Origin of the sequence: Mesorhizobium sp. WSM4312 (genome assembly GCF_002294875.1) — a bacterium.
Lineage (GTDB): Bacteria > Pseudomonadota > Alphaproteobacteria > Rhizobiales > Rhizobiaceae > Mesorhizobium.
Genome location: NZ_NSFU01000007.1, coordinates 55620 through 112083, shown reverse-complemented (window position 1 = coordinate 112083; position 56464 = coordinate 55620). Strand labels below are relative to the sequence as shown.

The window sequence follows — 56464 nt, the reverse complement described above, 5'->3', positions numbered from 1 at the left end:
CGATGCCGGATGTGGCGGGAGGTTTGCGCCAACGGCACCGGGAAGAGATCTGGAGCTAGAGGAGTCCAATCAGCATGAAGAAGTTCTTCCTTACCTTGGCCGGTGCCGCGGTGTTGGCCGGATCGATGGCGGTGGCGCCGGAACCAGCCATGGCGCGCCATTGGCACGGCCATAAACAGGTCTGCCGCATCATCGTGAAGAAGAGAGTGGTGTGGCGGCACGGCCACCGCAGGGTGATCGTCGAGCGGATACGGCGCTGCCATCGCTGGTAAGGCAAAACATCCGCCTACAGACTTTGCTTTACAAACAAGGCCCGCAGTTCCGTTGCGGGCCTTGTTTGTTCGGTCCGGCGTTTCGCGAATGACACTCAGTCTTTCGACTTCTTTTCCGGCAGCCCTTTGCGCTTGGTCTCGGCGAATTCCTCGAGCTGCTTTTCGCTCATGGATTCGTACATTCCCTTGGAAGCGCCTTTGAGCTCGCTCTTTTTCGTCTCGCCGCGTTTGGCGGAGAGCGCGGCGCCGGCGGCTTTCTGCTGGGCTTTCGAGGTGGCTGGCATGGCGGTTTCTCCTTTGCTGTCAGGGAAACGCCGCTCTTCGGCGGCGGTTCCAGTGCCGGTAGGCCCAGTTTCTCGTCCGATCGCCGCCGGTCAGGCAGCCAGCTTTGGCGAATTCGTCGGCAGCCTTCCCGTGTCCGAAGCCCTGGTGTAGGACGGCTGAATGAAGTCCCTGACAGACCCCTCACAAGCGCTCTCCACCGGCCTGGCGAAAATCCGCACCGAGTTCCACGTGCCGGATGGATTTCCGGCTGACGTGATGGCCGCAGCGGAGGCGGCGGCCACACGTGTGCCGAACCAGCATGCCGATCGAACTGACATGCCCTTCGTCACGCTCGATCCGGCGGCCTCCACTGATCTTGACCAGGCGTTCTCGATCGAGGCAAGCGGTGGCGATCTTCTCTTGCATTATGCCATCGCCGACGTTGCATGGTTCGTCGAGGACGGCGACGCGCTGGATCGCGAAGCCTGGACGCGCGGCGAGACGCTGTACCTGCCCGACGGCAAGGCCGGGCTCTATCCGCCGGCACTTGCCGAGGCTGCGGCGAGCCTGTTGCCGGATGGACCGCGTCCAGCTGTCGTCTTCACCGTCCGGGTCGCTGAGGATGGCGCGGTAAAGTTGGACGGCGCGGAGCGGGCAATCATCCAGAGCCGCGCGAAGCTCGCCTATGACAGCGTGAAGGCCTCCGACGTTCCGGCCGACTTCGCCGAAATGGCGCGGCGCATGGCGGCAAACGAAGAGCGGCGCGGCGCTTCCCGCGTCGACCCGCCCGAGCAGGAGGTGGAAAGGCTTGCCGATGGCAGCTTCCGGCTTTCGTTCAGACCGCTGCTGCAATCCGAGCAGGACAACGCCGCGCTTTCACTGGCCGCCAACATGGCGATCGCCGACGCCATGCTGGCGCACAAGACCGGACTGTTTCGGGTGATGTCTGGACCAGACGCCTCCAAGGTGCAGAGATTGCGCAACGCGGCACAGGCGCTCGGTCTGTCCTGGCCGGCCTCAACCAGCCTGCGCGACTACCAGCGCTCGCTCGATCCGGCTGATCCGAAACAGGCGGCGTTGATGCTGGAAATCCGCCGCGCAGGCAACGGCGCGTCCTACCAGCCCTACCAGGAAGGTGTCGTTCCCTGGCATGAGGCGATGGCTGCGACCTATGCCCATGCAACCGCGCCGCTCAGGCGACTGGCCGATCGCTATGTCGTGCGCTGCGCGCTGGCAATCGCCAACGGCCAGCCCGTGCCGCAGGCCGTCAGCGATGCGTTCGCCGGACTGCCGAAGGTGATGGGACGTGCGGATGCCCGCGCTTCGCAGATCAGCCACGCAGCCATCGACCTTGCCGAGGCGGTGATGCTGAGGGGACGCGAAGGGGAAACGTTCAAAGCCGTCGTCACCGACTTCGTCGACCATGGTGTGCGCGTCCAGCTTGCCGACATGCCTGTCGTTGCCACCGTAAAGGCCTCCGGTCTCAGGCAGGGCGACGGTGTGACGCTAAAGCTGGGCTCGGCCGATCCGGATCAACGCAGCATCGTCTTCGAACCTGTTTGAGCGACTGGCGTTGGGCGACATCAATCAGCGCACGGACAGTCCAAAGCCCTGCATCAGCCGGCCGACGGCGAAATCCGCCTTGCCTGACGTAAAGACCGCGATATCGGGCTCGCCTTGCGGCAGCGCCCCGTCGACGGGCGGCAAGAGCGAAAGGGCACGCCTCGCGATCGCTTCGGCCGGGTCGATCCAGTCGACCGGCCAGGGCGCGGTCTTGCGCATGCGGTTGACCAGGAACGGGTAGTGGGTGCAAGCCAGCACGACGATGTCGGTCCTGAGCCCCTCATTTTCCATGAAACAGGGCGCGATCTCGGCGCGCACGGCTTCCTCGTCGACGAAACCCTCGCGCATATAGACTTCGGCAAGGCCCGCCAGCCTGTCGCTGCCGACTAGGCGGACATGGCATTTCTGCGCCCATTTACTGATCAGGTCGCGCGTGTATTGCCGCTTCACCGTGCCCGGCGTCGCCAGCACGGAGACCAGCCCGGAGCGGGTGCGCTCCGCCGCCGGCTTGACCGCCGGCACGGTGCCGACGAAGGGATGGCCGGGAAATCTCTCGCGCAGCGCATCGATCACCAGCGTCGAGGCGGTGTTGCAGGCGATGACGGAAATCGCAGGCGCAAACCGGTCGAGCAATTTGGCGAAGAGTTCGAGTATGTGGGTGCGCAGCGCCGGTTCTTCCCAGGCGCCGAACGGAAAGGCCGCATCGTCCGCGACATAGACGAAGCGCCGGTCCGGCATCAGCACGCGCGCCTCGCGCAGCACGGTCAGCCCGCCGACGCCGGAATCGAACATCAGGATCGGCTGGTCAGTCATTGTCGGTTCCCTTGCCGCCCAGCGGCGGCGCGTCCTCATCGTCACCCACTGGCTTGTGCGCCTGGCGACCGGCCTCTGCCTTGCCGGCGCGCGCGGCGGCCGGAAGCCGCCTTGGATCATCGCCCGGCGAGCCGTCGCCGCGCGGCATTGCCGGCGAAAACCTGTCCAGCGAGGAGATGATGCCGCGCAGCACCTTCAGCTCCGGCTCGGCGAAACCGGCGCGCGTCAGCACGGCGCGCAGATTGTCCACCATCTTGGGCTTCTTCGGCGCCGGCCGGAAATAGCCGCGCGCTTCCAATGCGCCTTCGAGATAGGCGAAAAGGCCGTGCAGCTCTTCCTTGCTGGCCGGCTTCATCTCCGGCCCGGTGAAATTGGTCTTGTTCTCATCCTCGAGGCCCGACTTCATCCACTCATAGGACATCAGCAGCGCCGCCTGCGCGATGTTGAGCGAGGAGAAATCGGGATCGACGGGAAAGGTGACGATCTCGTCGGCGAGCCCGACCTCGTCATTGTAGAGACCGAAGCGCTCGCGGCCGAACAGGATGCCGGTGCGCTGCCCCATGCCATGACGGGCGCGCAGCACCCTGCCCGCCTCCACGGGGCCGCGCACGGCCTTGAAACCGTCGCGCTGCCTGGCGGTGGTGGCGAAGACGAAGTTCAGATCGGCAAGGGCCGAGGCCAGATCGTCGAACACCGTCACGGCGTCGATGACATGGTCGGCGCGGCTGGCGGCGGCGCGCGCCTTCTCGCTCGGCCAGCCGTCACGCGGATTGACCAGGCGCAGTTCCGACAGGCCGAAATTGGCCATGGCGCGCGCGACCATGCCGATGTTCTCGCCGAGTTGCGGCTCGACGAGGATGATCGCCGGACCGCCAGGGCCACGCTGAAAGTCTGTTGCGGTCATGTGTTCCAGATGATTGCGCTACGAGGTCACCGCGTCCTGCCATATCGATACGGCTTTTTGAAGAGTTGTCGGTGACCTGGCGACAAATAGCCTTGTCCCGCACCCCCTGTGTCGGCGCGAAAAATCCAAATTCGCTCCACCGGCGGGCTGGAGCAAATGGTCACACGCCCTTACAAGCAAACGAGCCACGGTGCTCCATCTTCTCAAGGGATGGTTGAGATGTGGGCATCGCGGCCGCTCTGGCAACGACAAGCTATCCAACCCTATACTGCTTGATGGCTCTGCCTTACTTTTTTATCGGCGACATCTTCCGGTTACAGAAATAACCTATTAGCTATATGTATAGTTAAATACGGCGATGCGGCCGCCGCTGTGACATAATCTTAGAAAATTGCAATATCAAAACCGCTTGGGGCCAAGCTGTATCGGTAAATTCATTTGAAGACGGAGCGTGTCTTGCACGCTCCTGTCACTTATCTGTGCCCCAAGCGTTTCCACACGGGTTTTCAATAGCCGACACGGGTGTTGGCCAAACTTCAGGAGGGGGCAAATGAACGTCTTACGGTTTTTCCTTTCAATCGCTGTGTTGCTTCTGGCATCGGTCTTCGTGATTGCTCCGGCTTCCGCGCAAGCGACACGGACCTGGGTTTCCGGCGTCGGCAACGACGCCGATCCGTGCAGCCGAACGGCACCTTGCAAGACGTTTGCCGGCGCCATCTCGAAGACGGCGACGGCCGGCGAGATCAACTGTCTGGACCCGGGCGGATTTGGCGCGGTCACCATCACCAAATCCATCACCATCGACTGCAGAACGACTGAAGGCGGTGTGCTTTCGGCGCTCGTGAACGGCATCATCATAAACACGACCGTCGGCTCCGTCGTGCATCTTCGCGGCCTCGACATAGACGGCGTGGGCACTGGACTCGACGGCGTGCGGATGATCGGCCAAGGTCAACTGCATATCGAGGACTGCAACATCGAGCGGGTGACCAGCAATGGCGTCGAATTTCTTCCCAACGGCGCCAGCGAACTCTACATAATCAATACACGGATAGCCGAGGCAGCCGGTGGCGCCGTTCTTATCAAAACGACTGGCGCCATCGGCATCAATGCCATCCTGTCCAGGGTGGAACTGACCAACAGCGCCAATGGCATTCTTGTCGACGGCACCGGCAACACCTCTCCCATGAACATGGCGCTGACCGACAGCCTGGTCAGCGGCAACAGCGGCAACGGGGTGGCGGTCAAGTCCGTCGCCGCGGCATCGTCGGTACGCGCGACGATCGTCAACACCACGATCAGTTCCAATGCCGGCGTCGGCGTGAATGCCAACGGCGCCGCCGCCAGCGGCCCCGGCAGCGCCATCGCCTTTCTCGGCGCCTCGACGGTGTTCGGCAATGTCACCGGGGTCAGCAACACCGGCAGCGGCGCCGTCCAGTCGTTCAAGAACAACATGATCTCCGGCAACGTGGCCGACGGAACGCCGATCACGGCCTTCCCCGGCCCTGGCGGCACGCCGCTGCAATAAGCGGCTGCCGCCTGCGTGCGGCAGCACGAAACAAAGGCGATGCCGCCTGCCTCTCGATGGGCAGCGCGGCATCGATCTTTGTCCACGATTGCTGGATCGGTTTACCGTTTCGCGGAAACGCCGCCTGTCCCCTTGTTTTACGGCAATTTCGAACGAAAACCCGCTTCACGCTTCTCCTAGACTAGAATTGCGCCGGCAGCAGCCTGCTTCCGCATTGCCCCGGTTTGCGCCGCCCGGATCGCTTTGCTATAGGCGAAGTCCCTATCCTGGCGGGGCCGACCCGCCATCCCCCAACTGTTGAACGAGGCATTCTTTCCATGGCGAAGATCAAGGTGGCGAACCCGGTCGTCGAACTCGACGGCGACGAGATGACCCGCATCATCTGGCAGTTCATCAAGGACAAGCTGATCCACCCTTATCTCGACCTCAAGCTCGAATATTACGACCTCGGCATCGAGCACCGCGACGCCACCAACGACCAGGTGACCATCGATTCGGCCAACGCCATCAAGAAATACGGCGTCGGCGTGAAATGCGCGACGATCACCCCCGACGAACAGCGCGTCGAGGAGTTCAAGCTGAAGAAGATGTGGAAGTCGCCCAACGGCACCATCCGCAACATCCTCGGCGGCACCATCTTCCGCGAGCCGATCATCATGAAGAACGTGCCGCGCCTGGTACCCGGCTGGACCAAGCCGATCATCGTCGGCCGCCACGCCTTCGGCGACCAGTACCGCGCCACTGATTTCCGCTTCCCCGGCAAGGGCAAGCTGACGATCAAGTTCGTCGGCGAGGACGGAAAGGTGATCGAGCATGACGTGTTCGACGCTCCCGGCGCCGGCGTCGCCATGGCCATGTACAATCTCGACGAGTCGATCCGCGAGTTCGCCCGCGCCTCGCTGAACTACGGCCTGCTGCGCAACTATCCGGTCTACCTGTCGACCAAGAACACCATCCTGAAAGCCTATGACGGCCGCTTCAAGGACATTTTCCAGGAAGTCTACGAGACTGAATTCGAGGCCGAGTTCAAGTCGAAGAAGCTGTGGTACGAGCACCGCCTCATCGACGACATGGTGGCCTCCAGCCTGAAATGGTCGGGCGGCTATGTCTGGGCCTGCAAGAACTACGACGGCGACGTGCAATCCGACACGGTGGCGCAGGGCTTTGGCTCGCTCGGCTTGATGACCTCGGTGCTGATGACGCCCGACGGCAAGACGGTGGAAGCCGAAGCCGCGCACGGCACCGTCACCCGCCACTACCGCCAGCACCAGAAGGGCGAGGAAACCTCGACCAATTCGATCGCCTCGATCTTCGCCTGGACGCGTGGCCTCGCGCACCGCGCCAAGCTCGACGACAATGCTGAACTGAAGCGCTTTGCCGAGACGCTGGAAAAGATCTGCATCCAGACTGTCGAGTCCGGCTTCATGACCAAGGACCTGTCGCTGCTGATCGGACCCGACCAGCCCTGGCTCTCGACCACCGGCTTCCTCGACAAGATCGACGAGAACTTGCAGAAGGCGATGGCTTAAGAGCCCAGTTTTACACATGCCGAAGGCTCCGAAAGGAGCCTTCGCTTTTTTGGGCCAGCGAAAGCGAGGAGCTGACAGCATGACCAGGCCGATCCTCTATGGCGCGGACTACAGTGTCTATGTGCGCATCGCGCGGATGGCGCTGGAGGAGAAAGGCGTCGACTACGAACTGGTGCCGCTCGACATCTTCGCCGCCGAGGGCATCCCGGCCTGGTATCTGATACATCACCCGTTCGGCCGCATCCCGGCCTTGGAGCATGACGGTTTTCGCCTTTTCGAGACGAATGCGATCACCCGCTATGTCGACGAGGCCTTCGACGGCCCGGCGCTGCAGCCCGCCGATGCGCGCGGCCGCGCCAGGATGGGCCAGATGACAGGCATGCTCGACGCCTACGGCTACCGCGCCATGGTCTGGGACGTTGCCGTCGAGCGGCTCGAAAAGCCAGAGCCGGATTTGAGCCTGATCGCCGGCGGGCTGCGGCAGGCGGAAACGGTCCTCAGGGTGCTCGCATCACTCAAGGCTCCCGGGCCATGGTTGCTCGGCAATCGGGTGACACTGGCCGACCTGCATGCGGCGCCGATCATCGCCTATTTCCTCAAGGTTGCCGACGGGCAAAAGCTTCTGGCCGAGTTTCCCGAGATTCTGGCATGGTGGGACCGGATCGCGGCCACAGAAGCCTTTGCCATGACCGAAAAGGCTGATTGAAACCCGAGGCGGCGCTAAAACCTTATCTCGGGCCGGGTCACCATCAGCCAGAGGATCGCAAGCACCGCGCCAAAGGCTGGAAAACCGCAAGCAAACCAGATGCGAAAGAGGCGTTTCTCTTCGGCGGGCAGCGGCGCGTTTTCGATGGCCGCCTGCCGCGCCAGATTGCGGATCCTGATCTGAATCCAGACCACCGGCAGCCAGAACAGGCCGGCCACGACATAAAGCAGCAAGGACAGCGCGATCCAGCCTTCGGAGAGCGGCCAGCCCGCAGCCTGCGCCAGCAACACGCCGGTGGCCGGCTGCACGATGACGGCGGTCGCCGTAAAAATGGTGTCGGCGATGACGACCGTGCCCGCGACATGGGCGACGAGATCGGCGCGGCCGCTGCGCTGCGCCATCAGCATGAAGAAGGCAATGCCGGCGCCGGTGCCGAACAGAACCGTGGCGCCGATGACGTGCGCCCAGCGCAATATGTCGACCCAGAGGCTCATCGCTCGTCGAGCACCGCGAGCGCCACCAGCACCAGGCAAAGCGCGGGGATCGTCTTGACCAGCGGCCCCAGTGGATCAAGCCATAGACCTGGGACAAGAAGCGACGCCCCCGCCAGATAGGACAGTGTGATGGCAATCATCGCCAGCAGCGCGCGCCGGGCCAGGGATCGGACCACGACAGCCGCGCCAACCAGGATGTCTGCCGTGCTTCCGGCCAGAACCGCGATATGGGCCAGGCTCGCCGACACGCCGTGCGAAAGAAGGATATCCGCCGCCGCCTCTTGCCGGATCAGGCCGATGACACCCGAAACAAGCCAGAATAGGGACAGGCAAGCGAAGATGACAGGCTTTGCCAGCCAGAGGCGGGCGAACCATCGTTCCTGGACATTGGCCGGCATGTCGGCCAGCGTTGCTTCCAGCGGCTGAAGCGGACGGCCGGAAATTCGGTTCCAGGCCGCTGCGTCGCCCGTGACACCGCCCGCCACGGCAGCAAGGGCTGCGCTGCGCAGCGGGGACCGCCAACCAAGAGTTCCAAGCACATCTGCAACCGCGCCGGCGAGCCGGCCGAGAATGGCTGGCATCGGCACCACTCTCGCAGGCGGCAGACCAAGCCACGCACGCAAGGTGGAGAGGACCTCGGCGAGCGGTCTGGCATTGGCTTCGACGAGATCGACGGCGAGTCGGGGCGGCAGCGATCCGGCGACCGCGCGCGCCACCGCTTCGGCAACGTCGGTGACCGCCACGGTCTGGATCGGCTGTTGCGGCATGACGGCCGGAACAAAACCGGGGAATGCCGCAAGGGCGCGCAAAAGTGCCGTCCCGCCATAGGCAGCGGGCGCGATCACAAGGCCCGGCCGCAGGATGGTCCACTCCAGCGAGGAGCTTGCGACGGCCTTGTCGCCTTGCGCCTTGGTGCTGAAGAAAGGATTTGCCGAGGCGAGATCGGCACCGATCGCGGAGATCTGCGCAAAGCGGTGCACACCGGCCTGTTCGCAGGCCGCAACGAGTGCCACCACCGAGCCCCGGTGAACGGCGTCGAGGCGGTCGCGCGGGCCGTCCTGCAAGGCGCCCGCGGCATTGACCACCGCGTCCATGCCCGCAACCACCGGCAGCCAGTCTTCAGCGGCAAGGAGTTTCGACATGTCCGCCGCGATCCAGCGCACCGCCGGCCGGCGTCGCCCGGCATCCTGAACATCGCGACCGAGGCCGGTCACGTGATGACCGTCGCGAAGCAAACGGCCGATGACTGCGTCCCCGATCAAACCATAGCCACCGAGGACGAGAACATTCATGCCATGGCTTTCAGGCGGCTTCGAGCGCCGCCTTCACAGCCGCGATCGCATCATTGGCCTTCGAGGCATCCGGGCCGCCGGCCTGGGCCATGTCGGGCCGCCCGCCACCGCCCTGCCCACCCAAGGCGGCGGAGGCGACGCGCACCAGGTCGACGGCGCTGAAGCGGCCGACGAGGTCGTCGGTGACGGCGACGACGACGCTTGCCTTGTTGTCCTCGCCGGCACCGACGAAGACGACGACGCCGGAGCCGAGTGAAGTCTTGCCGGCATCGGCCAGCGGCTTGAGATCCTTCGGCGAGACGCCGGAGACCGCCTTGCCGAGGAAACCGACGCCGGCGACCGTCTCGTTCTCCGAGGGCGCACCCGCCGCGGCACCGCCGCCGAGTGCCAGTTTCTTGCGCGCTTCGGTCAGTTCCTTCTCGAGCTTCTTGCGCTCTTCGAGCAAGGTCTCGACGCGCGCCGGCACGTCGGCGGGTGAGATTTTCAGCACGGCTGCCGCCGCCTTCAGACGCCTGTCCTGCTCGTCGAGATATTTTCTGGCCGCCTCGCCGGTCAGCGCCTCGATGCGACGCACGCCAGCGGCGACCGCGCTATCGGAGACCACCCGGACCAGGCCGATATCGCCGGTCGCCCTGACATGGGTGCCGCCGCAGAGTTCGACCGAATAGGGCCGGTTGGCCTTGGCGCCATGCAGGCCCGTGCCCATCGACACGACGCGCACCTCGTCGCCATACTTCTCGCCGAACAGCGCCATGGCGCCCTCGGCGATGGCGTCGTCGACCGACATCAGGCGTGTGGTCACCGGGCTGTTCTGCACGACGATTTCATTGGCTATGCGCTCGACCTCTTCGAGTTCCTCGGCCGAGATCGGCTTGTTGTGCGAGATGTCGAAACGCAGGCGCTCGGGCGCGACCAGCGAGCCCTTCTGCGCGACATGGGTGCCCAGCACCTCGCGTAGCGCTTCATGGATCAGATGCGTGGCGGAGTGGTTGGCGCGCAGCCTGGTGCGGCGTGCATGATCGACCTTGAGCTCGACGGCAGCGCCGGTCTTGACCGTGCCGCTCGCCACCTTGCCCAGATGCACGAACAGGCCGTCGGCCTTCTTCTGCGTGTCGGATATCGCGATCGAGAAACCTTCGCCCGAGATGACGCCGGTGTCGCCCATCTGGCCGCCGGACTCGCCATAAAACGGCGTCTGGTTGACGACGACCGCAACGGCATCACCCTTGCCGGCGCTGTCGACGGTCTTGCCGTCCTTGACCAGCGCCTGGATGAGGCCTTCCGCCTGCTCGGTCTCGTAACCGAGGAATTCTGTGGCGCCGGTCTTTTCACGCACCGAGAACCACACCGTTTCGGTGGCGGCCTCGCCGGACCCGGTCCAATGCTTGCGCGCCTCGGCCTTCTGCTGCTCCATCGCATTGGTGAAGCCGGCCAGATCGACCGAGATGTTGCGCTGGCGTAACGCGTCCTGCGTCAGGTCGAGCGGGAAGCCGTAAGTGTCGTAGAGCTTGAACGCCGTCTCGCCATCCAGCATGTCGCCGGCATGCAGCGTTTCCGTCGCCTCGGAAAGCAGGCCGAGGCCGCGCACCAGCGTCTTGCGGAAGCGCGTCTCCTCGAGCTTCAGCGTCTCGGTGATCAGCTGTTCGCCGCGCGGCAGTTCGGGATAGGCCTGGCCCATTTCGCGCACCAGCGCCGGCACCAGCTTCCACATCAGCGGTTCGTTCGCGCCGAGCAGCTGCGCGTGGCGCATGGCGCGGCGCATGATGCGGCGCAACACGTAGCCGCGGCCTTCGTTCGACGGCAAGACACCGTCGGCGACCAGGAAGGAGGACGACCGCAAATGGTCGGCAATGACGCGGTAGGAGGCCACCGTTTCCGTATCGGGCGCGCGGCCAAGCGCGGAGGACGCCGCATCGATCAGGTGACGGAACAGGTCGGTCTCGAAGACGCTTTCCACCCCTTGCAGGATGGAGGCCATGCGCTCCAGGCCCATGCCGGTGTCGATGGACGGGCGCGGCAGGTCGATGCGCTCCTCCTTCGTCACCTGTTCATACTGCATGAACACCAGGTTCCAGAATTCGAGGAAGCGGTCGCCATCCTCTTCGGGGCTGCCGGGAGGGCCACCCCAGATGTGCTCGCCACGATCGATGAAGATTTCCGAGCACGGCCCGCACGGACCCGTGTCGCCCATCGCCCAGAAATTGTCCGAGGTCGGGATGCGGATGATGCGATCGTCCGAGAAACCGGCGATCTTCTTCCAGAAGCCGGCCGCCTCGTCGTCCGTGTGGTAGACGGTGACCAGCAGCTTGTCCTTCTTCAACCCGAACTCCTTGGTGATCAGGTTCCAGGCAAGCTCGATGGCGCGCTCCTTGAAGTAATCGCCGAAGGAGAAATTGCCGAGCATCTCGAAGAAAGTCAGGTGGCGCGCGGTGTAGCCGACATTGTCGAGGTCGTTGTGCTTGCCGCCGGCGCGAACGCTCTTCTGGGCGGTGGTGGCGCGCGAATAGGACCGCTTCTCCAGACCGGTGAAGACGTTCTTGAACTGCACCATGCCGGCATTGGTGAACATCAATGTCGGATCGTTGCGCGGCACGAGCGGGCTCGAGGCCACGACCTCGTGGCCCTCCTTGCGGAAATAGTCGAGAAATGTCGACCGGATCTCGTTCACGCCACTCATGACTGCTGCCTTTTCGCGAAAACCGCCGGCGCGGCCGGCGGAAACTGGTGTCTGCTTTCCAGAAATAGACTTGGCCTTTTAGCGGCCACGCTCCAGCCTGTCCAGAAACACGGAACTGGGCCAATCCTGGGAGTCTATTGGTCCCAAAAACGAAAACCGCCGGCGCGAAGGCCGGCGGTTTTGGACGCGATACTAAAGAACTCGGTTACTTAAGCATCGGATCATAGGTCGACTTTATGGCCGAACTCTGTCCGTTGCCCTACATCGCGCCGGCTTCGTCCTCAAAACCGTCGTCGCCGCCTTCAGAGCCACCATTTTCGAGGAACTTTTCGGCGATAAGCCCGGCATTCTGCCTGAGCGCCAGTTCGATCTCGCGTGCGGTATCGGGATTGTCGCGCAGGAACAGTTTTGCATTTTCGCGGCCCTGGCCGAGACGTTGCGAATTGTACGAGAACCAGGCGCCGGACTTCTCGACCACGCCGGCCTTGACGCCGAGATCAACCAGCTCGCCGGTCTTGGACACGCCCTCGCCATACATGATGTCGAACTCGACCACCTTGAAGGGCGGCGCCAGCTTGTTCTTGACCACCTTGACGCGGGTCTGGTTGCCGACGACCTCGTCGCGATCCTTGACCGAGCCGATGCGGCGGATGTCGAGGCGCACCGACGCATAGAATTTCAGCGCGTTGCCGCCGGTCGTGGTTTCGGGCGAACCGAACATGACGCCGATCTTCATGCGGATCTGGTTGATGAAGATGACCATGGTGTTGGAGCGCGAGATCGAGGCGGTCAGCTTGCGCAGCGCCTGGCTCATCAGGCGGGCCTGCAGGCCGGGCAGCGAATCGCCCATCTCGCCCTCGATTTCGGCGCGCGGCGTCAGTGCCGCGACCGAATCGACCACCAGCACGTCGATGGCGCCGGAGCGCACCAGCGTGTCGCAGATCTCCAGCGCCTGCTCGCCTGTGTCGGGCTGCGAGATCAGCAGGTTCTCAAGATCGACGCCGAGCTTGCGGGCATAGACCGGGTCGAGCGCGTGTTCGGCGTCGACGAAGGCGCAGATGCCGCCCTTCTTCTGGGCTTCGGCCACCGTGTGCAGCGCCAGCGTCGTCTTGCCCGAGCTTTCCGGCCCGTAGATCTCGATGATGCGGCCGCGCGGCAGGCCACCGACGCCGAGCGCGATGTCGAGACCGAGCGATCCGGTCGGCACCGTTTCGATCTCGACGACCTGCTCGTTCGCGCCGAGCCGCATGATCGAGCCCTTGCCGAAAGCCCGCTCGATTTGCGACAGCGCCGCATCCAGAGCCTTTGATTTGTCCACTGCCTTATCCTCTACAAGCCGCAAAGAATTCTGAGCCATGATACATCACCCCTTGGTCGTCAATGAAGGCCGGACAATCCGTAATCCCTGCCATTTTGTACCTTTTTTGTTCTCGTTTGGCAAGAGGGATCAAATATCTGAAAAACAAGTCATATCCGGATTTGTTCTTTTTCCGTACCAAGAGATCGAACAGGGATGTATCCCGCATTGGGCCAGACTGCTCGGTTGTATCGATCCGCCGAATCGCCATCTTGCTGGCGAAGGCTATGACGCAGTCTAGCGCTTGTGCAGTTGCAATAACAAAGGGCATATCGCCGGCATGGTGAAATCCATAGAGATATTGGCCGTGGGCGGCGCCCATATCGACCGGCGCGGCCAGGTGTCAGGCACGTATGTGCCGGCGGCGTCCAATCCCGGCACGATGCGCGAGGACGTCGGCGGCGGCGTATTCAACGCGCTGCGCAGCACGGTGCGGCGCGGCGTATCGGGCTCGCTGATGTCGATGCGCGGCGGCGATGCAGCGGCGGACACCATTTCGCGAGCCATCGCCGAGGCAGGCATCGCCGACCTGTCGGCGGTCTTCCTCGACCGCACGACGCCGAGCTACACCGCGCTGATCGATCGCGAGGGCGAGTTGATCGTCGGCTTTGCCGACATGGTGCTCTACGATCTGGCGTTTCCCAAGCAGATGAGACGGTCCAAGGTCCGCGAAGCGATCGCTGCCGCCGATGCCATCCTGTGCGACGCCAATCTGCCGTCGGCGGCACTGGAGCGGCTGGTTTCGCTTGCGGCCGGCAAGCCGGTGTATGCCATTGCCATCTCGCCGGCCAAGGTGGTGCGGCTGATACCGGTGCTCGGCGCGCTGGCGCTGGTCTTCATGAACCGGCGCGAAGCCGTCGCGCTGGCCGGCGTCGACGCAAACGCCGCCGAAGGAGATGTCGTCGACGGGTTGCGATGCAGCGGCCTTGCCAGCGGCGTCGTGACGGCGGGCAGCGCGCCGGTGCTGGGTTTCGATGAAGCGGGCGCCTTTACGATCCAACCGCCTGCCCCGAGAAAAGTCGCTGACGTCACCGGCGCCGGCGACGCGCTGGCGGGTGCGACGGTGGCAGCCCTGCTGCGCGGCCTGCCGCTGCGCCAAGCTTTGCGCGAAGGCGTCGCGGCGGCGACGCTGGCCATCGAAAGCGCCGACGCCATCCCCGATTTTACCGCGGCGAGCTTCGCCGAAGCTCTGGCTCTTGTGCCGGACGCGCAGGAAGTGGCATGAGACCGGCAAATTCATAGTGCCGCTGTGTTGCCGGGCGCCCCCCATGCGCCGCACCGCGAGTTGGAGATCCAGATGAGACCCGAAACCGCCCGCCCCTTCATCGACATCCACGCACCAGTGGCGCAAGCCCTGGCCGCCGGGCGCCCGGTTGTGGCGCTGGAAAGCACCATCATCACCCATGGCATGCCCTACCCCGACAATGGCGCCATGGCAGCCAATGTCGAGAAGATCATCAGCGACGGCGGCGCCGTACCGGCGACGATCGCGGTGGTTGGCGGCCGCATCAAGATCGGCCTGTCTGACGGCGAGCGCGAATCGCTGGCCATGACCGGTGACGCCATGAAGCTGTCGCGCGCCGACCTCGGCTTCGCCGTCGCGCAAGGACGCACCGGCGGCACGACCGTCGCAGCCACCATGATCGCGGCTGAAATGGTTGGGATAAAGGTGTTCGCCACCGGCGGCATTGGCGGCGTGCACAAGGGCGCGGAGAAGAGTTTTGACATCTCCGCCGATCTCGACGAATTGGCACGCACGCCGGTGATCGTCGTCTCGGCCGGCGCCAAGGCCATCCTCGACATCGAAAAGACGCTGGAAGTGCTGGAGACGCGCGGCGTGCCTGTCGTCGGCCATGGCTGCGAGACGATGCCCGCCTTCTGGTCGCGGCAGTCGCCATTCCGCGCGCCGCTGACCTTGCACGGACCGGAAGAGATCGCGCATTTCTACCAGACCAGGGTTGCGCTGGGGCTCGGCGGCGGCATGCTGGTCGCCAATCCGGTGCCGGAAAACCAGGAAATCCCGGCCGAGGAGATGGCCGGCTACATCGAAGCCGCGCAAAAGGCCGCCGAGGCGCTCAACGTGACCGGCAAGGCGGTGACGCCGTTCCTGCTGGGAAAAATCCTGGAGTTGACCGGCGGCCGCAGCCTCAAGACCAACATCGCGCTGGTCGAAAACAATGCGCGGCTGGCGGCCGAGATCGCCAAGGCCCTGTAGGTTCAAGCGGCAAATGCCCCCTCACCCGGATTGCCAAGACCGAATTGCAAAAGAGCAATTCGGGGCAATCCGACCTCTCCCCGGGGGGAGAGGAGCTTGCAGCGCCGGCGCTTTCCTCTTCTCCCCAGCGGGAGAACGTGGCCGCACAGCGGCCGGATGAGGGGCCTCGCGCTTGCGGGGATCTACTTGCCTGCGCGCCGCCCTGCCTCATAGGCGCGGCGTGCCCACACCGCCATCTCGTCGGGATCGTCAAAGGCGCTGTCGGGAATGCTCCAATAGGGCATGGCGACCAGCTTGCCGTGGCGCTTGCCGGTATAGGTCCATTGCTTGCAGCCCGCGGCTTCGAAATCGGGCGCGCTTTGCTCGTCGGCCTTGAGCAGCAATTCGCCGCGCAGCACGATGGCGACGATGACGCCGTCGAAATAGATGCCCTTGCCGCCGAACAGCCGGCGGATGCTGACCGGGCCTAGCCCTGAGAACAGTTCGGCGATGCGTTCATTGTCCATGCCGCGATCATGTCACCGGCATTTGACATTGTCATCGCGCAACCAGAACCATGCTGACAAGTTAAGCCCATTCCATCGGAGTTCTTGTCATGCCGCTTCTGCTCAAGGGGTCCTGCCGCTGCAACGCCGTGCGTTTCGAGGTGGAGAGCCACACGCCCGTGCCGTTCATGCTGTGCTACTGCTCGATCTGCCGCAAGCAGCAGGGCGGCGGCGGCTTCGCCATCAATCTCGGCGCCGACTACCAAACGCTGAACATCCGGGGCAAGAGAAGCCTTGGCGTCTATCGCGCCGAGATCGAAGACGACGAGCATCCCAATTGCGAGGTTTCGACCGGCGAGCGCAATTTCTGCCGCAAATGCGGCTCGGCGCTCTGGCTTTACGACCCGACCTGGCCGGACCTTGTGCATCCCTTCGCCTCGGCGATCGACAGCGACCTGCCGAAGCCGCCTGAAAAGGTGCATCTGATGCTGAAATACAAGGCGAACTGGGTCGAGCCCGATATCGGCAAGGGCGACAAGACGTTCGACGTCTACCCCGAGGAATCGATCGCCGACTGGCACAAGCGGACAGGGATGTGGGTGGAGTAAGGTTCCTTCTCCCCGTTTACGGGGAGAAGATGCAGGCAGGCAGATGAGGGGCGGCGCAGACTTTGGAAAGTGTGGTGCGAACCCGGATACGCTGGCGCTGCCCCTCGTACGTCACTTCGTGACACCTTCTCCCCGTGAACGGGGCGAAGGAGAGATCAGGCCGAGGCGCGTGCTTCCGCCAATGCCTTGAGATCGGCCGGCTTCAGTTCGACGGATTCACCGCAGCCACAGGCCGAACTCTGGTTCGGGTTGTGGAAGGTGAAACCGGTGCGCAGCGTGGTCTGCTCGAAATCCATCTCGGTGCCGAACAGGAACAGCGCGGCCTCAGGCGCGACATAGACGTGGGCGCCGTCGCGCTCGATGTGGTCGTCCTTGGTGTTGGGCTCGGTCACCAGGTCGACCGTATATTCCATGCCGGCGCAGCCGCCCTTCTTGATGCCCAAGCGAATGCCGTGCGCGTTGTCGCGCGTGGCGACGATCTCGCGCACCCGGTCCGCGGCCTTTTCGGTCATCGTGATGACGGCAAAGCGTCCCATTGTCTTTCCTTCTCCATTCCATGCAGGTTCAAGGCCTGCCGAATGATTCCTCACCTAAAATGGTGAAGTTTTACCCCTGGCGCAAGTGTACCAGGCTCGACGCTAGTACCAGCCCACCGCCACCTGAGCCTCTTCCGACATGCGGTCGGGCGACCAGGGCGGGTCGAAGGTCATGTTGACCTCGACGCCGGAGACGCCTTCGACGGCGCCGACGGCGTTTTCGACCCAGCCGGGCATTTCGCCGGCCACCGGGCAGCCCGGCGCGGTCAGCGTCATGTCGATCTTGACCGAACGGTCGTCCTCGATGTCGATCTTGTAGACGAGGCCGAGCTCGTAGATGTCGGCCGGGATTTCCGGATCGTAGACGGTCTTCAGCGCCGAGACGATGTCGTCGGTCAGCCGCGCCAGTTCGTCGGCGGGGATGGCCGTGGCGGAAACGACGCTGTTGGCGGCGGGTTCCGGAGTGGTCTCGGCAGTGATGCTCGCATCATCCATGATCGTCACCCAAAGAATTTGCGCGCTTTTTCAAGCGCCTCGGCCAAGGCGTCGACTTCGGCCCTGGTATTATACATGCCAAACGATGCCCTGCATGTGGAGGTTACGCCAAAGCGTTTCAACAGCGGCTGGGCGCAATGAGTGCCCGCACGGACTGCCACGCCCTGCCTGTCTATCACCATCGACACGTCATGGGCATGAATGCCCTGCAGTTCGAAGGAGATGATCGCGCCCTTGCCGGGCGCATCGCCAAAGATGCGCAGCGAATTGATGGCGCGCAGCCGCTCATGCGCGTAGGTCTTGAGGTCTTCCTCATGCGCCGCGATGCGCTCGCGGCCGATCTTTTCCATGTAGTCGAGGGCCGCACCCAGCCCGATTGCCTGGACGATCGGCGGCGTGCCGGCCTCGAAGCGATGCGGCGGCTCGTTGTAGGTGACGATGTCTTCCGTCACCTCCTCGATCATCTCGCCACCGCCCATGAAGGGCCGCATGCCCTGGAGAATGTCCTTCTTGCCGTAGAGCACGCCGATGCCGGAGGGCCCGTAGACCTTGTGGCCGGTGAAGACGAAGAAGTCGCAGTCAAGATCCTGCACGTCGATCGGCATGTGCACGGCGCTCTGGCTGCCGTCGACCAGCACGGGAATTCCACGCGCATGCGCGATGCGCACGATCTCCTTGATCGGCGTCACCGTGCCCAGCGCATTCGACATCTGCGTGATGGCGACGAGCTTGGTGCGCTCGGTCAGCCGCTTCTCGAATTCCTCGATGTGGAAGGCGCCGAGATCGTCGACCGGCACCCAGACCAGTTTGGCGCCCTGCCGCTCGCGGATGAAATGCCAGGGAACGATGTTGGAGTGGTGCTCCATGATCGACAGCACGATCTCGTCGCCCTCGCTGATGTTGGGCATGCCATAGCCATAGGCGACGGTGTTGATCGCCGAGGTCGTGTTCGAGGTGAAGACGATGTTGTCGGTGCTTGGCGCATTGAGGAAGCGGCGCACCGTCTCTCGCGCCTTTTCATAAGCGTCGGTCGCCGCGTTGGACAGGAAATGCAGGCCGCGATGGACGTTGGCGTATTCCTGGGAATAGGCATGCTGGATCGTGTCCAGCACCACCTGCGGCTTCTGCGCCGAGGCGCCGTTGTCGAGATAGACCAGCTTCTTGCCGTAGACTTCACGCGACAGGATCGGGAAGTCGCGGCGGATCGCCTCGACGTCGTAGAAATCTCCGATCTTGCCTGGAGCGTTCATCATCTCACCCGTGCGTTACGAACCATTCGTCGAGCCTGGCTTCCAGCGCCTCGACGATCGTCTCGTCGTCCAGTTCCTCGATCACCTCAGCGACGAAGGCCTTGACCAGCAGGCCACGGGCGCTCTTCTCGTCAACGCCGCGCGCCATCAGGTAGAACAGATGGTCATGGTCGATCTCGGTCACCGTCGCGCCATGGCCGCAGACGACGTCGTCGGCGAAGATTTCGAGCTCCGGCTTGGTCGAGAACTCGCCATCATCCGACAACAGCAGCGTGTTGCAGGCCATCTTGGCGTTGGTCTTCTGCGCATATTGATGGACATTGATGCGGCCCTGGAAGACGCCGCGCGCCTTGCCCGTCACCACGTTGCGGATGATCTCGGTCGAGGTCGTGTGCGGCACGGTGTGGTCTAGCACCATTGTCACGTCGCTATGGGTATCGCCGGCCAGAAGGTTGATGCCGCGCAGTTTGAAATCGGCGCCTTCGCCAGTCGTCTTGACCATGACCTCCTGGCGCACAAGCTTGCCGCCGGCGTTCATGACAAACAGCGTCAGTTTCGCGTTCTTGCCGATATGGGCCTTGAACTGCGCCAGATGGGTCGCCGTCTCCGGCTGCTGCTGGACAATCAGCCATGTCACCTCGGCGCCCTCGCCGAGCACCAGCTGGCTGACCGAACTGACCAGCGCGGCGCCATCACCAGCCTGACGCTCGACGATGACGGCCTTGGAGGCAGCGCCGACGCGAACGGCCAAGCGCACATGGGTCTGGCCGCCGGCCTGCACATTCTGCAGCTCGATCGGCTTTTCAAGTTCCGTGCCATCGGCGATGTCGACAAAATAACCGTCGGCGACAAAAGCGGTGTTCAGCGCGCCTATGGCATCGTCGCTGCCATAGGGATCGAGCCCCGGCGCGATGCTGCCATCGATCAGCTTGTCCGACAGGCGCTGGACGGTAACGCCTTCAAGGACCGGCGTCTTGGCGTCGGACTTGCCGTTCAGGACCGGCAGAACGGCGGAGCCTTCGACGATCGGCGCGACGGCCTTGGCCAGGGCGGCCGGGTCGAAATCCGGCACAACATTCAACAGCCGGCGCAGATCGGTGTAGTGCCAAGATTCGACACGCCGCGTCGGCAGGCCGTGCTTGATCGCCTCGATCGCGTCGTCGCGCTTCAGCATCACCGCGCCGTCGCCCGGCAGCAGCGACAGCCGGTCGCCGAACGCGTCGATCAACGCTGTCTCGGCCGGTGTCCGCTGTGGTTGTGTGTGCATATTCATCAGTTTGACCTTGCCTTCTGGCATCTCACGCGGCTTCGCCGATCACGCCGGCATAGCCGTTGGCCTCGAGGTCGAGCGCCAGCGACTTGTCGCCGGATTTGATGACCTGGCCCTTGTAGAGCACATGCACGCTATCGGGCACGATGTGTTCAAGCAGCCGCTGGTAATGGGTGATGACCAGGAACGCCCGGTCGGGCGCGCGCAGCGCGTTGACGCCGTCGGAAACGATCCTCAGCGCATCGATGTCGAGGCCGGAATCGGTCTCGTCGAGCACGCAAAGCTTCGGCTCCAAGAGCTTCATCTGCAGGATCTCGGCGCGCTTCTTCTCGCCGCCGGAGAAGCCGACATTGAGCGGCCGCTTCAGCATCGCCATGTCCATGCTGAGCGAGGCGGCGGCTTCCTTCACCCGCTTCAGGAATTCCGGGATCTTCAGCGGCTCCTCGCCGCGCGCCTTGCGCTGCTCGTTCATCGCCACTTTCAGGAATTCCATGGTCGCCACACCCGGTATCTCCATCGGATACTGGAAGGCGAGGAAAATGCCCGAGGTGGCGCGCTCGGCCGGATCCATCTCCAGGATCGACTGGCCATTGTAGAGGATGTCGCCCTCGGTGACCTCGTAGTCCTCGCGGCCGGCGAGGATATAGGACAGCGTCGACTTGCCCGAGCCGTTCGGGCCCATGATGGCGGCGACCTCGCCGGCTTTCACCGTCAGGTTCAGGCCGCGGATGATTTCGGTGCCGTCATCGACGATGCGGGCGTGCAGGTTCTTGATCTCAAGCATTCTTTTGTTTCCTGAATATCTGTCCGGTCAGCCGACCGAGCCCTCAAGCGAGATACCGATCAGCTTCTGCGCCTCGACGGCAAACTCCATCGGCAGCTGCTGGATGACATCCTTGACGAAGCCGTTGACGATCAGCGCGATGGCTTCCTCCTCGGGAATGCCGCGCTGCATGACGTAGAACTTCTGGTCCTCGGAAATCTTGGACGTCGTCGCCTCGTGCTCGAACTGCGCCGTCGAGTTCTTGGCTTCCATGTAAGGCACGGTGTGCGCACCGCACTGGTCGCCGATCAGCAGACTGTCGCAGTTGGTGAAATTGCGGGCATTGGTCGCCTTGCGGTGCGCCGAGACCTGGCCGCGATAGGTATTCTGCGAGAAGCCGGCGGCGATGCCCTTGGAGATGATGCGGCTCGACGTGTTCTTGCCGAGATGGATCATCTTGGTGCCGCTATCGACCTGCTGATAACCGTTCGACACGGCGATCGAATAGAATTCGCCGGAAGAATCGTCGCCGCGCAGGATGCAGCTCGGGTACTTCCAGGTGATGGCCGAGCCGGTCTCGACCTGCGTCCACGAAATCTTCGAACGGTCGCCACGGCAGTCGCCGCGCTTGGTGACGAAATTGTAGATGCCGCCCTTGCCCTCGGCATCGCCGGGGTACCAGTTCTGCACGGTCGAATATTTGATCTCGGCATCGTCGAGCGCCACCAGTTCGACGACCGCCGCGTGCAGCTGGTTCTCGTCACGCTGCGGTGCGGTGCAGCCCTCGAGATAGGAGACGTAAGCCCCCTCCTCGGCGATGATCAACGTGCGTTCGAACTGGCCGGTGTTCTTCTCGTTCATGCGGAAATAGGTCGACAGCTCCATCGGGCAGCGCACGCCCTTGGGCACGAAGACGAAGGAGCCGTCGGTGAACACAGCCGAATTCAGCGTGGCGTAGAAATTGTCCGATGTCGGCACGACCGAGCCGAGATATTTCCGCACCAGTTCCGGATGCTCGCGGATGGCTTCCGAGATCGAGCAGAAGATGACGCCGGCCTGGGCCAGTTCCTTCTTGAAGGTGGTGACGACGGATACGGAATCGAACACCGCGTCGACGGCGACGCGGCCGGATTTGTAGACGTTGTCGCTGGGCTCCTCGAGATCGGATGCATCGGTCTTCTGCACGCCGGCAAGGATCTCCTGCTCGCGCAGCGGAATGCCGAGCTTTTCGTAGACCTTCAAGAGTTCGGGATCGACATCGCTGAGCGAGGACGGGCCGGGCGTGCTCTTGGGCGCCGCATAATAGTAGATGTCCTGGAAATCGATCTTCGGATAGTGGACGCGCGCCCAGGTCGGCTCGTCCAGCGTCAGCCAGCGCCGATAGGCTTCCAGACGCCATTCCAGCATCCAGGATGGCTCGTCCTTCTTGGCCGAAATGAAACGGATGATGTCTTCGCTCAGGCCCTTGGGAGCCTTGTCGACAGCGATTTCAGTCTGGAATCCATATTTGTATTGGTCGACGTCGATCTTTCGGACCCGATCGATCGTGTCCTGCACAGCAGGCATATGCGTTCTCCATCCACGCCGGGGTCAAGGCCCGGCAGTTTTCAAACTATGGCACCGCCAACGGCAGCCCCTGGAGGCGCCGGAAGTGGCGTAAGTTCCATATAGTGCGTTTCGACCGGAAATTCACCCGGCCACTTGCAAACGCACGGCTCTACCAGGCTGCGAAGCCTGAATTCCTTTTTCACCGCGTTCAGGCGGCCTGTTCCCTGCCCGCCCGGCGCTGGGCAATTCCCGCCAGCGCGGTGCGGAACAATTCAATGTCCTCGGCGCCCGTCGCAGCACCGATCGACACGCGCAAGGCGCCAAGACTGTCGCCATAGCCCATGGCTTTCAGCACGTGGCTCGGCCCGACCTTGCCCGACGAACAGGCGGAGCCGGCCGACAGCGCCACACCGGCGAGATCAAAGGCGATCTGCGCGGTTTCGGCCTTGATGCCCGCAATAGCGAAGAATGTCGTGTTGGCAAGCCTTGGCGCGTCGGTTCCAAAGATTTCCGCCTCCGGCACCAGCATTTTCACGATCGCTTCGATCTCGTCGCGTCGCTGGCGCACCGCATCGATCGCCGGCAGTCCGGCCAGCGCTTCGCGCGCGGCGGCACCAAAGCCTGATATGGCGGCGAGATTTTCGGTTCCGCCGCGATGGCCCTTTTCCTGGCCGCCGCCATTGATCAGGGGCTTCGGCATCATCAGATCGGCGGCGGCGGCGATGGCACCAACACCCTTGGGACCGCCGATCTTGTGCGAAGACAGAATCAAATAATCGGCGTAACCCGCTGATATGTCGATGGAAACGCGGCCGGCGGCCTGAACCGCGTCGACGACAAGAATGCCGCCCGCGGCCTTGACGATTTCGGCGATGCGAGCGATCGGCTGGATCACGCCGGTCTCGTTGTTGGCGGCGTGGATCGCGACCAGCGGCAGACCATCGGCCTTGTCATGACCTGCAAGTGCCGCGGCCAAGGCGGCAAGGTCGGCAATGCCGTTGGCATCGACGCCGATGCGCGTCACTTGCCCCGCCGGGAAGCGTCCGCCATTCAGCAGGCAGGGATGATCGGCCTCGCAGACGTAGAGCCGGCTCATGCGCACGCTGCCGCGCCCCATCTGCCAATCGGGGGTCAGCAGCGTCGAGGCAGCTTCGGTCGCACCGGAGGTGAACACGACATGTTCGGGCCTGGCATTCACCAGAGCCGCGACCTCGCGCCTTGCCGTCTCGATCAGGCGCCGCGCGGCGCGGCCTTCGGCATGGACCGATGATGGGTTGGCCGCCACGTCAAGCGCCGCGACCATAGCCTCGCGCGCCACTGGGAGCAGCGGCGCACTGGCATTGTAGTCGAGATAGGCGCGTTTTGCGGCCATTTTCGTCCAGTTGATCCCGTCAGAAGCCATTCGGTCGTCGTATGGCGTTATTTCCTTGAAATTCCAAGGCGAGCCGTCCTATTTACGCGGCTTGCGGCGCGGGTGGCCGGGCTCGACGTCTGGCCACTCAGTTTTGAATAGTTCTAAACTAGCTTCTAAGAAGACGCTCGCCCTGCGTCAAGGCCAGAGGAAGGTCCGTTCCGGGCGCCGCGCATTCGTATTACCCAAGTGGAGTATTTTATGCCTGAGGTCATTTTCACCGGTCCGGCCGGCCGCCTGGAGGGACGCTACCAGCCCTCCAAGGAAAAGAGCGCGCCGATCGCCATCGTCTTGCATCCGCATCCGCAATTCGGCGGCACGATGAACAACAAGATCGTCTACGACCTCTTCTATATGTTCCAGAAGCGCGATTTCACCACGCTGCGCTTCAATTTCCGCGGCATCGGCCGCAGCCAGGGCGAATTCGACCACGGCACCGGCGAGTTGTCGGATGCCGCCGCCGCACTCGACTGGGTCCAGTCGCTGCACCCGGATTCCAAGAGCTGCTGGGTCGCCGGCTATTCGTTCGGCTCGTGGATCGGCATGCAGCTCTTGATGCGCCGGCCCGAGATCGAGGGCTTCATCTCGATCGCGCCGCAGCCCAACACCTATGACTTCTCGTTCCTGGCGCCCTGCCCGTCATCGGGCCTGATCATCCATGGCGATGCCGACAAGGTGGCGCCGCCGAAGGATGTGCAGGGCCTGGTCGACAAGCTGCACACGCAGAAGGGCATCACCATCACGCAGAAGACCCTGCCCGGCGCCAACCACTTCTTCGCCAACCACGCCGATCTTTTGATCGAGGAATGCGCGGACTATCTCGATCGCCGGCTGGCGGGCGAATTGTCCGATCCGCGGCCCAAGCGGCTGAGATAAGCAGGAAAGGCGCCAGCGCCGATGTACGAGCCTCCCCATTTCCAGGAAACGCGGCCCGACGTGCTGCATGGACTGATCAGGACGCATCCGCTCGGCATGCTGATCTCGAACGGGCCTGACGGCCCGGTCGCCAACGCCATTCCCTTCCTGCTCGACGCCGCAGCGGCGCCGAACGGCAGGTTGCGGGCTCACCTGGCCAAGGCCAACCCGCACTGGCGCCTCATTGCCGACAATCCGGCGTCGCCCGTGCTGATCGTCTTCCAGGGCGCCGATGCCTACGTGACGCCCTCCTGGTACGAGACCAAGCGCGAGACCGGCAAGGTGGTGCCGACCTGGAATTATGCCATCGTGCAGGTGCGCGGCACCGCAAAGGTGATCGACGACCAGGCGTGGCTGGCGCGGCAGATTGGCGATCTGACCGCTTCCCAGGAAGGTGCCCGCGAGGCACCCTGGGCAGTGACCGATGCGCCGCCGCCCTTCATCCAGTCGCAGATCAAGGGCATTATCGGGCTGGAGATCGAGATCAGCGAGATCCACGGCAAGTGGAAGGTCAGCCAGAACCGCCCCGTCGCCGATCGCGCCGGCGTGGCACAGGGACTGGAAAACGAAGTCGCCGACGCGACCGACATGGCTCGCCTGGTAAGGTCCTACGGCGGCCTGGACAACAATTAATCCGGCAAAGACTTATCTTTCCGGTGCAATGAGCCGGAAGGATGCCTTGCGGACCGGCAACCCTGACGGCGTCGGACGGAAGATGAAGCCGAGCCGGGCAAAGACCAGCCCGCAAGCCAGCGCGAAGGCGCAGCCAAGGCCGAAGCCGGCCACCGTGTCGCTCGGATAGTGTGCGCCGACGAAAACCCTGGTCGAGGCGAGACAGGCGGTGATCACCAGGGCAATGTACCAACGCCGCGGAAACAAAAGCAGGAGAACGCCGAACACCGCCCCCATCGTCGTGGCATGGCCGGATGGAAAACCGGCGAAGCGCGCGTCAAAGGCGAAGGGGTGCAGGGCGAGCACGCCAAAATCCTGGAAGTAGGGCGGGCGGGCCCTGCCGATCGCATATTTCAGGACATTGACCAGCAGGCCCGACAGGCCGACAGCGCTCAGCACCAGAAAAGCCAGGCAAGTCCAGTTGTAGACGAGCATCAGCGATCGCCGTGAAAGGCTGCGCCAATCGGTCAGATTGGCCCCAACGAGCAGAAGCGCCGACGGGATCAGGTACCAGCCACCGAGAGCGAACTGGGTGAGGAATTCAGCCACCCCGGCTCCCGGCCATTGGCCATGGACCAACCCTGCCGGTGTATCGAGGCGAACAAAGGCCGCCGCCGTCAGCAACATCCAAACGATGAGCCAGACCGGCCATGCGATGTTGGGGTAACGCGCGGGACGAGCGGCAAAGCGCCCTCTCACGATCCGCATGGTGTCGCGAAAATTGCTCAGGGACCGTCGCCCTACCCCAAGGAACCGACCGGAAACTGAAGGGCGCGATTTTACGAGCATTGGGAATTCGACCCCATTGTTGCCGTCATGGGCATCGACGAGCCATCATGGGGCCACACGATAGAGGCCGAGCGACAATTTGTCTCCCGACGAATAGTTGAGGCCGTCGATCTCCGCGACCCGTTTCACCGATTTGCCTGGCACCGACAGCATGCCATTCAGTTTCTGCTCGTCCTCGATCGGCGCCAGCCCTAGCGCGCAGGCAGGATCGGCAAGCAGATGCTGCGCCACGCCGCCGACATCGGTCAGCACCGTTTTCGTGCCGACCAGGAACACCAGGCTCGGCTCCTGATACCGCGCCGAGGCCAGCACCGTCGTGTCGCAAGGCTTGTTGGCAAGCACCGCCTGCTTGATCGCCGGGCTCAGCCAGATCGGTTTCAGCGATGGGGCGATGACGCCGAACAGCAAGGCATAGGTGATGCCGGCACAGGCCGCGGTGGCTCCGATGCGGGGCAACGGCACCTGCAGCTGCCGCGAAAACGCGAAATAGCCCGTACCCAATGCGGCGGCGGCCGCCGGTATGCTCCACCAGGAGAAGCTGTGGGTGAGATAGATCGGCGCCCCGATGCAAACCGCCGCCAGTCCAAGGCTGACCACGACCAAGCCGAAGGCGGTCGACCACCACAGCCACTGCTGCCAGCGCTTCAGCGGCGCGTTGGCGTCCTCGGGCTGCAATGTCAGCAGCCAGCCGATCAGCAGCGCCATGCCAGGATAGGCCGGAAGCACATAATGCGGCAGCTTGGTCGGGATCAGCTCGAACACCAGCCAGAACGGGATGTACCAGGCGAGGCAGAAGCGCAGCCTGACATCGTCGCGCAGGCGGTTGAGGGCCTGGAGGCCGGCGCCGACCGCGATCAACCCGAACGGCCACATGAACAGCGAATAGGTCAGCATGTAGAAGCCCGGCGGCAGGCCGTGTGATTCCTCGCCCGACGCGACCTTGCCGAGCATGTCCTTGCCGACGGCTTGCTGCAGGAAAGCGCCGTGGCTTTTCCAGGTGATCGCGGCAAGCCAGGGCAGCGCGACCACCACGACGAGCAACAGGCCGCGTCCGACCCTGAGCTTCGACAGCCAGCGCCCGTCACGTTCGAAGGCGAACAGCACCGCGATGGTCAGCGCCGACAGCAGCGGCGCGATCGGCCCCTTGACGAGGATCGCCGCGCCTTGCGCGATCCAGAAAATCCACCAGAGATGGCCGGCGACCGGTTCTTTGCGGCGCGATGCGAGATAGATCTGCGCCAGCGCACCTTGCGCCGCCACGCAGCAGGCCAGCAGCATCGCATCGGTCTTGGCGTCGCGCCCTTCGAAGGCCGTGGCGAAGATCGCGGCCATCACCAGGCCGGCGGCAATACCGGCATTGGCGCCGAAAAGATTGGTCCCCGTCCAGACGATCGCCAGCACCGCAATGGCAATGCCCAGTGCCGAGATCGTGCGATAGACCCAGATCGGCGCCTCGGCGCCTTTGCCGCTCAGCGTCACCGCCGCCGACTGCAGCCAGTAGATGCCGATCGGCTTCTGGTAGCGCGAGGCCTCCTGGAAGCGGATGTCGACATAGTCGCCGCTCTCGGCCATCTGCTTGGTCGCCTGGACGAAGCGCGACTCGTCCCGGTCGATCGGCGGCAGCGATGCCAGCCCCGAAAGCGTCATCACCAGGCTGAACAGGAAAAGGAGAAGGTAGTTCCTGTTCAACGCCATGCATCAGCCTCTCTAACCATTTTTTCGCAGTGACGGGCCGCTCAATCGACCTTGGTCATCGCCGCCTTGCGCTCATTGGCGATCAGCCAGAGATTTCTGATGTAGATAAACATGCCCATGGCCTGGCCAGCGATGAACACCGGATCCTGGCGCTGGATGGCATAGATCAGAAGCAGACCGCCGCCAAACAGGGAGAAGAACCAGAAGGCCACCGGCACGACGCTGCGCTTGGCCTTTTCCGAAGCGAGCCATTGCACGACGAAGCGCATGGTGAAGAAGAACTGCGCAACGAAGCCGAGCAGGATCCACGCATCGAATTGCTTGATGAAAACCTGGTGAAGCCAGGTCCCCAGTTCCTGAAGCACGTTAAACACGCTTGATTTCCTCTACTTTTGGCATCCTGCGGCGTCGGCGGCGCAGCCACCAGACACCGCCGAGATCGAGCGCGCCCTGCAGGCCACGGTCGAAAATGCCGTAGTTCGACTTGCCGTGACGGCGCGAGCGGTCGACGACATCGCAATGCACGACGCGATAGCCTTCCTGGATGACCAGGGCTGGGACGAAGCGGTGCGTGCCGTCGAAGAAGGGCAGTTTGCGCAGGATATCGGTGTGGACAGCCTTCAGGCCGCAGCCGGTATCACGCGTCTCGTCATGCAGGATGGCGTTTCTCAGCCAGTTGGCGAAGCGCGACGCCAGCTGCTTGACCTTGCTGTCGCGGCGCTTGAGGCGCTGCCCCTGGGCGGCGCCGAAATCAGGACCGGCCTGCCGCAAGGCATCGACCAGCACCGGAATGTATTGCGGATCGTTCTGGCCGTCGCCGTCGATGGTGGCGACGATGCCGCCGCGCGCCGCCCAGGCGCCCGAACGCACCGAAAGGCTCTGGCCGGCGGATTTCTGATGCCGCAACTCCCGCACCGGAAAAGAGCGAAGCGCCGCCTGTTCGGCAAGCACGGCAGCCGTCTCGTCGGTCGAGCCGTCATTGACGATGATCAGTTCGAAGTCGCGCCCGGCCATCGCCGCCTCGATCTCGTCGATCAAGAGCGGCAGGTTTGCCGCCTCGTTCCTGCAAGGAATGACAATGGATATCAATGCGTCCGGCATGTCGCGTCGGGCTCTGTCGTCGAATGTGGCATTGATGGATGCCGTGCGGTGCCGCTCGAGGTCGTGGGCTGCAAGAACCTTTGGCGCGGCGCCTCATTACGCCAGCCGAAACGATGAAGCAAGCATGACGGCATTATCCGCGCGGGCCGCAAAACCGGATTCCACTTTTGCTGATCGCGACCTCATGGTTGGCGCGCGATCTGACGCAAAACCGGATTCCACTTTTGCTGATCGCGACCTCATGGTTGGCGCGCGATCTGACGCAAAACCGGATTCCACTTTTGCTGATCGCGCTTGGATGCTAAACGCGCCCGTTCACATATGCCCGGGCCGGACCGGGCGGACGCTTTCGGGAAAGAAAACATGCCTGCCTTCAAATCCGATTTCCTGCGCACGATGAGCGAGCGCGGCTTCATCCACCAGATTTCGGATGAGACCGGCCTCGACCAGCTTTTCGCCAAGGAAACGGTCACCGCCTATGTCGGCTATGACGCCACCGCCACCAGCCTGCATATCGGCAATCTGATCTCGGCGACCATGCTTTACTGGCTGCAGGAAACCGGACACCGGCCGATCGCCCTGATGGGCGGCGGCACGTCGATGATCGGCGACCCGTCCTTCCGCGACGACCAGCGCAGCCTTCTGACGCCGGAAGCGATCGCCACCAACATCGAGGGCATCAAGCGCATCTTCGGCCGCATCCTGCGCTTCGGCGACGGCCCGAACGACGCCATCATGGTCAACAATGCCGACTGGCTGATGAAGCTCAATTATGTCGAGTTCCTGCGCGATGTCGGCCGGCATTTCTCCGTCAACCGCATGCTGACCTTCGACAGCGTCAAGCTCAGGCTCGACCGCGAGCAATCGCTGTCGTTCCTCGAATTCAACTACATGATCCTGCAGGGCTATGATTTCGTCGAGCTCGCCCGGCGCCAGAACTGCCGCCTGCAGATGGGCGGATCGGACCAGTGGGGCAACATCATCAACGGTGTCGATCTCGGCCATCGCATGGGCACGCCGCAGCTTTACGCGCTGACCACGCCGCTGCTGACGACATCGTCGGGCGCCAAGATGGGCAAGTCGGCGAAGGGTGCGGTATGGCTCAACGGCGACCTCTTCTCGCCCTATGATTTCTGGCAGTACTGGCGCAACACCGAGGACGCCGATGTCGAGCGCTTCCTGAAGATATTCACCCGCCTGCCGCTCGACGAAATCGCGCGCCTGGCCGCCCTCGGCGGCTCCGAGATCAACGAGGCCAAGAAGATCCTGGCCACCGAGACGACGGCAATCGTCCACGGCCGCGAAGCGGCGAACCAGGCCGAGGAAACCGCGCGCAAGACCTTCGAGGAGGGGGCGCTCGCCGAGACATTGCCGACCGTCGGGGCCGACAAGGCGGCACTCGAAGCCGGCGTCGGCATCCTGTCGCTGCTGGTCACGGCCGGGCTGGCATCGTCCAATGGCGAGGCGCGGCGCCACATACAGGGCGGCGCGGTTCGCATCAACGACCAGTCGGTCAATGACGACCGCCGCATGGTCACGCTTCAGGATCTGAGTCCGGAAAACGTCGTAAAGCTTTCACTCGGCAAGAAAAAACACGTTCTGGTGCGGCCGGCCTGAGGCCGTTCACCGGTACTCGAAAATCGACCGGAAGATGCCCGGCGCGATCACCGAGAGCGGGTTGACGTCAAGCACCGGCTTGTTGGCATTGCCCCTGAGCCGATAAGTGACACCGATCAGGCCGCGGTCGCGGCCGTTGCCCAGCAGCGCGCCGACGATGGGCAATTCGCCGAAGATGCGGTTGAGGCCATAGACCGGCATGAAGGTGCCGGTCATGTCCATATTGTTGTTCTGGTCGTAGAGGATGCCCTGGAACGTCGTGCCGATGCGCGGACCGCGCAGCACGCCATTGGCCAGCTTCAGATAGCCGCTGCCTTTCTCGATCTCGGCATAGCCGCGTTCGAACTTGACCCGCGATGTGTCGAGATTGCCCTTGACCGCCTGGTTGAGACTGCGGTTGTCGCCGGCCGGCGTGGTCGAGACAATGGAGGCGAGCTTCGGTTCGTTGACGATGAAGAAGTTGCTGGTGTCGACCTTGCCCGTCATCGGCCCGTCGCCGGCTCCCGTCAGCGCCAGCATGATCGAGCCGCCTTCCATGTGCTCGTAGACGTTCAGGAACCTCAATATCGCGCCGGCGTCCGCCGACTTCACGTTGAGCGAGCGCCGGCCGTCGCCGGTGGTGTTGCTGATGGTGATAGCCGCGCCCGAACTTGCCGTGGCGCTGACCTTCAGCCCGTTCACCCTTGAGCCGGCCGCGCTGTAGTCGAGCTTCAAATTGGACAGTTGCTCGTCATGGAAGCCGGTGAGTTGGTCGACGTCGGCGCTGACGGAAATGTTGTCCGTTCCGGTCGTCTTGGTCGCGGTGTCCACATCGGAGGTGAACTGCTTGATGAGCGAACGGGCGTCGAGCGCGTTGCCGTTTATGTCGACGGCGTAGCCCTTGCCCGAGCGCTTCACCGAAATCGCGACGTCGTCACCCCGGTTCAAGGTGACCTTGCCGAACCTGGCCGACAACAGGGCGCCGTTGACCAGCACGATGCTGCCGTCGATGGCGAATGTTTTGCCGTCGAGGTTGAAATCGGACAGTGTCGTGGTGTCGCCGGCCTTGGTCATGACGAAGGTGACGTTGGCGGGAACCCCTGCCCCCTTGCTCCAGCCGGCCCAGGGAATGTCCAGCCTGGCATTGGTCAGGTCGGCCGAGACGTTCTGGTTGCCGCTGCCGCTCTTGTCGATCGCGACCTTCACCGTTCCGCCAAGCAGCGGCGTCAGGCCGGGCATGGCCGCGGCACGGACCTTGTCGTCGAGCACCAGGGCCACCTTGCGGCTGCGCGCCGGCCCGTTGTCCGCCAACGGTTCGATAAGGTCGAGTTCGGCCGGAATGCCGTTGAGCGCTGCCTTGGCGGAGATCACCGCCTTTTCCGGGTCGACGGTGATCGAGCCGTCGGCATCCGTCACGGTCTGTCCCTCGAACGGCTTGGCCAGCGACAGGCCGGTGTAGTCGAGCGACACCAGCCAGTCGAGCTTCGACGTATCGACGCCTGACTGCAGCGGAATGTCGGCCCGGACATGGCCAGTGACGCTGCCGGACAGATCCTCCGGCAGGAAGCCGACATGGCGCATGGCGTTGATCGGCTCGTAGGAGGCGAGTTCGGCGACAGCCGGCGCCTCGCCCTCCACATCGATGTCGAGCGCACCGATGACCGGCGGGCGGTTCGCCGCCTTGACCGCCAGCGTACCGTTGCTGGCCGCCACGGTGCGGCCGCTGGGCATGAAGACGGTGCCCGAGGAGAGCGAAATGTCGACGTCATTGCCGTGGAAGGCGACGACGCCGACCGCGTCGCGTATCGGCGGGATGCGGCCGGCCGTGTCAAAACGCGAGCCTTCGATCTGGAAGCGGCCGAACACCTCGTCGGCCGAAAGCGGCACGCCGTTGCCGAGGCGATCCGGCACGACCTGGAACTGGAGGTTGGCATCGACGACGCGGCCCCCGAATAGATTGTCCAGCACCCAGAGCCGCGCATTGCGCGCCGAAAACCACGGCCACAGCTGCTTGACGTGCGAGACCGGCATGTCGTGCACGTTGAGCGCCAGATTGATCCCGGGGGCCTTGCCGTCAACGAAAGCCACGGCCGCGGTGCCGAGTACCTCGCCGGCAGCGGCGGACCGAACCGCGATCTGCTCGGCAACCAATTTATGGCTCTCGGTCTGATAGACGCCGGCGATGCGGGCGAGGAAGGTCAGCGCGGGCTCGGGCGATTCCGATGGCGCCAGGGTCGAACCGTCGCTGGTCAGGTCATAGCGGTAGGACGGTTCCTCGCCCGCCGCCCCTGTCGCCGGCTTTGGCCCTATCGAGCCGCCGAAATTGAAAGAGGACCGGCCGGATTTCAGCAACAGCCTGTCGACCTGGATCTTGTTGCTGCCATGGACAAGCGTCGCATCGACATCGACATCGGCAGGCAGCAAGCCGCGCGTGCCAAGATCGAGCACCGACCCGGCGGACGACAGAGAGGCCGTCAGCCGTGATTCATTGGTGCCGGATCCTTCCGCTCCCGTCAGCTTCAACGCGATCGCGCCCAGCTTCCCGGCGCCGGTGGCGTCGGCAGATGACAGATCGACGCTCGCAGTCAGCGCCGTGACGCGATGGGCGGCGACATCTCGGGTGGCGGAGGCGGCAACCGTGACCTTCCTGCCGTCGACATCCGCCTCTGAGGAAAACTCCACGGCGCCCGGCCCCGATTGTACGACGGTGGCGTCGGCGATCTTGACCAGCTTGATCGCCCCCGCGTCTGGCAGCACGAATTCGACATTGCTGAGATCGATCCGGCGCATCGAATCTTCCCGCGCGGCGTCGAGCGCGCGATGTATGTTGCCGAACAGCGCGTCGGACAGTCTCTCCGGATCGACGAGGCCGTCCTCATTGCGCAATTGCGCTGTCCAGTCGCCGCCGGACGGCATCGCCGCCACAACGATGTGAGCATCCGATATCCTGGCGCTGGTCAGCCGCACCTCTCCCCAAAGAAGCGGGATTAGGCGCATGCCGAAGCGGACGCGGCCAGCATCCGCCATCGGTTTGTCGTCCGATGTCTTCAGGCTGACGTCGCTGACCTGAAGCGCGACGAAGCTCGAACTGTCGAGCGTGATGCGCGCCGGCCCGACCGCCACATTAACATCGACACCGGCGAGTTTCTCGATGGCGGTCTCCGCTTCCGCCCGAAGCCGCTCGGAGCCGATCCCGGAAGCTCCGACCAGATAGACAATGACCGCGGCCAGCAACACGAACGCGACCATGCCGGCGAACACGCGCGAAAGGATGCGGAAGCCGCGGCCGATCGACGCCTGGCCGAGTGGTGGAACGCGGCACGCGGATGGCAAAGCCCCCAGGTCGGTGATCTCGTCACGCCTGAACCGGATCTTCTCGTGCTGCGGTTGCTCCTGATCCACGCAATCTTCCGTTGTACAAATTCGCTCGTGGACGAATCCCCGGTCGACACTATATCGGTGTGGCGTCGCGCGTAACCTCAAACAAGGGCATCGATATGGCTGACCTCGACGTGGGCGATCTTGCGCCGCAATTCGATTTGCCCCGGGATGGCGGCGGCTCGCTCAGCCTGGCCGCATCTGCCGGCAAACCCGTGGTGCTCTACTTCTATCCACAGGACGACACAACAAGCTGCACCCAGGAAGCGATCAGCTTTTCACAGATGAAACCGCAATTCGAGAAGGCAGGCGCTGTGGTGATCGGTCTGTCACCAGACAACGTCAAGAAGCACGACAAGTTCAAATCGAAATACAACCTCACCGTCGACCTCGCCGCCGACGAGGAGCGCAAGGTGATCGAGGCCTACCATCTGTGGGTCGAGAAATCGATGTATGGCCGCAAATATATGGGCGTCGAGCGAGCGACGTTCCTGATCGGACGTGACGGTCGGATCGCCAGGATTTGGCGCAAGGTCCGGGTCAAGGGCCATGCCGAGGAAGTGCTGGAAGCCGTTCGCGCGCTTTGAGCGCGGCCAAGGCCCATACGAGCCGTCGTTACTGGTCGGGCGTTTGTGCCTTCGGCTGCCGCTGTGCCCGCCAGGATTTCGTGCCATGGACCGCACGATCGGCCAGCGCGGCGAGATGGCCGCGCAGACCGCGCGCGCCGATCATCGACGACAGCCTGACTGATTGCGTGGCGAAGCGCCGCTTGAAATCCTCGCCGCCGCAGAGAAAATCGACTTTGGCAAGGCCACGGTCGAGCGACCACTGGATATAATCCATCATCAGCACCATGCCCGGCGAGGCTCGCTCATATTCGGGATCATAGGTGGTGACGAAAGCCATCATCGTGCCGTGCTGCTCGAAATTGATCGAGACGGCGATGATCGTGTTGTCGAGTTCCAGCACGAAGATGCGCAACAGCCCGAGTTCGGCCAGCACCGAAACCAGCGCGGCGAGAACGGGCGAGCCCTCGTCGAACAGGTCCGAGGCGCGGCCATGCCGGGCGAGCCAGAGGCGCTTCAGCACCGCGACGCGTGCGAGCACCGGCTCGCGTGGGTCATACGCATCGAGCAGGCGCAAACGCAGTGCACCGGCTTCTTCCATGAACTTGCGGCCACGACGGTAGTTCTGTCGGGCTTTCTTGGACTGCGCCTCGAACCATTCCGCCCCACTTTGCCAGGGGCCGACGACACGGTAGCTGATTTCGCTGCGGTGGTTGGGCCGAAGCGCCTTGCCATGGCGCGAGGCCGGATCCAGCAGCGCCCGGACACTGGCATTCGGCAGCAGGCGGTTGAGATAGACGAGGTCGAAGCCGCCCTGGTCAAAAACATGCTGCCAGAGGCGGGAGATCACCTGCGGATCGCTTTCGGGCGCAACCAGCGCGTCGCCATAGTCGCTGTGATCCTTCGCCGCCCATTCGAGCAAGCGGATGCCGGAGCGCTTGAACGTGGCGAGCGCGATCACGCCGTCGAGCCGCTCGCCATTCCAGGCAAGCCCGATCCTGAGCGTGCGCCGCTCCTGATGCGGGGTGGTGCGCCACCAGGCTGCGATCCAGTCCGGGTGCTGGAAGACAAGCCCGCCGGCTCGCTGCCAGAGCGCGGTCCAGGCCGGTGCGATCTCGGCCAGCCGCGCCGCCGATGTCACGACTTCGAAGGTGCGTGTCCGCGGGATCGCCAGCACGAAGGGACCGTTCATGGCCGTGTCCCTTCCGATGATCGCGAGGTCCTTGGCTTTGCGGGCCGGATGCGCCTGGCAATATGCCCCCACATCCGCTTCAACGGCATCACATAAAGGCCGGCGAGGGACTGGTAGTCGCGCACATTGCGGTCAACCAGTCCGAACTTGAAGTCCTCATCGGGTTTCGGCACGCACAATGTTCCGAAGAGTCGGTCCCAGAACGAGAAGAGCAGCCCGAAATTCTTGTCGTAGTGGCGCGGATCGGTGCTGTGATGCAGCTGGTGCCAATGCGGACACAGGACCACATTGTTGAGCGGGCCGAACGAAATCTTGAAATGCGTGTGCCTGACGAAATCCATCATCAGGATGTTGCGCATGACATAGACGTTGACGCCAAAGACGGTCAGTTCGACAAGGTTCAGTGAAATCAGCGACCAGATGCCGAAGCAGATGCCGACGACGAGGCCATCCCAGGCACGATTCATCAACTCGTCGAGCGGGTGGACCCGGTCCTTCGTGATCCCGACCATCACCTCGGCCGAGTGATGCACCTTGTGCAATTCCCAGAGCACCGGATAGCGGTGCTGGGCGACGTGATAGAGATAATAGGAAATATCGTAGGCGAGCAGCATGGTGATGGTGAAGATCAGCACCGTCACCGGGCCTGCCGGTCCCTCGACCAGCGGCGGCTGGAACTGGAAGAGTGTCGAAAACAGCCAGTTGGTTGCGTAGCCCACCGCCGAGACGAAGACTATTCCAGCGGGTAGCATCAGGAAGGGCATCAGGGTCTTCTTCGTGACCCAGAACAGCAGGTCGGCCCTCGCCGAGGGATGGGTGATGACCTCGTGCGGGATGACGAACTCGAAGAACTCCTTCCAGCTCTTCTCCTCGACCGTGCGCCAATAGGCGACGAGCGCGCTGACAAAAGCAGTCAGCAGCAAAAGCCCGGTCGCCAGCAAACTGGTGCCCGAGATCTTGTCGAGGATCTTGCCAGCCAGATCGCCCAGCATTCCTGCCGCCATAGTGTGTCCCAAACCCCGGTACCGCTTCTAGTCGAAAACCGTCAATTAAAAGCAATCGAAGACAGTTAAGGAAACCTAGACCTCGATCGCGACCGACAGGCCGCTTCGCTGGCAGCAGATTGGTGCTCATCGCCAATGATTTCACGGCATTACGCACGCTTCCTTGGCCATTTTCATACAACCCTCTACGCGCGCCGCGTGCTTTCGGCGTCGGGCGATCGATCCGGCAAGCCTTTGTTAACCCTAATAATGTGTAATCCAAGTTGTCGTGGTGTCGTAAACGAAAGCTTGGTCCCGTGAACGCAACCGGTCAGTCCGCAGTCTTCGGCAGGCGCAAGGAACCCCACACGGTCATCATCGCCCGCGGCAACGAGATCAGGCATTTCACGATCCGGCCTTGGCTCGCGGCATTCATCGGCTCAGCACTCGCCGCCATTGCCATTGGCTACCTCCTGGCCACCTCCTATCTCGTGCTGCGCGACGACCTGATCGGCGCCACCACCGCGCGCCAGGCGCGCATGCAGCAGGCCTACGAAGACCGCATCTCGGCGCTCCGCGCCCAGGTCGACCGCATCACCAGCCGCCAGTTGCTCGACCAGCAGTTGATGGAAAACAAGGTCAGCGAACTGATTGAACGCCAGACACAGCTCAGCCAGCGCCATGGCCGTCTCGGACCATTGCTCGAGCGCGCCGAGAACGAGGTGGGAGCAGCGCCCGCCGAGGATCCCGCGGCCGCCAAACCGGACAAGCACGCCGAGGTGACTGGCAGCATCAGCCAGCCCGCGCGGAATTACGCGGTCGCGAGCCTTGGCGCCGACCTGGGTGCTGCCGATGCCAGGCCGTTCTCCTTGTGGTCGACCCGCACCGATCCGCTGCCCAGCGATACAGCCGCCGATCGTGCCGACAAGCTGTTCGTCTCGATCAACCAGTCGCTGAAATCCATCGAGAACGAACAACTCACCCGCATCAGCACGCTTGCCGACAATGCCTACAAGAGCGCCGATGCCATCCAGGAGGCGCTGCAGGCGGCCGGACTGCCGGTCGACAGCGATTTCGGCAAGAACGAAAGCGATGTCGGCGGCCCGCTGATCCCACTCGACAGTTCGATGATCTTCGACAGCAAGGTCAAGGAACTGGACGAAGCCCTGGACACGCTCGACCAGTTGAAGAAGGAAGCGCGCCAGCTGCCGCTTGCCAACCCCGCCCCCGGCCACTCCGTCACCAGCCCGTTCGGCGTGCGCACCGATCCCATCCTCGGCACCGCAGCATTGCATTCGGGCATGGATTTCAGGGCGCCCATCGGCACGGCGGCCAAGGTCACGGCGCCCGGCATCGTCACCAAGGCCGGCTGGAACGGCGGCTATGGCCGCATGGTGGAGGTCGACCACGGCAATGGCTTTGCGACCCGCTACGGGCATCTCAGCGAAATCGACGTGACCGTGGGCGAGAAGCTGGACGCCGGCGCCATCATCGGCAAGACCGGCAGCAGCGGCCGCTCGACGGGTCCGCATCTGCACTATGAAGTGCGCCACAATGGCGAAGCGATCGATCCCTTGCGCTTCCTCACCGTCGGCAAGAAGGTGGCCCAGTACCTCTGAGGCGCGCCAGTCCTGACCTGATTGGCACCCAATAGCTCTCGAATAGATCTTCCTGCTTTGATTTCCAGGTGAGCGATCGCCATCCGTGCGGGGCTTTCGGACGCCTGTTTCGCCTTTTTTGCCTCCCAGCAGACGCATCATCCCCACGCGCCGGCAAGGCGACTGGTCCACGGCCTTAGGCCAGTCTAGGCCCGGTGTGCGGCTTGCAGCCTTCCCGGGCGTGATGTTGCTCTCGAATTATTTTTGAATTCCATTTGACTGAATAAATCTTTGGTGCGAACCTTGCGTCAATCGGGAGCGCAAGGCATGGCATTGCGGGGGACCAATCAGGAGTTCGGGCGGCCATACAACCGGCGCATCGTGCTCGAATCCATCCGCCTGCATGGGCCGATCGCCCGCGGCGAAATCGCCAGCCGCGTCGGGCTGACCGTCCAGACCGTATCGACCATCGTTCGCGAACTGGAAGAACAGGGCTACATCCTCTCCCTGCGCGAGGAGCCCAGGGGGCGCGGCCTGCCGCCGGCGACGCTGCGCATCAATCCCGAGGGCGGCTATGCCGTCGGCATCCATATCACCCCACTCGGTATCGATGCCGCTTTGATCAATCTGAGCGGCGACGTGATCGAGAGCATTTACCGCAAGGCCCCGAGCGCGACGCCCGACCATGCCTTCGAGCTGATCGGTGCGATGGTGATTGAATTGACCGGATTACGGGCCGGCGGACGGGTGCTTGGGGTCGGCCTGGCCCTGCCGGGACCGTTCGGCGTCGAATCCATGAGCTTCGTAGGCCCGACGACCATGACCGGCTGGAAGGATGTAGCGCTGCGCGAGCGGCTGGCAGCCTCGACCGGACTGCCGGCCTTCTTCGAAACCGATATGGTTGCGGCGGCCATGGGCGAGCGGCTCTACGGCCTCGGCGCTCAATTCTCCGACTATTACTATCTCTATTTCGGTGTTGGCCTCGGCGGCGTGATGGTTCATGACGGTTCCGTGCAGCGCGGCGCCTGGGGCAATGCCGGCGAGGTCGGACACATCCCTGTCGTTCCGGGCGGCGAGGCCTGTCCCTGCGGCAACCGGGGTTGCCTCGAAAGATACCTCTCGCTCGAGGCGCTTCGGCGCTGGAACGGCACGGAGGCCGACTGGGTCGCGGAAGTCGCGCCGATCTTTCACAATGCCGTCGCCGTCATCGAGAACCTGTTCGACCCCGAAACGGTCATCCTCGGCGGGCTGGCGTCCACCGACCTGCTCGAACGGCTGGCCGGGTCGACCGGCGGCCTGCACAACTCCGTCTCGGCGCGCAAGGACCGCATCGCGCCCCGGCTGATGGTCGCACGCGGCGGGCAACATTCGGTGTTGCGCGGCGCCGCCGCGCTTGCGGTCTCGGGAGTGCTGTCGCCGCGCTTCGGCCAGATGTTCGCCGCCGAGCGCGAGCGCGGCCGCGATCCTCTGACGGCCAAGGAGGTTGCCTGATGAGCGAACCGCTGCTGGTGCTCGACAACGTCACCAAGAACTATGGCGCGATCGAAGCGCTGAAGGGGATCAGCTTCTCCATCGGCAAGGGCGAGGTCGTGGCGTTGCTGGGTGACAACGGCGCCGGCAAATCCACGCTGGTCAAGATCATATCAGGCGGACTGGAGCCGACCTCGGGCCGCATGCTGTTCGAAGGCAAGGAGTTTCTCGCGAGGTCGCCGGCCGAGGCCAAGGCGGCGGGCATCGAAACCGTCTACCAGGACCTGTCGCTCTGCACCAATGTCGACGTGGTGGCGAATTTCTTCATGGGCCGCGAGATCACCAGGAAGGTGCTCGGCATTCCTGTGCTCGACGAGCGCGCCATGGAGGCAGTCGTCTCCAAGGCGCTGGCCAGTGCCGGCACCCGCATTCCGTCGCTGCGCACCAATGTCGAGCATCTCTCGGGCGGCCAGCGGCAAGCCATCGAACTCAACCGTTTTGTCCACTGGGGCGGCAAGCTGGTGCTGCTCGACGAGCCTTTCGCGGCGCTGGGCGTCGAGCAGACGCGGCGAGGTCTCGACATGATCCGCCAGGTGGCGAGCCAGGGCATCGGCGTCGTCATCATCACCCACATCATGCAGCAGGCTTTTCAGGTCGCCGACCGGATCGTGGTGATCCGGCAAGGCGTCGTGGCGGGCGATGTCGCCAGAAACAAAACAAGTCCCGATGCGGTGATCAACATGATTACCGGGGAGACGCCTGCCGGTGCCGGACCGGCGAGCTGAGGGACACAAAGAGGGGTCCGGCTCAACAGGAGCGAACGACATGAAGCGAATACTTCTTGCTGTCTTCGGTATCCTGGCACTGGCCGTTGCCACGCTCACGCCGGCATTCGCCCAGTCCAAGGGGACCGTCTACTATCTGGTGCCGACATTGCTCGATGAATTCCAGACCGGCTCGGTCACCGCGCTGGAGCTGTTCCTGAAGCAGGTCGGCTACGACATAAAGACGCTGAACGCCGACAACAAGACCGACGCGCAGCAGTCGCAGATGAACGACGTCATCGCGCTGAAGCCGGCGGCGATCATCCTGGCGGCGGTCGATTTCAATGCGTTGAAGCCGTCGATAGAGGCCGCGCGCGCCGCCGGCATCCCGGTGGTCGAGTTCGACCGCCAGATCACCTCGACGCCTTCCGACTTCACCTCGGTGGCGGGTACGGTCGAGATCGGCCATATCGCCGCGGACCAGGCCGAAAAACTGCTGAAAGTCAAGAACGGCTCCGTGAAGGGCAAGGTGCTGCAGGTGCTCGGCGATCCCGGCGATCCCTATACGCTCGACATCCAGAAGGGTTTCGAGGAGAAGATGAAGGCGTTCCCGGACGTCAAGATCATCTCGCTGCCGGCCATGCAGTGGGAGGCCAGCAATGCCGGCACCATCGTCGCCGACCAGATGCTGGCAAACCCCGACATCGACCTGATCTTCAGCCATGCCGCGCATCTCTCGGTCGCCGCCGTCGCCTCGCTCGAGGCCGCCGGCAAGAAGCCGGGCGACGTCATGCTGATGAGCTCGAACGGCGCTCCGGTCGGCCTCGACCTGATCCGAAAGGGCTGGCTCAATGTCGAAGTCGAACAGCCGCTCTACGCACAGGCCGCGGCCGTCGCCATGTTCATGGACAAGGTCGTCAAGAAGCAGGAGATCAAGCCCGGCGACTATGACGTGCTTGGCCTGAAGTCGGTCGTGACCAAGGAAGCCTGGGGTCCGAACATCAAGATCCCGGGTGCGGCCATCACCAAGGAAAACGTCGACAATCCGGCCTTCTGGGGCAACCAGAAGCCGCCGACGGACACCGTCAAATCGGTCGAATAGACCGTCGCGCAAGCCGCTCCGGGCCACTCAGGCCCGGAGCCACTCCGCCGCAATTCCAATCCGCGCAAGATCGTCACCGAAAATCGAATTTTCGGGGTCATGCGCCAGCCGGATCAGTCCATGACCCTCCGCACCCGCCAAGCCCTGGAGTTCGCCCTCGACAACCTCGTCTGGTTCATGCTGGTCTTCGTGCTGGTGGTCTTTTCCATCTTCATCCCGAACTATTTCCAGCTCGGCATCTTCGCCAACATCATCGAGGCATCGAGCGTACTCGGCGTCATGTCGATCGGCCTGGCGCTGGTCATCATCGCCGGCCACATGGATCTGTCGGTCGAATCCGTCGCCGCACTCAGCGCCATGGCGGTCGGCATCCTGTTCTGCTCGTCGGGCATCGGCCTTGGCGTTCAACTGCATCCCGAATGGCTGATGGTCCCGGTATCGCTGCTGCTGGCGCTGACCGTGGGCGGCCTGATCGGCGCCTTCAACGGGTTTCTGGTCGTCAGGGTCAAGATGAGCGCCTTCATCATCACGCTGGCGTCCTACATCTGGGTGCGCGGCCTGGTGCTGGTGATTTCGGGCGGCCGCTCGGCGCAGGATCTTGCACCGGCGATCCGCTGGTTCGGCATCCAGCGGCTGATCGGCCTGCCGCTCACCGCCTGGATCGCCATCGCCTGTTTCGTCGTCTTCTCGCTGATCATGTCCAAGACACCGTTTGGCAGGCACCTGGTGATGATCGGCGGCAACGAGACGGCGACCTTCCGGGCCGGTATCCGGGTGAACCGCAACCTCATCATCGCCTTCGTGCTTGCCGGCGCCATTGCCGGCCTTGCCGGCTGGCTGCTGGCGATCCGCACCTCGGGCGCCACCGCAAATCTCGGCGTCGGCCTTCTGTTCAACGCCTTTGCCGCGGTCGTCATCGGCGGTGTCAGCCTGAAGGGCGGTGTCGGCACCCTGCCCGGCGTCTACGCCGGCGTGCTTCTGCTCTCGGCCATCAACACGGCGATCAATCTCATGGGGCTACCGGCCAATTTCACCCAGGTCATCCACGGACTGCTGGTGCTGGCGGCCGTGCTGCTCGACGCATTCAAGCAAACCATTCGCCAGAGACTGGCATGACAGGACCGCTCGCATGACTGGACGATTGAAAGACAAGGTGGCGCTGATCATCGGCAGCGCGCGCGGCATCGGCAAGGGCATCGCACTGCGCTTTGCCGAAGAAGGCGCAAGGCTGGTGCTGGCCGACAGCGAGGCTGAGGCCGGGCAAGCGACCGCAGATGAACTCGGTGTCCCCTTCATCGGCACCGACATTTCGCAAATGCGCGACGCCGAGGCCGCGGTGGCATTGGCACTGAAGCAATACGGCCGCCTCGACATCATCGTGCAGAATGCCGGGATCTATCCCTGGCAATTGATCGAGAACACCAGCACCGACGACTGGGATCGGGTGATGGCCGTCAATCTGCGCGGCACCTTCAATGCCACCCGCGCGGCCCTGGTGCCGATGAAGGCGCAGCGCTGCGGACGCATGCTCTACACCTCCTCCATCACCGGGCCGCATGTCACCAGCCCCGGCCACGGCCATTATTCGGCGACAAAGGCAGGCATCAACGGCTTCATCCGGGCAGCGGCGCTGGAATTCTCCGGCTACGGCATCACCGTCAACGGTGTCGAACCCGGCAACATCCTGACCGAAGCCATCCAGCAGCATCGCGGCGCCGCCTATATCAAGAACATGGAGGATTCGATCCCGCTCGGCCGGCTCGGCAGTCCGCGCGATGTCGCCAATGCCTTCCTGTTCCTTGCCTCGGACGACGCCAGCTACATCACCGGCACGACCATTGTCGTCGATGGCGGGCAATTGCTGCCCGAGGGCAAGGATTTCCGGATGGTGCCGCCTTGAGAACTCAGGTCTTTTGGGCGACGCGGAGAGATCAACTCAGAGGAGGCGTCAGGACGCTCGCCCGTTGTGGCCCGCATCCTCGGATCCAAAAAACCCGCCACGGGGCGACCCGCGACGGGCTTTTGGAGTGGCTACATCCCGGTGGGAATCGACCGCTGCTGGTTGTATTGTGTACCACGTGACCATTTCAGCCTATGGTGTGATCGCGGAAGACGCGGCCAGCCATCACCTGTTATTGCGCCGAAAAGCCCTGGCACCCTTGCCGAGCGACCTGGCAGCCTCCTCCGCGTCCTGCCAGCCTTTCAGTTTGATCGTCTTGCCCGTGCCCAGCACGGAGGACAAAAAGAACTGCTCGATCTCCCGGCGCAAATCCTGCGGCAAATGGTCGGCAGCGACGGGCTTGTCCGGCGCATCCTCCTTGCGCGGGCAGAAAATATAACGATCGTTGCGGACGACCGCCCCATCAGGGTCTTTCTGCTTCACCCGCAATGCACCGAGCAGATCGCACTTGATGACCACGCCGGGTGCTGTCGCGGCCTGGTGGATCACCATCCCGTCGAGCGGATCACCATCCTCCCCGACGGTGGAAGGTACGAACCCCCAATCATAAGGATATGTGTTGCCGATCGGCAGCGGCCTTGAATATTGAAAGACGCCCGTCTTGGGGTCGTAGGCGAGCTTGGCGGCTGCTCCGCGCGGCGTTTCGACGACAACGCGAAACAGCTTCCGCGACTTCGCAGGGAGTTTCAGAAAGTTTGTCATGGCTTGTGCATCCAGTGCCCAGATCGCAGTAGCACGCGCGAACGGGCAAAAGGTTCCCGCGTGGCCAACCGACGAACGGAACCTGGCGCCGATACAGATGTTCAACATAGGCGTGGAAGGGGAGAGTGCGATGGCTAAGGTTTCGCCGCATACGCTGAAAGGTATCGGCTATGTGGTCTCGATGGTAAGCGTCATTTTGCTGGCGGTGGTCAGCTGGAAAAGTGCCTCGCAAGACCCGCTGCTTGCGGCATGCCTGTTTGGCGGCGCCGCCACATCGATCGCGGGCATGTGCTGCCGCTGGACATCCTATGCTATCGAAAAGCGGCGGAACAAAATGTAGCGCGCCGGCCTTGTTCAGTCGATCTCGCGGGCAGCCTTGCCCCTGGTGGCACGCCGCACAAAACAGGGCCCCTGAAATGGCTGATCAGGCGCGCCGATACGCAAACAGCATCCTGCCCAAGCTGCGCAGCCGAGCTTGGCCTTCACTCCATAACGATATCAAGCAAAGCCGCCTTCTTCGTGACGAGGGCTTTCAGATCCGCGTCAGAACGGTCGGTTCCCGTTCTTTGACGAAGCACTTCGACAAATTCGGCCATCGATAGAAAGGCACGAGGGTCATGCTCCGTGAGCATCGTATCGACCGCCTTGGCCACGTCGACGGTATCCGGTCCAACTGTCGTCTTCATTTGCCACCTCCGCGCAAGGTCGCCTTAGCGGTCAAGAAACTTCGAAGCCCTGCTAACGTTCCCATCGGCGAAATCGCAACCTGCGAAAAGCCTGTTTACGGGAAGACGGCAGGGTCGGAGGACGGGCGGGAGACCGCATGCATTGGATATTGAAAACACACCCGAAGCGATTTCCAAGCTGTTTGAGCTTGGTCTTACCATTCCCGAGGTCGCATCAATCTCAGGTCACAGAACCCTTGCTCAACTAATGAGGTATTCGCACGCTAGTGATGCCATTGTCAGGACCAATCTCGACGGTCGATAGCCAGGATGGACCCTTGAAAAAACTGTGATGCCACAAAACCCATGGAGTTCCTGCCCTGACTACGCTCAGCAAATCCAAGCACTTCCAAAAATACCCAAGCTAGTGTCAGCCCATGTAGGCCCATGTCTCTGAATATACCTTAGGTCGAGAATATGCGATTGCCTCCAGTATGCAACCAATTACGAGCCCAGAGCTTTTCGCATCCCTAGGTTCGATTGTTTCGCTCATAGCGTATCTTAGAACAGTCACATCTGGGTAATTGATTGCTGCGGCGATAATCGAGACCGCGCTAAATATCTTTGGACCAAACGGAACACACGTTATGGAATAGTTGTGCTTTGACGACGTCATTATCGAACTCATGTCATTAAAAAGTCCGGGTATATCCCCAAGACTATACTCGATTATTTCGTAACTCCGTTCACCAAAATCATATTCGAAATTGGCCTTCTTCATGCTTTCGCTAAAGCGACTGTCAAACCCAACAGGGCGGAAGATAAAGCTCATCTCGGGCTCATGCGTATCTAAAACGCTCAACGATATGCCGTACTCGTAGCCCAAGCCAAGAATCATGCATCTTCCCCGGCTCGGATCGGTGATAGTCCCGGCAAGCGCAGGATGGGCAGCTGTTACTGCCTTGAGTGGAACCAACTCCAGTGATGGCTCTTGGAACTCTGCAGGCGAATAGAGAAGGACAAGTCTGTCCCTTGGACGAATTTCCCGTTGTATCCTCAACAGAATCTCAGCCATGAGTGAGCGATTCATCGCCGACACATCAACCGCGATTGAAACTGGCTCCGCCTTGCTGAATTCCTGCTGAACGAACCGTTCTAAGGCAGGCCCTAATTCGTCAGGTCTATCCGCAACGATGAGATGCCGACGATCCTCCGCGACCGCAAGGTTCTGATCAAAAGCGAAAATATGATTGGATGTATATCTTACCGCTAAGACATGGCCTTCTTGCACAGAGGCGTGTTCCAATGCAAAAAGAGATCTACTCTCGTATCCTACTGCGTAGACGATCGCATCGGCGTGTATAAAATCGCCGGCATGCCAAAGCCCTTGGGTGGCCCTATAGACTATATTATTCATCGCCCGCAGCCGAAAATAAGTCATTGATAGATAAATTGTTATTATAGCGCCTACGACCCCGCTCTTGGCCAAGAATGGTCGAGAGATTGATTGACTTTCCGAATGTGAGGGGAAGATGATATCGGGGGCACAGCATATACGAAAGCCGAAGCCTAGCCCCACTTACAGAACCGAAGTCAAATAGACCGATGTCGTCCGACAACATGACGAACGCGCCCTGGTTCATCGCGTTGCCAATGGCTTCCTGAATTTCCGCCGGAACATTCCGGTCGATTCGTATTGATAGCGACGGCTCTGGCTTAAAGGTCGGGCCGTTGACTTCAAACGACAGGTACTCACCGATTTGGTCGAGGACATCAATTATGGAGCGCGAGTCTCGCTCGATAGGAATGGTAGCTAATAGTGAAACGTACTTGGCGATAGCGCTCTGGAGATATGAAGCCTGGATTTCCGGGAGGACCTCGCTTCCTTCCCCAACGAAGTGCTTTACCAAAGGGCGTAGGAGTCCGATAGTCGTACGGGGATTGCCCTCACAAACAGTGATGAGCGAGTCGTATCCTAAGTAAGCATCCGACAACCGCTTCCGACTAGGTGACCGAGAAGAAACTGATTCGTCCGACCGCCGAAATATGTTCGTTGGTCCGTATTCGTTCCTGATCGCAACCTGCCAAATATATTTCCTAGCCAATCCTGCACGTCGGTCTTCAGGCTCCTTGTATACCGTCTCTAAATCGATGTTCCGATCCTCGAGGAATTGCCTGAATGCCACGTCATTGTCTCGTAGGTTTGCGAACCGCTTATAGTGCTCTCCGTCGGGTGGAACATATGCCCGACGTTGAAGATGGGACGAGTTTGCCTCTTGGATCAAAGAAGTACCAAGAACAGACTCCGCTCGTTCAGCTGGTCGTCGCCCACGGTATCGCATGCCTTCGGCGTTCAGCAATGCATCGAATAGTTTCGCGGTGAAACGCTTGGCATCCTTCTTGTTTGCGAAAGCCAAATTGATTGGCGTGTAGTCATGACCGACCATAGGTCCTTCTTCAGATGTTCGTTCCCATGAAATACCTGAAAACGGACTAGTCGCCAGCTTTACGACGATTCTCTGATCCACCGAACGCAAATACGAAAACAGTTGGCGCTGGAGAGCACGCGGCATGATCTCTAGCTCATCAACACAGAGCGCCCAGATTTTCTCGGGCCTATTGGTAGCATTGTTAAAAATATCAACGAATGAGGAACACGCGTAAATCGGATCATGCGTAATGAAACTGTCGTGCGCCATCACGTCATCGATATCATCGATCATCCCATAACGAACTTTCTCAAGTATCGCATTAATACTGGCAATGTGAAGCTGGAGCAGAGACCTAATTTCCAAAAAAGAGTATGCTATTCTGGACAATCCCCAAGCGCCCGAAAGAGATTGGCAAACAAGAATTTCCATGTCACGACTAATTTCGATGTACTGATGCGATACATTCTCAAAACTTAGCAGTGAAGTGTCAGTAATTTCACGTACTGTGTCGAGGCATGAAAATTTTATGCGCGTCGAAAGTAGAGCTTTAGCGAGAAGGTCGACAATTTTCGGGGAATCGCTACTTTCCGGAAGGTTCCTTGCTACAAGTTCGAATTGCCGATCGGCACCAACATATATCGGCGCAAACGAGAAGCGTCGGGTTGCCTTGCCTCTCCGCTTCGCTCTCCACCTGGCTTGGGCACCGACCTTGAGCATCTTCAAGAGCGTCGTCTTTCCACTCCCTCGTGGGCCAACGACTAACGAATTATTCTGCTGGCACACAATCCTGAACTCGCGGTCTCGCAGCACAAACGTATCAGCTACGGTTCTCGGATCAACAAATCTCGCGTTGAAAGATTCAAATGGCCCCACGGTCATTCCAGCCACCCCCTATGCCCGCCGAAAGATACTGTCACTGGCTACAGGGGCGATTGTGCAAACCACTCCCAGCTTCGGCAGGAGCTTCAAAACCTCGTGGAGGGAATCTTGTAATAGATATCTTAGTTCCGGAATCTTGGAGAAAAGATGCTTCCCCTCTAGCAGAGGATCAGGACTGCCGTTCACTTCTGATGCAATTTGATGTGCAAGCACTGACGGCTGAGCTCTACATCCGAACCCGGACCCATAAGGTATGCTAAAGGTAAGAGGCGAACGCTGCCACTTATGACGAAGCTCCCAATGCCATGCTCTCACGACTCCGCATGGCGACCAATTTTTTGTGTCGGCGGAATCAGTAGCAAGCGTGAGGTGATAGAACTGATTGGGCGCGATCGATGCGTATGGAGCTTCAATCGAAGCCGAGAAGCTCCCTGCCGAGAAGACGACAGGAACGTGCGCCTTGCCGGGCCCATAACTGACCTCTGGTAAATGTTGGTGGCCGTGTATGATGAGCCAGCTCGATGACGTTACTTGCGATATTCTATCAACCAGCCTGCTTCCAAATATCATTGAGCTATAGTCGCTATCATATATTTTATCATTCGGGAATGGATGATGATGAGTTAGCAGTATGTTCACGGGATAATTCCCACCCTGCAGAGCGTTTTCGATCCTCTGTATCGTATACTCGCTTATTCTACCGTGCCTATATTCAGATTTGCTTGTATCCGCGACTTCCTCTGAATGATATCCATGAAACGCAGAGCTATTCAGATTTAAAAGACGAACTGGACCTTCCGTATATATATGAAAGTTTCGTGACCAATATGTGTCTGAGGTTTTGTCATCTATTCCAGGGAATGGAGGGAGCAGGGCCTGCAACGAGCTTTTTGGATCGAAATCGTTATATTTCAGACGCGAGTCGACGTCGTGATTCCCGGCAGTTGCCAACAGCAATCTAGCCCTCGTCTTCTTTTTCAATTCGCAAAGAGATCTCCACGCGAACTCTTGTGCGGTCGGCTCGGCTTTGTCCGCAATGTCGCCTGGACAAATTATCCAATCAACATCTAACCCCTCTTCATCCAACAATTCCGGTATGGGCGTCAGCATATCCGGCATTCCGAGGCTCGACATGTGCGAGTTGACTAAGAACGACGGAGCCCGAGTGATTTTTGGGCTGGGTGTGTATGCGTGCAAATCGCTAAGGATGAGGATTTTCATTGTTCTTGGGCATAGTTAGTTAAAAGGATTTCATTAGCCCTTCGACGCGCGCCTGCGAAGCCTGCGATGTGCCTTTGGACAGACACCTCAGACAATTCCCAGGTTGGTCGAAGTCGGAATGTGGTGCCCGATGCGCTCGAGTAGGTAAGCATGAATTTGCCCCGAGAGTCATCAATGGCTTCGAGGCAGCCGAGTAGGCGAGAGATGTCTTTCGGCTTAAATGTGGTTGGGCCGTATTCGGTGAAAGGGGCTCGGCGCGCCACCGCATATGGGGGGTCGATGAAAAAGAAGCTGCCACTTCCCAAATAACGGCCGACGGTCAATTCAAAATCGCCAGAATGAAGCACGTAGCCTTTTAGGCGCCCGGCAAGCTCCAAAAATTCTTCACGGGTGTGAGGCCGTCCTATGCGGGATGACGAGAACGGGACGTTGAATCGCCCCGACTTGTCTGTTCTATAAAGCCCATTGAAGCAGTTCCTATTCAAAAAGTAAAAAATTGACGCAAGAATCAATTTGTCATCGGTCTTATTAAAAATGTCACGTAGCCGGTTGTATTCTTCCTTTGTAGCTTGAAATTTTGAATATTGGTCGTAGACATCCTTCGGACTGGACTGGCATTGCACATAGAAGTTTATCAACCTCTCATTTAGGTCATTCAGAACTATCAATTTGGTGGACACCTCAAAAGACAACGCTGCCGAGCCGCAGAATGGTTCGATATACGAACTGAAGTTAATCGGCATTCTGGGGCGAATTTGCCCGAGAACGCTCCTTTTGCTTCCAGCCCACCTGATAAGTGGCCTCGTCAACAAAAATATCCCCCTTCCCGGTGCAAGCCATTTTTTCTATGTTTGAAAGTTGACCGGGCTTTTTCTGAACTAGCTTTGCATAAAATAGCTAATTTTGGTCCAAGTCCCTTATCGAGTGGGCTTTCCCCACAGAAATCTGATATTTTTTCGCTAAAGCTCTTACAGACAAGCCTTTCTTGTGGTCGCATACGAAGGACGCTCTATCGTTTGCCCTTCCGGCTCTGAGCCTGACCCTTTCGGCCATCCCCTCGATGAACCAGTCAAAATCGTCCCCCAATCCGAGATCTCTCCTCAACCATTTTGCATGGCTAAAGTCATCAATAGTTGGAGCTCAGTAGGGCATCTGCGTCCTTCTTTCCGTCAAGCTTGCAACGGACGCGTTTCGTATCAGAATGAGCCTAGCGCATGGGCATTTCGATGTCGCGGTATCTGCTAATCGAACCCGCTCTGGCATTGTCAGTCCTTTCCCAAAAGCCTGCCGATGGCTTTCCGTTGGGATGCAGACTGTTTACTCTGGCTCGGCGTATTGAATCAGCGCCACAAGTGGCCCTAAGCATTTCCAGCCTGTGGAATTCCAGGCAACATTATCGTTCTGTGGAGCCTCAAGCGGGCAGGCCTGCGCCTCTAACTGACTATCTGCTCTGGAAGGCTCCGCTATCTCTGTTGGAGGGATCACGAAGCAGCCATCTCTGCCACTCTCGTGTCACAGCGCACGGTATTGGGCCGGGATTTAGCGGGCGATTAGCTCAGTAAGTCAACTCATTGCGCAAGCAACTGATTTATCGCCGTTTTGGGAGCTGAAGAGCGCTATTTCCTATGATTTGGAGTGGTGGGCGATGACGGGCTCGAACCGCCGACATCTTCGGTGTAAACGAAGCGCTCTACCAACTGAGCTAATCGCCCGCTCCGGCGCGGACCTTTAAGCGGTCAGGACCGGCTTCGCAAGGCCAAATGAACAGGTGACGCCCTGTCCGCAGGCCCGATTTGCGAACAAAACGCCGGCTGTCAAAAAACCTTCTCCAGTTTGTTGTTATGATGGTTTGGTGCGCTTGACACCCGATGGCGAACCCCTTATCCAGCGCCCCAACGACGAACACGGCTGACACGTGCTCGTCAATGCGCGGGTGTAGCTCAGTTGGTTAGAGTGCCGGCCTGTCACGCCGGAGGTCGCGGGTTCGAGCCCCGTCACTCGCGCCATTTCCCTCAAGGATCGCAATCCTTGGCACAGGGAAATGCCGACATGAATTGTCAGAATCCACTTTCAGAAATGAAGTGCCAAGGCGCGGGCTTTTGCGCCCTGCCGCTGTCGATGATCATTCGCCGCCGCCGCGCGAATCGTTGGCGGCAGACTGTTTCGCAGCCGGCTTCAAAAATTCAGCCACGCCCGCGCGGCAATCTGGCAAACGCGACGCCACTCCAATAGGCTGAAAAGCAGCTCCTGGAACGACTCGGGCTTGAGCCGCGTTTGACGTTGTGAATCCCACTTGCGGATTTGCCCACAAAGCGCTGGATTCATTTCGCAGGTAGCGGAGTTGCACTAGTAGGCTGCCTGAACGGCATGGAGGACTTATCGTGTCAATCGCACCAAACATTCCTATGCGCACATTATTCACGCTCATGTACCTGGGCGGCGCGGCGACGGTCGCTACCGCCCTTTTCCCGGCGACCGCGTCGGCCGACCGGTTGCAGCAATGCGCGCGCGAGGGCGGGCTCTGCCGTCTGCCGTATCCCGCCGAAGTGGTCTACGGCGCCCGGGGCCGCACGACCTCGCGCTATTTCGAGCGAGACGCGGTGCCGTGTTCAAATCGCGTTTTTGGCGACCCGGCGCCGGGCATCCCAAAGTCGTGTTTCATCGTGATGCGCGGCCGAGACCAGTCGGATGACAATTACGACGAACCCCGCCGCGAGAGATGGGCAGCCTGTGCCGATGAAGGCGATTACTGCGATTTCTATGGCCGCAAGGTGGTCAGGTACGGGGCACGCGGCCAATTCACGCAGGACGTGTTCCGCAACGGCGTCCAATGCGACAATGATACGTTCGGCGATCCCGCTCCCGGTCGCGAAAAGCGCTGCTACGTCAGGCAATAGCTGATCGGGCTATCGCTGGATGGACATCCAGGGCAGTTTGTCGTTTCACGGACGCGGCGAACTGCCCTGACTCTTTGTTTTGGCGCAATTCCCAGGGGAAAGCGCTACGCACTTTTCATGGGATTGCCCGGGGATTGGAACAGCCTGATGGTCCGGCTGGCCCGCGTGCCTCACCCCTTCGCCAGCAGTGCCTCGACCTCTTGCAGCGTCGGCATCGACGGCGCGGTGCCGGGTCGCGTCACCGAGATGCCGGCGACAGCGCAGGCGAAGCGCACCGCCTGCAGCGGCTCCACGCCTCGCGATAGCGCCGCGGCGAAGCCGCCGTTGAAGGCGTCGCCCGCGCCGGTGGTTTCGACCACCGGCCCGGAGCTGATGGCGGGGACATGCTCGGAGCGTCCCTTCGAATGCAGCAGCGCGCCCTTGTCGCCGAGCGTGACGATGACCGTGCCGACGCCCTTTTCGAGCAGCTTGCCGGCGGCGGCCCGCGCCTCATCGACCGAAGAGACCTTCAGTCCGGTCAATTCCTCCGTCTCGGTCTCGTTCGGCGTGAGATAGTCGCAGAGCGCGTAGATTCGGTCGGGAAGCTTTGCCGCGGGAGCAGGGTTCAGGATGGTCGTCACCCCTGCCCCGCGCGCGATCTCCAGCGCCCGCATCGCGGCATCGATCGGCTGTTCGAGCTGGGTTACGAAGACGCCGGCACCACGAATCAAGGCGGCATTGGCCTCGATATCGGCCGGCGAGATCAGCATGGCCGCACCCGGGCTGACGATGATGGCGTTGTTGCCGCTGCCCTCCTCGACGAAGATGTAGGCAGCGCCCGTATAGCTGTCCGGCGTGTCGATGACGGCGCTTTTCACGCCGCCATCCTGCCAGGTCCGTTTGGCCATGTCGGCAAAGGCATCCACGCCAAGGCGGGTCAGGAAAGTGGTGTCGGCGCCGAGCTTGCCTGCGGCCACCGCCTGGTTCGATCCCTTGCCGCCCGGGCCCAGCTTGAACGAATTGCCGAGGATAGTCTCGCCCATGCGCGGCTGGCGATCGGCGCGATAGGCGGTATCGGCGACGAAGACGCCCAAAATGACGACAGGCTTTACGGCTGCCATATCGCTACTCCGCATCCGGCGGTATGACGCCCTTGCGGAAGGCGAAGCAACCGTAAAAACGGCGTTCGCCGGTCTGGATGACGCAATAGGCCTGCTTGGCACGTTCGTAGAAGGCGTAGCGCTCGACCGGCAGCATCGGCCAGGACTTGCCCTCGGCGGCGTCGATTTCCTTTTGCACTTCCTTCTGCACGGACGGAATCTCGTCCGGCTTGCCGACGATTTCCATGCGCGCGGCCGCGTCGTCGACGAACGTATCCAGCGGATAAAGCGACAGCACTGCCTTCACCACTTCCGCGGCCGACGCATCGATGCGCAGCAGCCGGCCGAGTGCCGTCTGGCGCGCCACCGAATCGGAGGGGAAGTTGGTGTCGGCGATGATCAGGTCATCGCCATGGCCCATCGCCCGCAATGCCTGGAGCACGTCGGCATTGAGCAGCGGATTGATGCCTTTGAGCATGATGGTCCTCGTGAAGTCCGTTTGAGATCAGAGACGCTTGCCGGTCTCGGCATCGAAAAGATGAATCTGGTCGAGCCTGGGCTTCAGGGTCAGCGTGTCGCCGGGCTTGAAGTCGTGGCGCTCGCGAAACAGCGCCACCATCTCGCGGTCGCCAAAGCGCAGGAACACAAGCGTTTCCGAGCCGGTCGGTTCGACCACCGAAATCTTCGCCGGCACGCCATCGGGATGAATTTCCAGATGCTCCGGGCGCACGCCATAGACGACGGCCTGCCCGTCCTGCGCGGCATTGTCGGCAATCGGAAACAATGTGCCTGATATGTCGACGCCGGGCTTGCCGCCCTTGCGCACAACACCCTTGAGCAGGTTCATCGACGGCGAGCCGATGAAGCCGGCGACGAAGAGATTGGCCGGCCGGTCGAACAGCTCCAGCGGCGCGCCGACCTGCTCGATGCGGCCGTCGCGCATGACGACGATCTTGTCGGCCATGGTCATGGCCTCGATCTGGTCGTGGGTGACGTAGATCGTGGTGGTCTTCAGCCGCTGGTGCAATTCCTTGATCTCGGTGCGCATCTGCACGCGCAGCTTGGCGTCGAGGTTCGAGAGCGGCTCATCGAACAGGAACACCTGCGGATTGCGGACGATGGCGCGGCCCATCGCGACGCGCTGGCGCTGGCCGCCGGAGAGCTGCCGGGGATAGCGCTTCAGATAGGGGTTGAGGTCGAGGATGTCGGCGGCGCGCTTGACCCGCTCGGCGACCACGGCCGGATCGGTTTTCCGCAGCTTGAGGGCAAAGGCCATGTTCTGCTCGACCGTCTTGTGCGGGTAGAGTGCGTAGTTCTGGAACACCATGGCGATGTCGCGCTTTGCCGGCGGCAGATGGTTGACGACGCGGTCGCCGATGGCGATCGTGCCGCCGGAAACGGTCTCCAGCCCGGCCACCATCCTGAGCAGCGTGGACTTGCCGCAACCCGAGGGGCCGACCAGCACCACGAACTGTCCGTCAGCGATGTCGACGCTGACTTCGTGCAGAACCTTGACGGTTCCAAACGCCTTGGCCACCTTGCTGATCGCGACTTGAGCCATCTCTCCCCCATCGGCTCCAACTGGCCGTAGGCGCAGAAGCTAACCAACACGCCCTGTCAGGGCAAGTCGGTCTCTTGTAGACAAAACCGTTCTCGTTGACACGGCGTTTGGTTGCGAGAATAGTGGCAGGCGCTGGTCTAAATGTCGTTACCTGATCCGCAATCGGAACCTAAAATCGACGCAGGGTGGGGTCCTGCCTAATTCGTTTCCGAGCCGGGAGAATCGTTGGCGCTCCAACGTCCGACAGGTTGGCCACATCCATCACACTGATGTTTTGGGAGGAATTGCGATGAGAACAGGTCTTTACGAGAAACTGGTTCGTGCCGGCGCCACCAGGCGCGATATATTGAAGGGTGCGGCCAGCATGGCCGCGATCGCGGCGGCATCCGGCGCCGGGCTCGGCGCCTTGACGCGTCCGGCGTCCGCCGCAAGCGAACTGCGGTCGAAGATCCTGCAGATTCCCGGCGTTGGCAAAGGTCAGCCGACCGATGCCGATTTCCAGAAGGTCGGCGAACTCTGCCTCGAGGCGACCAAGGCCAATGTCAAGGAAGGCGAATTCGCCGGCGTCGAGCTGACCTTCATGGGCCTCAACAACCAGAACCTGCACAATGTGCTGTTCCGCGGCTTCCTGAAGCCGTGGGAGGCCTATACCGGCGCCAAGATCAGCTGGATCGACCTGGCGCAGGCCGACTACAACGCCCGGCTGCAGCAATCGATCGCCACCGGCACCGTCGACTTCGACATCATCGAAATGGGCGCGCCCTTCGAAGGCGATGTCTGCGGCAAGGGCCTGACCTCGGAGATGCCCGACTGGGTCAAGAAGCAGATCGATTTCGACGATCTGGTCAACTATCTGAAGCCGCCGGTCGGCACCTGGGACGGCAAGCAGTATCGCGTCACCATCGACGGCGACACGCACAATTTCAACTACCGCACCGACGTGTTCGCCGATGCCGACCTCGCCAAGCAGTGGAAGGATGGCGGCGGTGAAGGCGAATGGGGCGTACCGAAGACCTGGCAGCAGGTGCAGGCCGTCACCAAGTTCCTCAAGGGCAAGAAATTCAAGGGCCAGGACGTTTACGGCTATCTGGACGCGCCCAAGCCATGGGGCGGTTTCGGCTTCTACTTCCTCGGCAGCCGCGCCACCGCCTACGCCAAGCATCCCGACGACAAGGCATGGCTGTTCGACGCCGACACGATGAAGCCGCGCATCAACAATCCGGCCTGGGTGCGCGCCATCCAGGACGTGATCGACGCGCTGCCGTCG

Annotated in this window: 54 protein-coding genes and 2 tRNA genes (1 of these 56 running past the window's edge); 24 read left to right on the top strand and 32 right to left on the bottom strand. The window is 61.8% G+C overall.

All coding sequences use genetic code 11. The annotated features are described in order from the left end of the window. Positions 1-74 precede the first annotated feature (74 nt). Entirely contained in the window at positions 75-272 is a 198-nt protein-coding gene (locus CK228_RS13065) for a hypothetical protein (protein ID WP_027042433.1), read from the top strand. A gap of 95 nt (positions 273-367) precedes the next feature. On the opposite strand, the gene CK228_RS13060 is transcribed toward CK228_RS13065, so the two are convergent. Then, the gene (locus CK228_RS13060; protein WP_010909084.1) at positions 368-556 is read right to left on the bottom strand and encodes a DUF3008 family protein; all 189 of its coding nucleotides are present in this window, start codon (positions 554-556) and stop codon (positions 368-370) included. Between the two features lie 160 nt (positions 557-716). Here CK228_RS13060 and CK228_RS13055 point away from each other — a divergent pair, with 160 nt between their 5' ends. Beyond that, on the top strand, positions 717-2099 hold the full coding sequence (locus CK228_RS13055) for an RNB domain-containing ribonuclease (RefSeq protein WP_095788109.1): 1383 nt from the start codon (positions 717-719) through the stop codon (positions 2097-2099). 24 nt (positions 2100-2123) lie between these two features. Here CK228_RS13055 and murI read toward each other — a convergent pair whose 3' ends face one another. Both murI and CK228_RS13045 read right to left on the bottom strand, forming a co-directional pair. Continuing rightward, positions 2124-2912 (bottom strand): glutamate racemase, encoded by a 789-nt coding sequence (gene murI / locus CK228_RS13050; protein ID WP_095770364.1) that lies wholly within the window; start codon positions 2910-2912, stop codon positions 2124-2126. Then, on the bottom strand, positions 2905-3816 hold the full coding sequence (locus CK228_RS13045; RefSeq protein ID WP_095788108.1) for an RNA methyltransferase: 912 nt from the start codon (positions 3814-3816) through the stop codon (positions 2905-2907). The genes murI and CK228_RS13045 overlap by 8 nt, the downstream gene beginning before the upstream one ends. Positions 3817-4366: 550 nt before the next feature. Between CK228_RS13045 and CK228_RS13040 the strand changes: the two genes are divergently transcribed. The 3 genes from CK228_RS13040 (at position 4367) to CK228_RS13030 (ending at position 7579) form a co-directional block, all read left to right on the top strand. Then, positions 4367-5344: a right-handed parallel beta-helix repeat-containing protein gene (locus CK228_RS13040; RefSeq protein WP_095770366.1), complete on the top strand. Its 978-nt coding sequence runs from the start codon at positions 4367-4369 to the stop codon at positions 5342-5344. A 317-nt stretch (positions 5345-5661) separates the two neighbouring features. Beyond that, the gene (locus CK228_RS13035; protein ID WP_095788107.1) at positions 5662-6873 is read left to right on the top strand and encodes an NADP-dependent isocitrate dehydrogenase; all 1212 of its coding nucleotides are present in this window, start codon (positions 5662-5664) and stop codon (positions 6871-6873) included. A gap of 79 nt (positions 6874-6952) precedes the next feature. Further along, positions 6953-7579: a glutathione S-transferase family protein gene (locus CK228_RS13030; protein WP_095788106.1), complete on the top strand. Its 627-nt coding sequence runs from the start codon at positions 6953-6955 to the stop codon at positions 7577-7579. Between the two features lie 14 nt (positions 7580-7593). Here the strand turns inward: CK228_RS13030 and CK228_RS13025 are convergent, their stop codons facing one another. The 4 genes from CK228_RS13025 to recA form a co-directional block, all read right to left on the bottom strand. After that, a complete protein-coding gene (locus CK228_RS13025) occupies positions 7594-8073 on the bottom strand; it encodes a DUF2269 domain-containing protein (protein ID WP_095788105.1) in 480 nt (159 codons plus the stop codon). After that, complete coding sequence (locus CK228_RS13020; RefSeq protein WP_095788104.1) at positions 8070-9365, bottom strand: SDR family oxidoreductase; 1296 nt, start codon at positions 9363-9365, stop codon at positions 8070-8072. Before CK228_RS13020 ends, CK228_RS13025 begins: the two co-directional genes overlap by 4 nt. 10 nt (positions 9366-9375) lie before the next feature. Then, on the bottom strand, positions 9376-12042 hold the full coding sequence (gene alaS, locus CK228_RS13015) for an alanine--tRNA ligase (protein WP_095788103.1): 2667 nt from the start codon (positions 12040-12042) through the stop codon (positions 9376-9378). Between the two features lie 259 nt (positions 12043-12301). Beyond that, on the bottom strand, positions 12302-13399 hold the full coding sequence (gene recA, locus CK228_RS13010) for a recombinase RecA (RefSeq protein ID WP_010909075.1): 1098 nt from the start codon (positions 13397-13399) through the stop codon (positions 12302-12304). Positions 13400-13679: 280 nt separating this feature from the next. Between recA and CK228_RS13005 the strand changes: the two genes are divergently transcribed. Beyond that, positions 13680-14624 (top strand): carbohydrate kinase family protein, encoded by a 945-nt coding sequence (locus tag CK228_RS13005; protein ID WP_095788102.1) that lies wholly within the window; start codon positions 13680-13682, stop codon positions 14622-14624. Between the two features lie 72 nt (positions 14625-14696). Continuing rightward, positions 14697-15614, top strand: a complete 918-nt coding sequence (locus tag CK228_RS13000; RefSeq protein ID WP_095788101.1) for a pseudouridine-5'-phosphate glycosidase — start codon at positions 14697-14699, stop codon at positions 15612-15614. 182 nt (positions 15615-15796) lie between these two features. On the opposite strand, the gene CK228_RS12995 is transcribed toward CK228_RS13000, so the two are convergent. After that, a complete protein-coding gene (locus tag CK228_RS12995; RefSeq protein WP_095770372.1) occupies positions 15797-16120 on the bottom strand; it encodes a TfoX/Sxy family protein in 324 nt (107 codons plus the stop codon). A gap of 89 nt (positions 16121-16209) precedes the next feature. On the opposite strand from CK228_RS12995, the gene CK228_RS12990 reads away from it, so the two are divergent. Then, the gene (locus CK228_RS12990) at positions 16210-16707 is read left to right on the top strand and encodes a GFA family protein (protein WP_095788100.1); all 498 of its coding nucleotides are present in this window, start codon (positions 16210-16212) and stop codon (positions 16705-16707) included. A 155-nt stretch (positions 16708-16862) separates the two neighbouring features. Here CK228_RS12990 and sufA read toward each other — a convergent pair whose 3' ends face one another. The 7 genes from sufA to CK228_RS12955 form a co-directional block, all read right to left on the bottom strand. Further along, complete coding sequence (gene sufA / locus CK228_RS12985; protein WP_013532156.1) at positions 16863-17243, bottom strand: Fe-S cluster assembly scaffold SufA; 381 nt, start codon at positions 17241-17243, stop codon at positions 16863-16865. A 102-nt stretch (positions 17244-17345) separates the two neighbouring features. Beyond that, positions 17346-17738, bottom strand: coding sequence for an SUF system Fe-S cluster assembly protein (locus CK228_RS12980; RefSeq protein WP_095770883.1), 393 nt, complete (start codon positions 17736-17738; stop codon positions 17346-17348). Between the two features lie 5 nt (positions 17739-17743). After that, complete coding sequence (locus CK228_RS12975) at positions 17744-18988, bottom strand: cysteine desulfurase (protein WP_095788260.1); 1245 nt, start codon at positions 18986-18988, stop codon at positions 17744-17746. A gap of 4 nt (positions 18989-18992) precedes the next feature. Beyond that, positions 18993-20261: a Fe-S cluster assembly protein SufD gene (sufD, locus tag CK228_RS12970; RefSeq protein WP_095788259.1), complete on the bottom strand. Its 1269-nt coding sequence runs from the start codon at positions 20259-20261 to the stop codon at positions 18993-18995. A gap of 25 nt (positions 20262-20286) precedes the next feature. Then, complete coding sequence (gene sufC / locus CK228_RS12965) at positions 20287-21042, bottom strand: Fe-S cluster assembly ATPase SufC (RefSeq protein WP_095788099.1); 756 nt, start codon at positions 21040-21042, stop codon at positions 20287-20289. Between the two features lie 27 nt (positions 21043-21069). Then, positions 21070-22587: a Fe-S cluster assembly protein SufB gene (gene sufB / locus CK228_RS12960; protein WP_095770374.1), complete on the bottom strand. Its 1518-nt coding sequence runs from the start codon at positions 22585-22587 to the stop codon at positions 21070-21072. A 190-nt stretch (positions 22588-22777) separates the two neighbouring features. Beyond that, the gene (locus tag CK228_RS12955) at positions 22778-23941 is read right to left on the bottom strand and encodes a cysteine desulfurase family protein (protein ID WP_095788258.1); all 1164 of its coding nucleotides are present in this window, start codon (positions 23939-23941) and stop codon (positions 22778-22780) included. 240 nt (positions 23942-24181) lie between these two features. Here CK228_RS12955 and CK228_RS12950 point away from each other — a divergent pair, with 240 nt between their 5' ends. Then, the gene (locus CK228_RS12950; RefSeq protein ID WP_027046762.1) at positions 24182-24856 is read left to right on the top strand and encodes an alpha/beta hydrolase; all 675 of its coding nucleotides are present in this window, start codon (positions 24182-24184) and stop codon (positions 24854-24856) included. A 21-nt stretch (positions 24857-24877) separates the two neighbouring features. Next, positions 24878-25528 carry an FMN-binding negative transcriptional regulator gene (locus CK228_RS12945; RefSeq protein ID WP_095788098.1) on the top strand — a complete coding sequence of 217 codons (651 nt, stop codon included), beginning with the start codon at positions 24878-24880 and terminating at the stop codon, positions 25526-25528. Between the two features lie 12 nt (positions 25529-25540). On the opposite strand, the gene CK228_RS12940 is transcribed toward CK228_RS12945, so the two are convergent. The 4 genes from CK228_RS12940 to CK228_RS12925 form a co-directional block, all read right to left on the bottom strand. Beyond that, a complete protein-coding gene (locus CK228_RS12940; protein WP_245438018.1) occupies positions 25541-26116 on the bottom strand; it encodes a phosphatase PAP2 family protein in 576 nt (191 codons plus the stop codon). Positions 26117-26401: 285 nt separating this feature from the next. Beyond that, positions 26402-28051 carry a glycosyltransferase family 39 protein gene (locus CK228_RS12935; RefSeq protein WP_179295894.1) on the bottom strand — a complete coding sequence of 550 codons (1650 nt, stop codon included), beginning with the start codon at positions 28049-28051 and terminating at the stop codon, positions 26402-26404. Positions 28052-28092: 41 nt separating this feature from the next. Continuing rightward, positions 28093-28425 carry a lipid-A-disaccharide synthase N-terminal domain-containing protein gene (locus CK228_RS12930; RefSeq protein WP_010909058.1) on the bottom strand — a complete coding sequence of 111 codons (333 nt, stop codon included), beginning with the start codon at positions 28423-28425 and terminating at the stop codon, positions 28093-28095. Then, positions 28418-29152 carry a glycosyltransferase family 2 protein gene (locus tag CK228_RS12925; RefSeq protein WP_095788096.1) on the bottom strand — a complete coding sequence of 245 codons (735 nt, stop codon included), beginning with the start codon at positions 29150-29152 and terminating at the stop codon, positions 28418-28420. Before CK228_RS12925 ends, CK228_RS12930 begins: the two co-directional genes overlap by 8 nt. Before the next feature lie 167 nt (positions 29153-29319). Between CK228_RS12925 and CK228_RS35260 the strand changes: the two genes are divergently transcribed. Together CK228_RS35260 and tyrS are read left to right on the top strand one after the other, a co-directional pair. Then, the gene (locus CK228_RS35260; protein WP_179295893.1) at positions 29320-29457 is read left to right on the top strand and encodes a hypothetical protein; all 138 of its coding nucleotides are present in this window, start codon (positions 29320-29322) and stop codon (positions 29455-29457) included. A gap of 58 nt (positions 29458-29515) precedes the next feature. Further along, positions 29516-30769, top strand: a complete 1254-nt coding sequence (gene tyrS / locus CK228_RS12920; RefSeq protein ID WP_095788095.1) for a tyrosine--tRNA ligase — start codon at positions 29516-29518, stop codon at positions 30767-30769. 6 nt (positions 30770-30775) lie between these two features. On the opposite strand, the gene CK228_RS12915 is transcribed toward tyrS, so the two are convergent. Beyond that, positions 30776-34150: a DUF3971 domain-containing protein gene (locus CK228_RS12915; protein ID WP_095788094.1), complete on the bottom strand. Its 3375-nt coding sequence runs from the start codon at positions 34148-34150 to the stop codon at positions 30776-30778. A gap of 95 nt (positions 34151-34245) precedes the next feature. Here CK228_RS12915 and CK228_RS12910 point away from each other — a divergent pair, with 95 nt between their 5' ends. After that, positions 34246-34713: a peroxiredoxin gene (locus tag CK228_RS12910; protein WP_095788256.1), complete on the top strand. Its 468-nt coding sequence runs from the start codon at positions 34246-34248 to the stop codon at positions 34711-34713. Positions 34714-34741: 28 nt separating this feature from the next. Here CK228_RS12910 and CK228_RS12905 read toward each other — a convergent pair whose 3' ends face one another. Further along, on the bottom strand, positions 34742-35884 hold the full coding sequence (locus tag CK228_RS12905) for a GNAT family N-acetyltransferase (protein ID WP_245438017.1): 1143 nt from the start codon (positions 35882-35884) through the stop codon (positions 34742-34744). Then, complete coding sequence (locus CK228_RS12900; RefSeq protein ID WP_095788092.1) at positions 35881-36876, bottom strand: sterol desaturase family protein; 996 nt, start codon at positions 36874-36876, stop codon at positions 35881-35883. The genes CK228_RS12905 and CK228_RS12900 overlap by 4 nt, the downstream gene beginning before the upstream one ends. Positions 36877-37184: 308 nt before the next feature. Between CK228_RS12900 and CK228_RS12895 the strand changes: the two genes are divergently transcribed. From CK228_RS12895 to CK228_RS12870, 6 genes are all read left to right on the top strand, one after another. Beyond that, entirely contained in the window at positions 37185-38486 is a 1302-nt protein-coding gene (locus tag CK228_RS12895) for a M23 family metallopeptidase (protein ID WP_095770381.1), read from the top strand. A gap of 306 nt (positions 38487-38792) precedes the next feature. Then, positions 38793-39956 carry an ROK family transcriptional regulator gene (locus CK228_RS12890; protein WP_095788091.1) on the top strand — a complete coding sequence of 388 codons (1164 nt, stop codon included), beginning with the start codon at positions 38793-38795 and terminating at the stop codon, positions 39954-39956. Further along, positions 39956-40720, top strand: a complete 765-nt coding sequence (locus CK228_RS12885) for an ATP-binding cassette domain-containing protein (protein WP_095788090.1) — start codon at positions 39956-39958, stop codon at positions 40718-40720. The genes CK228_RS12890 and CK228_RS12885 overlap by 1 nt, the downstream gene beginning before the upstream one ends. Positions 40721-40760: 40 nt before the next feature. Then, complete coding sequence (locus tag CK228_RS12880; RefSeq protein WP_095788089.1) at positions 40761-41801, top strand: sugar ABC transporter substrate-binding protein; 1041 nt, start codon at positions 40761-40763, stop codon at positions 41799-41801. 120 nt (positions 41802-41921) lie between these two features. Beyond that, positions 41922-42917, top strand: a complete 996-nt coding sequence (locus CK228_RS12875) for an ABC transporter permease (protein ID WP_095788255.1) — start codon at positions 41922-41924, stop codon at positions 42915-42917. 13 nt (positions 42918-42930) lie between these two features. Beyond that, positions 42931-43701: an SDR family NAD(P)-dependent oxidoreductase gene (locus CK228_RS12870; protein WP_095788088.1), complete on the top strand. Its 771-nt coding sequence runs from the start codon at positions 42931-42933 to the stop codon at positions 43699-43701. 225 nt (positions 43702-43926) lie between these two features. Here CK228_RS12870 and CK228_RS12865 read toward each other — a convergent pair whose 3' ends face one another. Then, positions 43927-44463: an inorganic diphosphatase gene (locus CK228_RS12865; protein WP_095788087.1), complete on the bottom strand. Its 537-nt coding sequence runs from the start codon at positions 44461-44463 to the stop codon at positions 43927-43929. A 130-nt stretch (positions 44464-44593) separates the two neighbouring features. Between CK228_RS12865 and CK228_RS12860 the strand changes: the two genes are divergently transcribed. Then, the gene (locus tag CK228_RS12860) at positions 44594-44803 is read left to right on the top strand and encodes a hypothetical protein (protein ID WP_095770386.1); all 210 of its coding nucleotides are present in this window, start codon (positions 44594-44596) and stop codon (positions 44801-44803) included. A gap of 142 nt (positions 44804-44945) precedes the next feature. On the opposite strand, the gene CK228_RS12855 is transcribed toward CK228_RS12860, so the two are convergent. From CK228_RS12855 to CK228_RS12830, 6 genes are all read right to left on the bottom strand, one after another. After that, positions 44946-45149: a hypothetical protein gene (locus CK228_RS12855; protein ID WP_095770387.1), complete on the bottom strand. Its 204-nt coding sequence runs from the start codon at positions 45147-45149 to the stop codon at positions 44946-44948. Positions 45150-45558: 409 nt separating this feature from the next. After that, positions 45559-46545, bottom strand: a complete 987-nt coding sequence (locus CK228_RS12850; RefSeq protein ID WP_095788086.1) for a hypothetical protein — start codon at positions 46543-46545, stop codon at positions 45559-45561. Further along, positions 46538-48283: a hypothetical protein gene (locus CK228_RS12845; protein WP_143750581.1), complete on the bottom strand. Its 1746-nt coding sequence runs from the start codon at positions 48281-48283 to the stop codon at positions 46538-46540. Before CK228_RS12845 ends, CK228_RS12850 begins: the two co-directional genes overlap by 8 nt. A 168-nt stretch (positions 48284-48451) precedes the next feature. Then, positions 48452-49660: a metallophosphoesterase gene (locus CK228_RS12840; protein ID WP_095788084.1), complete on the bottom strand. Its 1209-nt coding sequence runs from the start codon at positions 49658-49660 to the stop codon at positions 48452-48454. Next, positions 49657-50469 (bottom strand): Dam family site-specific DNA-(adenine-N6)-methyltransferase, encoded by an 813-nt coding sequence (locus tag CK228_RS12835; RefSeq protein ID WP_179295892.1) that lies wholly within the window; start codon positions 50467-50469, stop codon positions 49657-49659. The genes CK228_RS12840 and CK228_RS12835 overlap by 4 nt, the downstream gene beginning before the upstream one ends. 827 nt (positions 50470-51296) lie before the next feature. Continuing rightward, positions 51297-51372, bottom strand: a tRNA-Val gene (locus tag CK228_RS12830). 217 nt (positions 51373-51589) lie between these two features. Here CK228_RS12830 and CK228_RS12825 point away from each other — a divergent pair. From CK228_RS12825 to CK228_RS12820, 3 genes are all read left to right on the top strand, one after another. After that, positions 51590-51666 (top strand) — tRNA-Asp (locus CK228_RS12825). A 22-nt stretch (positions 51667-51688) separates the two neighbouring features. Continuing rightward, positions 51689-51892 carry a hypothetical protein gene (locus CK228_RS34680; protein WP_142884730.1) on the top strand — a complete coding sequence of 68 codons (204 nt, stop codon included), beginning with the start codon at positions 51689-51691 and terminating at the stop codon, positions 51890-51892. A gap of 194 nt (positions 51893-52086) precedes the next feature. Next, positions 52087-52557, top strand: a complete 471-nt coding sequence (locus CK228_RS12820) for a hypothetical protein (RefSeq protein WP_095770388.1) — start codon at positions 52087-52089, stop codon at positions 52555-52557. A 170-nt stretch (positions 52558-52727) separates the two neighbouring features. Here the strand turns inward: CK228_RS12820 and rbsK are convergent, their stop codons facing one another. Genes rbsK through ugpC form a run of 3 tightly spaced genes read right to left on the bottom strand, consistent with a single transcriptional unit; the run spans position 52728 to position 55197 of the window. Then, positions 52728-53657: a ribokinase gene (rbsK, locus tag CK228_RS12815; RefSeq protein ID WP_095770389.1), complete on the bottom strand. Its 930-nt coding sequence runs from the start codon at positions 53655-53657 to the stop codon at positions 52728-52730. Between the two features lie 4 nt (positions 53658-53661). After that, positions 53662-54114: an RbsD/FucU family protein gene (locus CK228_RS12810; RefSeq protein WP_010915661.1), complete on the bottom strand. Its 453-nt coding sequence runs from the start codon at positions 54112-54114 to the stop codon at positions 53662-53664. A gap of 27 nt (positions 54115-54141) precedes the next feature. After that, positions 54142-55197 carry a sn-glycerol-3-phosphate ABC transporter ATP-binding protein UgpC gene (gene ugpC, locus CK228_RS12805; RefSeq protein WP_095770391.1) on the bottom strand — a complete coding sequence of 352 codons (1056 nt, stop codon included), beginning with the start codon at positions 55195-55197 and terminating at the stop codon, positions 54142-54144. A gap of 289 nt (positions 55198-55486) precedes the next feature. Between ugpC and CK228_RS12800 the strand changes: the two genes are divergently transcribed. After that, a protein-coding gene (locus tag CK228_RS12800) for a sugar ABC transporter substrate-binding protein (protein ID WP_095770392.1) crosses the window boundary here: on the top strand, positions 55487-56464 show its 5' portion. The gene runs 690 nt beyond the window's last position; 978 of the gene's 1668 nt are visible here — the first part of the coding sequence; its start codon is at positions 55487-55489; its stop codon lies off the right edge, out of view.

Excerpts from the sequence above, each read along its gene's own strand:
- CK228_RS13065 (WP_027042433.1), top strand. The coding sequence starts at position 75 with ATGAAGAAGTTCTTCCTTACCTTGGCCGGTGCCGCGGTGTTGGCCGGA.
- CK228_RS13060 (WP_010909084.1), bottom strand. The coding sequence starts at position 556 with ATGCCAGCCACCTCGAAAGCCCAGCAGAAAGCCGCCGGCGCCGCGCTC.
- CK228_RS13055 (WP_095788109.1), top strand. The coding sequence starts at position 717 with ATGAAGTCCCTGACAGACCCCTCACAAGCGCTCTCCACCGGCCTGGCG.
- murI (WP_095770364.1), bottom strand. The coding sequence starts at position 2,912 with ATGACTGACCAGCCGATCCTGATGTTCGATTCCGGCGTCGGCGGGCTG.
- CK228_RS13045 (WP_095788108.1), bottom strand. The coding sequence starts at position 3,816 with ATGACCGCAACAGACTTTCAGCGTGGCCCTGGCGGTCCGGCGATCATC.
- CK228_RS13040 (WP_095770366.1), top strand. The coding sequence starts at position 4,367 with ATGAACGTCTTACGGTTTTTCCTTTCAATCGCTGTGTTGCTTCTGGCA.
- CK228_RS13035 (WP_095788107.1), top strand. The coding sequence starts at position 5,662 with ATGGCGAAGATCAAGGTGGCGAACCCGGTCGTCGAACTCGACGGCGAC.
- CK228_RS13030 (WP_095788106.1), top strand. The coding sequence starts at position 6,953 with ATGACCAGGCCGATCCTCTATGGCGCGGACTACAGTGTCTATGTGCGC.
- CK228_RS13025 (WP_095788105.1), bottom strand. The coding sequence starts at position 8,073 with ATGAGCCTCTGGGTCGACATATTGCGCTGGGCGCACGTCATCGGCGCC.
- CK228_RS13020 (WP_095788104.1), bottom strand. The coding sequence starts at position 9,365 with ATGAATGTTCTCGTCCTCGGTGGCTATGGTTTGATCGGGGACGCAGTC.
- alaS (WP_095788103.1), bottom strand. The coding sequence starts at position 12,042 with ATGAGTGGCGTGAACGAGATCCGGTCGACATTTCTCGACTATTTCCGC.
- recA (WP_010909075.1), bottom strand. The coding sequence starts at position 13,399 with ATGGCTCAGAATTCTTTGCGGCTTGTAGAGGATAAGGCAGTGGACAAA.
- CK228_RS13005 (WP_095788102.1), top strand. The coding sequence starts at position 13,680 with ATGGTGAAATCCATAGAGATATTGGCCGTGGGCGGCGCCCATATCGAC.
- CK228_RS13000 (WP_095788101.1), top strand. The coding sequence starts at position 14,697 with ATGAGACCCGAAACCGCCCGCCCCTTCATCGACATCCACGCACCAGTG.
- CK228_RS12995 (WP_095770372.1), bottom strand. The coding sequence starts at position 16,120 with ATGGACAATGAACGCATCGCCGAACTGTTCTCAGGGCTAGGCCCGGTC.
- CK228_RS12990 (WP_095788100.1), top strand. The coding sequence starts at position 16,210 with ATGCCGCTTCTGCTCAAGGGGTCCTGCCGCTGCAACGCCGTGCGTTTC.
- sufA (WP_013532156.1), bottom strand. The coding sequence starts at position 17,243 with ATGGGACGCTTTGCCGTCATCACGATGACCGAAAAGGCCGCGGACCGG.
- CK228_RS12980 (WP_095770883.1), bottom strand. The coding sequence starts at position 17,738 with ATGGATGATGCGAGCATCACTGCCGAGACCACTCCGGAACCCGCCGCC.
- CK228_RS12975 (WP_095788260.1), bottom strand. The coding sequence starts at position 18,988 with ATGAACGCTCCAGGCAAGATCGGAGATTTCTACGACGTCGAGGCGATC.
- sufD (WP_095788259.1), bottom strand. The coding sequence starts at position 20,261 with ATGAATATGCACACACAACCACAGCGGACACCGGCCGAGACAGCGTTG.
- sufC (WP_095788099.1), bottom strand. The coding sequence starts at position 21,042 with ATGCTTGAGATCAAGAACCTGCACGCCCGCATCGTCGATGACGGCACC.
- sufB (WP_095770374.1), bottom strand. The coding sequence starts at position 22,587 with ATGCCTGCTGTGCAGGACACGATCGATCGGGTCCGAAAGATCGACGTC.
- CK228_RS12955 (WP_095788258.1), bottom strand. The coding sequence starts at position 23,941 with ATGGCCGCAAAACGCGCCTATCTCGACTACAATGCCAGTGCGCCGCTG.
- CK228_RS12950 (WP_027046762.1), top strand. The coding sequence starts at position 24,182 with ATGCCTGAGGTCATTTTCACCGGTCCGGCCGGCCGCCTGGAGGGACGC.
- CK228_RS12945 (WP_095788098.1), top strand. The coding sequence starts at position 24,878 with ATGTACGAGCCTCCCCATTTCCAGGAAACGCGGCCCGACGTGCTGCAT.
- CK228_RS12935 (WP_179295894.1), bottom strand. The coding sequence starts at position 28,051 with ATGGCGTTGAACAGGAACTACCTTCTCCTTTTCCTGTTCAGCCTGGTG.
- CK228_RS12925 (WP_095788096.1), bottom strand. The coding sequence starts at position 29,152 with ATGCCGGACGCATTGATATCCATTGTCATTCCTTGCAGGAACGAGGCG.
- tyrS (WP_095788095.1), top strand. The coding sequence starts at position 29,516 with ATGCCTGCCTTCAAATCCGATTTCCTGCGCACGATGAGCGAGCGCGGC.
- CK228_RS12910 (WP_095788256.1), top strand. The coding sequence starts at position 34,246 with ATGGCTGACCTCGACGTGGGCGATCTTGCGCCGCAATTCGATTTGCCC.
- CK228_RS12905 (WP_245438017.1), bottom strand. The coding sequence starts at position 35,884 with ATGAACGGTCCCTTCGTGCTGGCGATCCCGCGGACACGCACCTTCGAA.
- CK228_RS12900 (WP_095788092.1), bottom strand. The coding sequence starts at position 36,876 with ATGCTGGGCGATCTGGCTGGCAAGATCCTCGACAAGATCTCGGGCACC.
- CK228_RS12890 (WP_095788091.1), top strand. The coding sequence starts at position 38,793 with ATGGCATTGCGGGGGACCAATCAGGAGTTCGGGCGGCCATACAACCGG.
- CK228_RS12885 (WP_095788090.1), top strand. The coding sequence starts at position 39,956 with ATGAGCGAACCGCTGCTGGTGCTCGACAACGTCACCAAGAACTATGGC.
- CK228_RS12880 (WP_095788089.1), top strand. The coding sequence starts at position 40,761 with ATGAAGCGAATACTTCTTGCTGTCTTCGGTATCCTGGCACTGGCCGTT.
- CK228_RS12875 (WP_095788255.1), top strand. The coding sequence starts at position 41,922 with ATGACCCTCCGCACCCGCCAAGCCCTGGAGTTCGCCCTCGACAACCTC.
- CK228_RS12870 (WP_095788088.1), top strand. The coding sequence starts at position 42,931 with ATGACTGGACGATTGAAAGACAAGGTGGCGCTGATCATCGGCAGCGCG.
- CK228_RS12865 (WP_095788087.1), bottom strand. The coding sequence starts at position 44,463 with ATGACAAACTTTCTGAAACTCCCTGCGAAGTCGCGGAAGCTGTTTCGC.
- CK228_RS12860 (WP_095770386.1), top strand. The coding sequence starts at position 44,594 with ATGGCTAAGGTTTCGCCGCATACGCTGAAAGGTATCGGCTATGTGGTC.
- CK228_RS12855 (WP_095770387.1), bottom strand. The coding sequence starts at position 45,149 with ATGAAGACGACAGTTGGACCGGATACCGTCGACGTGGCCAAGGCGGTC.
- CK228_RS12850 (WP_095788086.1), bottom strand. The coding sequence starts at position 46,545 with ATGAATAATATAGTCTATAGGGCCACCCAAGGGCTTTGGCATGCCGGC.
- CK228_RS12840 (WP_095788084.1), bottom strand. The coding sequence starts at position 49,660 with ATGAAAATCCTCATCCTTAGCGATTTGCACGCATACACACCCAGCCCA.
- CK228_RS12820 (WP_095770388.1), top strand. The coding sequence starts at position 52,087 with ATGTACCTGGGCGGCGCGGCGACGGTCGCTACCGCCCTTTTCCCGGCG.
- rbsK (WP_095770389.1), bottom strand. The coding sequence starts at position 53,657 with ATGGCAGCCGTAAAGCCTGTCGTCATTTTGGGCGTCTTCGTCGCCGAT.
- CK228_RS12810 (WP_010915661.1), bottom strand. The coding sequence starts at position 54,114 with ATGCTCAAAGGCATCAATCCGCTGCTCAATGCCGACGTGCTCCAGGCA.
- ugpC (WP_095770391.1), bottom strand. The coding sequence starts at position 55,197 with ATGGCTCAAGTCGCGATCAGCAAGGTGGCCAAGGCGTTTGGAACCGTC.